The 54,080-nt window shown below is 60.8% G+C and carries 51 protein-coding genes (1 of these 51 only partly in view); 21 read left to right on the forward strand and 30 right to left on the reverse strand.

Going from position 1 to position 54,080, the window contains the following annotated elements; translation table 11 throughout:
• The 24 genes from fliE to H621_RS0122410 form a co-directional block, all read right to left on the reverse strand.
• On the reverse strand, positions 1-69 hold the 5' end (the start) of the coding sequence (fliE, locus tag H621_RS0122300) for a flagellar hook-basal body complex protein FliE (protein ID WP_010224994.1). The gene continues 258 nt to the left of window position 1, outside the view; only the first 69 of its 327 coding nucleotides appear in the window; it begins with the start codon at positions 67-69; the stop codon falls past the left edge of the window.
• 120 nt (positions 70-189) lie between these two features.
• Positions 190-1,569: a sigma-54-dependent transcriptional regulator gene (locus tag H621_RS0122305; RefSeq protein ID WP_028945496.1), complete on the reverse strand. Its 1,380-nt coding sequence runs from the start codon at positions 1,567-1,569 to the stop codon at positions 190-192.
• The gene (locus tag H621_RS0122310; protein WP_028945497.1) at positions 1,566-2,780 is read right to left on the reverse strand and encodes a sensor histidine kinase; all 1,215 of its coding nucleotides are present in this window, start codon (positions 2,778-2,780) and stop codon (positions 1,566-1,568) included. Before H621_RS0122310 ends, H621_RS0122305 begins: the two co-directional genes overlap by 4 nt.
• Positions 2,781-2,984: 204 nt before the next feature.
• Positions 2,985-4,460 (reverse strand): transcriptional regulator FleQ, encoded by a 1,476-nt coding sequence (gene fleQ / locus H621_RS0122315; protein ID WP_028945498.1) that lies wholly within the window; start codon positions 4,458-4,460, stop codon positions 2,985-2,987.
• A 170-nt stretch (positions 4,461-4,630) separates the two neighbouring features.
• Entirely contained in the window at positions 4,631-4,927 is a 297-nt protein-coding gene (fliT, locus tag H621_RS0122320; protein ID WP_028945499.1) for a flagellar protein FliT, read from the reverse strand.
• A gap of 23 nt (positions 4,928-4,950) precedes the next feature.
• The gene (gene fliS, locus H621_RS0122325) at positions 4,951-5,352 is read right to left on the reverse strand and encodes a flagellar export chaperone FliS (RefSeq protein WP_028945500.1); all 402 of its coding nucleotides are present in this window, start codon (positions 5,350-5,352) and stop codon (positions 4,951-4,953) included.
• A gap of 144 nt (positions 5,353-5,496) precedes the next feature.
• Positions 5,497-6,885, reverse strand: coding sequence for a flagellar filament capping protein FliD (gene fliD, locus H621_RS0122330; protein ID WP_028945501.1), 1,389 nt, complete (start codon positions 6,883-6,885; stop codon positions 5,497-5,499).
• Positions 6,886-6,967: 82 nt separating this feature from the next.
• Entirely contained in the window at positions 6,968-7,315 is a 348-nt protein-coding gene (locus tag H621_RS0122335) for a flagellar protein FlaG (protein WP_028945502.1), read from the reverse strand.
• 73 nt (positions 7,316-7,388) lie between these two features.
• Entirely contained in the window at positions 7,389-8,843 is a 1,455-nt protein-coding gene (locus H621_RS0122340) for a flagellin N-terminal helical domain-containing protein (protein WP_028945503.1), read from the reverse strand.
• Between the two features lie 266 nt (positions 8,844-9,109).
• Entirely contained in the window at positions 9,110-10,051 is a 942-nt protein-coding gene (locus tag H621_RS0122345; RefSeq protein ID WP_028945504.1) for a ketoacyl-ACP synthase III, read from the reverse strand.
• 283 nt (positions 10,052-10,334) lie between these two features.
• Entirely contained in the window at positions 10,335-11,900 is a 1,566-nt protein-coding gene (locus H621_RS0122350; protein ID WP_028945505.1) for a flagellar hook-associated protein 3, read from the reverse strand.
• A gap of 13 nt (positions 11,901-11,913) precedes the next feature.
• Complete coding sequence (flgK, locus tag H621_RS0122355) at positions 11,914-13,956, reverse strand: flagellar hook-associated protein FlgK (RefSeq protein WP_028945506.1); 2,043 nt, start codon at positions 13,954-13,956, stop codon at positions 11,914-11,916.
• Between the two features lie 10 nt (positions 13,957-13,966).
• Complete coding sequence (flgJ, locus tag H621_RS0122360; RefSeq protein WP_028945507.1) at positions 13,967-15,151, reverse strand: flagellar assembly peptidoglycan hydrolase FlgJ; 1,185 nt, start codon at positions 15,149-15,151, stop codon at positions 13,967-13,969.
• A gap of 10 nt (positions 15,152-15,161) precedes the next feature.
• On the reverse strand, positions 15,162-16,271 hold the full coding sequence (locus H621_RS0122365; RefSeq protein ID WP_036990311.1) for a flagellar basal body P-ring protein FlgI: 1,110 nt from the start codon (positions 16,269-16,271) through the stop codon (positions 15,162-15,164).
• 12 nt (positions 16,272-16,283) lie between these two features.
• Complete coding sequence (gene flgH, locus H621_RS0122370) at positions 16,284-16,979, reverse strand: flagellar basal body L-ring protein FlgH (protein WP_028945509.1); 696 nt, start codon at positions 16,977-16,979, stop codon at positions 16,284-16,286.
• A 54-nt stretch (positions 16,980-17,033) separates the two neighbouring features.
• Complete coding sequence (gene flgG / locus H621_RS0122375; protein ID WP_028945510.1) at positions 17,034-17,819, reverse strand: flagellar basal-body rod protein FlgG; 786 nt, start codon at positions 17,817-17,819, stop codon at positions 17,034-17,036.
• Between the two features lie 45 nt (positions 17,820-17,864).
• Entirely contained in the window at positions 17,865-18,605 is a 741-nt protein-coding gene (locus H621_RS0122380; RefSeq protein ID WP_028945511.1) for a flagellar basal body rod protein FlgF, read from the reverse strand.
• 166 nt (positions 18,606-18,771) lie between these two features.
• On the reverse strand, positions 18,772-18,954 hold the full coding sequence (locus H621_RS28285; RefSeq protein WP_084168026.1) for a hypothetical protein: 183 nt from the start codon (positions 18,952-18,954) through the stop codon (positions 18,772-18,774).
• A 63-nt stretch (positions 18,955-19,017) separates the two neighbouring features.
• Positions 19,018-20,337 (reverse strand): flagellar hook protein FlgE, encoded by a 1,320-nt coding sequence (gene flgE / locus H621_RS0122385; protein ID WP_028945512.1) that lies wholly within the window; start codon positions 20,335-20,337, stop codon positions 19,018-19,020.
• Between the two features lie 27 nt (positions 20,338-20,364).
• Positions 20,365-21,066 carry a flagellar hook assembly protein FlgD gene (flgD, locus tag H621_RS0122390; RefSeq protein WP_028945513.1) on the reverse strand — a complete coding sequence of 234 codons (702 nt, stop codon included), beginning with the start codon at positions 21,064-21,066 and terminating at the stop codon, positions 20,365-20,367.
• Between the two features lie 13 nt (positions 21,067-21,079).
• Positions 21,080-21,523 (reverse strand): flagellar basal body rod protein FlgC, encoded by a 444-nt coding sequence (flgC, locus tag H621_RS0122395; RefSeq protein WP_028945514.1) that lies wholly within the window; start codon positions 21,521-21,523, stop codon positions 21,080-21,082.
• Positions 21,524-21,526: 3 nt separating this feature from the next.
• A complete protein-coding gene (flgB, locus tag H621_RS0122400; protein ID WP_028945515.1) occupies positions 21,527-21,934 on the reverse strand; it encodes a flagellar basal body rod protein FlgB in 408 nt (135 codons plus the stop codon).
• Positions 21,935-22,190: 256 nt separating this feature from the next.
• Positions 22,191-23,018, reverse strand: a complete 828-nt coding sequence (gene cheR / locus H621_RS0122405; RefSeq protein WP_028945516.1) for a protein-glutamate O-methyltransferase CheR — start codon at positions 23,016-23,018, stop codon at positions 22,191-22,193.
• 50 nt (positions 23,019-23,068) lie between these two features.
• Positions 23,069-23,998 carry a chemotaxis protein CheV gene (locus H621_RS0122410; protein WP_028945517.1) on the reverse strand — a complete coding sequence of 310 codons (930 nt, stop codon included), beginning with the start codon at positions 23,996-23,998 and terminating at the stop codon, positions 23,069-23,071.
• A 68-nt stretch (positions 23,999-24,066) separates the two neighbouring features.
• Here H621_RS0122410 and flgA point away from each other — a divergent pair, with 68 nt between their 5' ends.
• From flgA to H621_RS0122430, 4 genes are all read left to right on the forward strand, one after another.
• Positions 24,067-24,819: a flagellar basal body P-ring formation chaperone FlgA gene (flgA, locus tag H621_RS0122415; RefSeq protein WP_028945518.1), complete on the forward strand. Its 753-nt coding sequence runs from the start codon at positions 24,067-24,069 to the stop codon at positions 24,817-24,819.
• A 168-nt stretch (positions 24,820-24,987) separates the two neighbouring features.
• Complete coding sequence (gene flgM, locus H621_RS0122420) at positions 24,988-25,305, forward strand: flagellar biosynthesis anti-sigma factor FlgM (RefSeq protein WP_028945519.1); 318 nt, start codon at positions 24,988-24,990, stop codon at positions 25,303-25,305.
• A 45-nt stretch (positions 25,306-25,350) separates the two neighbouring features.
• Positions 25,351-25,818 carry a flagella synthesis protein FlgN gene (locus tag H621_RS0122425; RefSeq protein WP_028945520.1) on the forward strand — a complete coding sequence of 156 codons (468 nt, stop codon included), beginning with the start codon at positions 25,351-25,353 and terminating at the stop codon, positions 25,816-25,818.
• Between the two features lie 81 nt (positions 25,819-25,899).
• Positions 25,900-26,643, forward strand: a complete 744-nt coding sequence (locus H621_RS0122430; RefSeq protein WP_028945521.1) for a flagellar brake protein — start codon at positions 25,900-25,902, stop codon at positions 26,641-26,643.
• A 67-nt stretch (positions 26,644-26,710) separates the two neighbouring features.
• Here the strand turns inward: H621_RS0122430 and H621_RS0122435 are convergent, their stop codons facing one another.
• The 3 genes from H621_RS0122435 to bkdR all read right to left on the reverse strand — a co-directional run bounded on the left by H621_RS0122435 (position 26,711) and on the right by bkdR (position 30,168).
• Positions 26,711-28,033 carry an MFS transporter gene (locus H621_RS0122435; RefSeq protein WP_028945522.1) on the reverse strand — a complete coding sequence of 441 codons (1,323 nt, stop codon included), beginning with the start codon at positions 28,031-28,033 and terminating at the stop codon, positions 26,711-26,713.
• 162 nt (positions 28,034-28,195) lie between these two features.
• Entirely contained in the window at positions 28,196-29,437 is a 1,242-nt protein-coding gene (locus H621_RS0122440) for a glutamine synthetase family protein (protein WP_209420961.1), read from the reverse strand.
• Between the two features lie 245 nt (positions 29,438-29,682).
• The gene (bkdR, locus tag H621_RS0122445) at positions 29,683-30,168 is read right to left on the reverse strand and encodes a Bkd operon transcriptional regulator BkdR (protein ID WP_028945524.1); all 486 of its coding nucleotides are present in this window, start codon (positions 30,166-30,168) and stop codon (positions 29,683-29,685) included.
• A 202-nt stretch (positions 30,169-30,370) separates the two neighbouring features.
• Between bkdR and H621_RS0122450 the strand changes: the two genes are divergently transcribed.
• From H621_RS0122450 to H621_RS0122480, 7 genes are all read left to right on the forward strand, one after another.
• Complete coding sequence (locus tag H621_RS0122450; protein ID WP_028945525.1) at positions 30,371-31,603, forward strand: 3-methyl-2-oxobutanoate dehydrogenase (2-methylpropanoyl-transferring) subunit alpha; 1,233 nt, start codon at positions 30,371-30,373, stop codon at positions 31,601-31,603.
• Position 31,604: 1 nt separating this feature from the next.
• Positions 31,605-32,663, forward strand: coding sequence for an alpha-ketoacid dehydrogenase subunit beta (locus H621_RS0122455; protein WP_028945526.1), 1,059 nt, complete (start codon positions 31,605-31,607; stop codon positions 32,661-32,663).
• The gene (locus tag H621_RS0122460) at positions 32,664-33,953 is read left to right on the forward strand and encodes a dihydrolipoamide acetyltransferase family protein (RefSeq protein ID WP_028945527.1); all 1,290 of its coding nucleotides are present in this window, start codon (positions 32,664-32,666) and stop codon (positions 33,951-33,953) included.
• A gap of 2 nt (positions 33,954-33,955) precedes the next feature.
• The gene (gene lpdA / locus H621_RS0122465; protein ID WP_028945528.1) at positions 33,956-35,341 is read left to right on the forward strand and encodes a dihydrolipoyl dehydrogenase; all 1,386 of its coding nucleotides are present in this window, start codon (positions 33,956-33,958) and stop codon (positions 35,339-35,341) included.
• A 337-nt stretch (positions 35,342-35,678) separates the two neighbouring features.
• Complete coding sequence (locus H621_RS27475) at positions 35,679-36,821, forward strand: efflux RND transporter periplasmic adaptor subunit (protein ID WP_167332136.1); 1,143 nt, start codon at positions 35,679-35,681, stop codon at positions 36,819-36,821.
• A gap of 6 nt (positions 36,822-36,827) precedes the next feature.
• A complete protein-coding gene (locus tag H621_RS27480; RefSeq protein WP_051270689.1) occupies positions 36,828-39,902 on the forward strand; it encodes an efflux RND transporter permease subunit in 3,075 nt (1,024 codons plus the stop codon).
• A gap of 38 nt (positions 39,903-39,940) precedes the next feature.
• Entirely contained in the window at positions 39,941-41,467 is a 1,527-nt protein-coding gene (locus tag H621_RS0122480; RefSeq protein ID WP_036990300.1) for an efflux transporter outer membrane subunit, read from the forward strand.
• Between the two features lies 1 nt (position 41,468).
• Here the strand turns inward: H621_RS0122480 and H621_RS0122485 are convergent, their stop codons facing one another.
• On the reverse strand, positions 41,469-42,386 hold the full coding sequence (locus tag H621_RS0122485; protein ID WP_028945530.1) for a LysR substrate-binding domain-containing protein: 918 nt from the start codon (positions 42,384-42,386) through the stop codon (positions 41,469-41,471).
• 132 nt (positions 42,387-42,518) lie between these two features.
• Here H621_RS0122485 and H621_RS0122490 point away from each other — a divergent pair, with 132 nt between their 5' ends.
• Complete coding sequence (locus H621_RS0122490; RefSeq protein ID WP_028945531.1) at positions 42,519-43,154, forward strand: glutathione S-transferase family protein; 636 nt, start codon at positions 42,519-42,521, stop codon at positions 43,152-43,154.
• A 25-nt stretch (positions 43,155-43,179) separates the two neighbouring features.
• On the forward strand, positions 43,180-44,226 hold the full coding sequence (locus H621_RS0122495) for an LLM class oxidoreductase (protein WP_051270691.1): 1,047 nt from the start codon (positions 43,180-43,182) through the stop codon (positions 44,224-44,226).
• Between the two features lie 50 nt (positions 44,227-44,276).
• Here H621_RS0122495 and H621_RS0122500 read toward each other — a convergent pair whose 3' ends face one another.
• The gene (locus H621_RS0122500) at positions 44,277-45,284 is read right to left on the reverse strand and encodes a diguanylate cyclase (RefSeq protein ID WP_028945533.1); all 1,008 of its coding nucleotides are present in this window, start codon (positions 45,282-45,284) and stop codon (positions 44,277-44,279) included.
• A gap of 423 nt (positions 45,285-45,707) precedes the next feature.
• Here H621_RS0122500 and H621_RS0122505 point away from each other — a divergent pair, with 423 nt between their 5' ends.
• The 8 genes from H621_RS0122505 (at position 45,708) to H621_RS28595 (ending at position 53,770) form a co-directional block, all read left to right on the forward strand.
• Positions 45,708-47,078 (forward strand): tyrosine-type recombinase/integrase, encoded by a 1,371-nt coding sequence (locus tag H621_RS0122505; protein ID WP_028945534.1) that lies wholly within the window; start codon positions 45,708-45,710, stop codon positions 47,076-47,078.
• Positions 47,078-47,704 carry a hypothetical protein gene (locus H621_RS0122510; protein WP_156905650.1) on the forward strand — a complete coding sequence of 209 codons (627 nt, stop codon included), beginning with the start codon at positions 47,078-47,080 and terminating at the stop codon, positions 47,702-47,704. Before H621_RS0122505 ends, H621_RS0122510 begins: the two co-directional genes overlap by 1 nt.
• Positions 47,705-47,868: 164 nt before the next feature.
• A complete protein-coding gene (locus H621_RS28290; RefSeq protein WP_084168027.1) occupies positions 47,869-48,066 on the forward strand; it encodes a helix-turn-helix domain-containing protein in 198 nt (65 codons plus the stop codon).
• A 351-nt stretch (positions 48,067-48,417) separates the two neighbouring features.
• On the forward strand, positions 48,418-48,888 hold the full coding sequence (locus tag H621_RS0122520; RefSeq protein WP_028945537.1) for a hypothetical protein: 471 nt from the start codon (positions 48,418-48,420) through the stop codon (positions 48,886-48,888).
• A 451-nt stretch (positions 48,889-49,339) separates the two neighbouring features.
• Positions 49,340-49,900 (forward strand): site-specific integrase, encoded by a 561-nt coding sequence (locus tag H621_RS0122525; RefSeq protein ID WP_028945538.1) that lies wholly within the window; start codon positions 49,340-49,342, stop codon positions 49,898-49,900.
• Between the two features lie 246 nt (positions 49,901-50,146).
• A complete protein-coding gene (locus H621_RS27485; RefSeq protein ID WP_051270693.1) occupies positions 50,147-51,397 on the forward strand; it encodes a tyrosine-type recombinase/integrase in 1,251 nt (416 codons plus the stop codon).
• A 473-nt stretch (positions 51,398-51,870) separates the two neighbouring features.
• Entirely contained in the window at positions 51,871-52,191 is a 321-nt protein-coding gene (locus H621_RS0122535; protein ID WP_028945539.1) for a hypothetical protein, read from the forward strand.
• A gap of 469 nt (positions 52,192-52,660) precedes the next feature.
• On the forward strand, positions 52,661-53,770 hold the full coding sequence (locus H621_RS28595) for a competence protein CoiA family protein (RefSeq protein ID WP_156905651.1): 1,110 nt from the start codon (positions 52,661-52,663) through the stop codon (positions 53,768-53,770).
• Positions 53,771-53,785: 15 nt separating this feature from the next.
• Here the strand turns inward: H621_RS28595 and H621_RS0122545 are convergent.
• The coding region (locus H621_RS0122545; RefSeq protein WP_028944168.1) for an IS3 family transposase at positions 53,786-54,080 on the reverse strand (295 nt) is incomplete at its 5' end.

Consider the following 54,080-nt stretch of genomic DNA (forward strand, 5'->3'; position numbering starts at 1 on the left):
CGACATGGCGTCCATCTGCATGGCCCGCATGTCCAACATCAATCGATTAAATTCAACACCTTGGCTCATGGACTTCTCTCTCCGACGACCCGCATTTTTTTGACACTCACGCAGCGGATAGGCAGGACTTAGCAACAAGAGTGCCAGCTCTGTCCGTACAGCGGACAAAAGCCCGAATGCACCCGACCCTTATGTGGCGTAGAGGCTGGCCTCGACATCCATCCCGGCATCACGCATCTGCGCCAGCTTGTAGCGCAGGGTGCGCGGGCTGATACCCAGGCGCTCGGCCGCTTCCTTGCGCCGGCCGCGTTCGGCGCGCAAGGTATCGATGATCATCTGGAATTCATGGCGGCGCATGTCATCGCCCAGGCCACTGGCCGCCTGCTCAAGCGGCGCTACCGGCAGGGCCGGAGCCGGGGCGGTGGCGAACATCGGCATGACCCCGGCCAGACAAAAATCCGCCGCCTCGATCACCCCGCCCTGCTGCAGGATCAAGGCGCGCTGCAGAGCGTTGTCCAGCTCGCGCACATTGCCGGGCCAGGCATAACCCTGCAGGCAGGTCTTGGCCTCGGGCGAAAGGCGCACCGGGGCATGCTTCATTTTATTGACGTGCCTGGCCAGCAGGCGCTCGGCCAGCGGCAGAATATCGGCGCTGCGCTCGCGCAACGGGCGCCATGCCAGCGGGAACACCGACAGGCGATAGAACAGATCTTCACGGAAACGCCCCGCTGCCACTTCACCCGCAAGGTCACGGTTGGTAGTGGCTACCACGCGAATATCCAGCGCAATCGGCTTGCGCCCGCCCACCCGCTCCACTTCCCGCTCCTGCAACACGCGCAGCAGCTTGGCCTGCAGCCCCAGGGGCATTTCGGAAATTTCATCGAGCAACAGGGTGCCGCCGTCGGCCTGCTCGAACTTGCCCGCCTGGGCAGCAATGGCGCCGGTGAACGAGCCCTTCTCGTGACCGAACAGGGTCGCCTCGAGCATGTTGTCAGGGATCGCGGCACAGTTGATCGCCACAAACGGCTCGCTGGCACGCCGGGACTGCTGGTGGATGTAGCGCGCCAGCACTTCCTTGCCGGTGCCCGACTCGCCGGAGATCAATACCGTGGAATCGCTGCGCGCCACCCGCGCGGCCAGCTCCAGCAATTGCGCACTGGCCGGCTCACAGGCCACCGGACCTTCATCGGCCTGCCCTGCCACCACGCCAAGGGCATGACGCGTCACCAGCTCCAACAGCGCCCGTGGCTCGAACGGCTTGACCAGATAATCCACGGCGCCCTGGCGCATGGCGTCGACCGCACGCTCGACCGCCGCATGGGCGGTCATCAGCAACACCGGCAGTTGCGGCTGGCGCGCACGCAACAGCGCCAGTAACTGGTGGCCGTCCATGCCCGGCATGTTGACGTCGCTGACCACCAGGCTGAACGCCTCGGCGGCCACCGCCTGCAGCGCCTCTTCGGCCGAGCCGACGGCGCGGTACTCGAAGCCGCCCAGCTCCAGGGTATCGCCCAGGGCCTGGCGCAGTGCCCGATCATCTTCGACCAGCAGCACCTTGATTGCCTTCATTGCGTGCTCTCCATGTTCCGCGCATCGATCAACGGCAACGTGACCAGCGCACAGGTGCCGCGGCCAGGCCGCGAGCGAAGTTGCAGAACGCCCTGGTGGGCCCGCGCCACGGCCTTGACCACCGCCAGACCAAGCCCGGTACCGGTGGCCTTGGTGGTCAGGAACGGTTCGCCCAGACGCACCAGCAAAGCGCTGTCGATCCCCGCCCCGGCATCACTGATGCACAGGCGCAGCACTGGCCCACGGCGGTACAGGTGGACCTTCAGGCGCGCCGGCTCGGTGCTGGCCTGCAGGGCGTTTTCGATCAGGTTGAGCAAGGCGCCCACCAGGGTGTCGCGATTGCACAGCAACTCACCCAGGTGGCTGTCGCACTGCCAGCGCACCTCATGCCCCTGGACGTGCGCCTGGGCAGCCTGCTGCAAGGCCTGGAACAACGCCTTGGGCGTGATCCGGTCAGTCAGCGGCAGCTCGCCCCGGGCGAACACCAGCATGTCGCGCACCTGATGCTCCAGCTCGTGCAGGCGCTCCTTGAGATTGCCGGCAAAACGCTGCTGGGTTTCCACCGGCAGGGTCTGCTCCGCCAGGTGGCTGGCATACAGCAGGGCCGCCGACAACGGCGTACGAATCTGATGGGCCAGTGAAGCGACCATTTTCCCCAACGAAGACAGCCGTTCATGACGGGCCAACTGCCCCTGCAACTGACGGGTTTCGGTCAGGTCGTTGAGCAGCACCAACTGCCCGGGCTCGGCATCCAGCGAACGGGTAGCGATCGACAGGCGACGCCCGTCACGCAGCGACACCTCGTGACCATCATCGTCCCGCGGGGCAAAGCTGCGGGCGATAACCTCGCGCCACAACTCACCTTCCAGCGGCTCGCCAAGCAGGTCGCAGGCGGCAGGATTGGCCTCGCGCACACGCCCCTGGGCATCGATGACAATCACACCACCGGGCAACAGGTCGAGCAGGTTCTGCAAACGGTTGGCCAGGCGCTCCTTCTCGGCCAGCTCGGCCATGCGCTGGGCGCTGACCACCGCCAGCTCGCCCTTGAGTTCGGTGACCCGTGCTTCGAGCAGGCTGTACGACTCGCTCAACTGGCTGGAGACCTGATCGAACAAGGCGAAGGCCTGTTCGAGGCCAAGGCGGCTTTCCTGTTCGGCGGCGTTTTGCCCCTTCAATTCAGGGACACAGGAGATGGGGGCGGCCTGGGGCATCGTGCTCTCTCGCGTGACTGACCGTCATAAAACGGTGTGTTGGCAGCGATAAAGCAATAGGCGTGCCGGGTACTTGAGCAACCGGTACAACCCACCAGGGTGCAACCGACCAAAGGCAGGCAGGACGGGCATTACAGCCCTGTAAAAGGTAGGGATATAACGCACAACGGGGCGCCCTGGCGCCCCGTTGTGTTCAAGCAAGCGTCAATCCTCCGCCTGCTCCTCGCCGTCTCGACGACTCATGCCGTATTTGCGCATCTTCTCCACCAGGGTGGTGCGGCGAATGCGCAGGCGTTCGGCCGCGCGGGCAACGATACCATTGGCATCGTCCAGCGCCTGCTGGATCAGGCCCTGCTCCAGCCCCCCCAGGTAGTCCTTGAGGTCCAGGCCTTCGGGCGGCAGCATGGCGTGGGTGGCGAAGCTCGGCGAGCCGCCATTGATGGCCACGCGCTCTTCCAGGTCCGAACGCAGGCTGTCGACCAGTTGCTCGTCTTCATCATCCACATAGCGGAATTTCTTCGGCAGCTCCGACACACCGATCACCCCGTACGGGTGCATGATCGCCATGCGCTCGACCAGGTTGGCGAGCTCACGGACGTTGCCCGGCCAACCGTGGCGGCACAGCGACATGATCGCCGCCGAGTTGAAGCGGATCGAGCCACGCTTCTCGTGCTCCATGCGCGAGATCAGCTCGTTCATCAGCAGCGGGATGTCCTCGACGCGCTCACGCAGCGGGGCCATCTCGATCGGGAATACGTTGAGGCGGTAGTACAGGTCTTCGCGGAAGGTCCCCGCCTCGATCATGCTCTCGAGGTTTTTGTGGGTCGCGGCGATGATGCGCACGTCGATGCCCTGGGTCTTGTTGCTGCCTACGCGCTCGAAGGTACGCTCCTGCAATACGCGCAGCAGCTTGACCTGCATCGGCAGCGGCATGTCGCCGATTTCGTCGAGGAACAAGGTACCGCCGTTGGCCAGCTCGAATCGCCCGGCACGACTGGTGATGGCCCCGGTAAAAGCGCCCTTCTCGTGCCCGAACAGTTCGCTTTCCAGCAGCTCGGCCGGGATCGCGCCGCAATTGACTGGCACGAACGGCGCTTCGCGGCGCTTGGAATGGTAATGCAGGTTGCGCGCGACCACTTCCTTGCCGGTGCCCGACTCGCCAAGGATCAGCACGCTGGCATCGGTGTCGGCCACTTGCTGCATCATCTGGCGCACGTGCTGAATGGCGCGGCTGGTGCCGACCAGGCTGCGGAACAGGTTCGGCTCGCGCTGGCGACCGCGCTCGCGCGCCTGGTCGTACATCTCGCGATAGACCTGGGCACGGTGCAGCGAGTCCAGCAATTTGCTGTAGCTGGGCGGCATTTCGAGGTTGGACAGCACGCGACGACGCAGGTCGTCTGGAAGCTCGACAGAAGAAATTTCACCAATTAGCAAAACCGGAAGGAACTCATCCCAGGTTGCTACTGTCTTTAGCAAGCCCATCAGACTTGCCGGAGCGTTTACGGTCCCGATCAGGACACAGAGTACTTCACGACTGGACGACAACGACTCGACCACCTGCTGCCAATCAAGGCTGGAGCAGGACAAATTTTCTTCCCCAAGAAAATTCAGTACCACCGCTAGATCGCGGCGGCGGGCGCTATCGTCATCGATCAGCAGGATTTTGGTTTCACGCCACATGCAATAGCAACTTCCCTAGTCATTTCGGCGCCCTATTCTGGGCATGCTCGACATCATTCCGACTGAACGGTCAGTTTCGGACGTCTGAATATTGGAAAACAGCTACTAGTTAAGTCAAAAAAGCGGGCACAGTCAAATTTATGGCGCCCCTAATTCAGCTCGGCGCAATATTAGCTGAATAGTTGATACACTTTTGAAGCATTTTTGGACTGATTGATCTGGGTCATTTCATTGGCGATTGCCTGGCGCTCGCCGATGGTCACGTCCAGCAATTCACGGTAGACCTGCAGCAACCCTTCCAGCTTTTCACGCACCACCGCCTCGTCCATCGCCTCCTCGTTGAGCATCTCATCGATGCACGAGCGGCAGGTCTCGTCCAGTTTGCCGATGGCTTCCCAGTTGCGCTCGCTCAGCGCGCTCAGCAGCGCGTTGCGGGTATCGTCCATTCGTTGCAGTGCGTGACTCATGGCATCATCCTCGGCCGACCGGCCTATTCAACAGGGGCAGCGGCAGCGATCTCGTCCCAGCCACTTTTCACGGTGATCAGCAGGCGCGCCACTTCATCGATGATTTCGGCATCGTTGTCGACGTTGGCCTGCATCAGGCGATTGGTCATGTAGACGTACAGGCTGTCCAGACGCTCGACGTAGGCTGGGTCATCGCTCTTGCTGGCATCGAGGCCATCGCGCAGGCCGATGATGATATCGATGGCCTTGCCCAGCATCAGACCCTTCTCGGCGATGTCACCACGGGCCATGGCGCCTTTGGCCTGGGCCATGCGGTCCAGGCCGCCTTCCATCAGCATCTGCACCAGGCGATGGGGCGTGGCCTCGGAGATCTGAGCATGGGAATTGACCTTCTGGTACTGACGAAGGGCTCTCATGGGGTTCATGTTGCTACCTCGTAACAGGCAAAACTGCATTAGGTGGATTAACCAGCGTATCGGCGGGCGCTGGCAAAACTTTACCCGCCCTGTTCAAGCACAAAGCCCGGGTGGCACAAAGGCCAACCCGGGCTTGCTTGTCGCTACGCCGAATCACTCGTTCTTGCTGCGCGCGTTCAGGGCGTTGAGGGTGGTCATCACGCTGTTGCTCTGGGCGCGCAACTGGGCGACCAGCGAGTCCATGGCGTTGTACTTGTCCTGCAGACTCTTCTGCAAGGCGGTCATGCGCTCGTCCAACGAGTCTTGCTGTTTCTTCAGGTCGTTCAGATTTTCGGTCAGCGATTTGCTGCGTTCGGCCAGCGTGCCGGTTGTGGCCTTGGCGTAATCGTCAGTGACCTTGGTCATGCGCGCCAGCAAACCATCCTTGCCGTTGAAGATACTGGAGATATCTGCGGCATTGGTCGCTACGGCCTTGTCCCACTTCTTGTCGTCCAGGCTCAACAAGCCGCCGTCCTGCGAAGACGTGACGCCGAATGCCGCCAGGGACTTCATGGTGCCATTGCCCGAGAGCACATTGAGTTCGCTCCGGATCGAGGACATCAAGGTACGCATCGTGGCATCACCGGTCAGTGCGCCAGCAATAGGCTGACCATCGGCCCCCATAGTGACCTTGGTCTCAGTGTTGATGACCTTTATCAGAGCGTTGTAGGTATCGATAAAACCTTTGACGCCAGACTTGAGCGCTGCGGGGCTGGTACTCAATGACAGCACCGTCGGATTGAGTTCACCCGTGGTGGCGTTTTTCCCGGATACGCCGGTCAACTTGATATTCAGCCCACTCACAGCGTCAGAGATGTTATTGGTCTTGGACTCCATGTCGATGCCGTCGATGCTGTACTTGGCATTCTTCGGCTCATCGACCACGGTGTAACCGGTGTCGATGCCCGAGTTGCCCGACATCGTCAGGTCAGAGCCCTCGCCCATGGTGGTCGAGGTCAGTACCAGGCGCGAGCCATTGGCGTCGGTGAGGATGTTGGCGCTCAGGCCCGAGGTACCGAACTGAGTGTTGATGCTGTCGCGCACCTGCTGCAGGGTCGCGCCCGGCGGCACACTCAGGTCGTAGTGCTTACCAGCCTGCGAAATGGTCAGGGTGGTCGGGGTCGTCCCGGCATTGACTACCGAACTGGTACCACCGGCGTATACCTTGGTGGACAACTTGGAAGCACTGGCCATTTGAGTGACCAGCAAGGTGAAGCTGCCCGTCGACGCACCTGCTGCCGAGGTGAACGTCGCTACTTTTTCGTCGGAAGAGGTAAGGCTCAGGCCGGCGAAGCTGTTATCCGTACCCATGCTCGCCAACGCGCCTCGGAAGGCATCCAGGGCTGCCTGGATCTTGCCGATGGAAGACAATGTGGTGGTCGCCTTCAGTGTCTGGGTATTGATCTGTGCCTGCTTGGGCGCGCGCTCGGCGTCAACCAGGGACTTCACAATGGCCTGGGTATCGATGTCCGAACCGATACCGCTGACTGTTGTACCCGCCATCATTGTGCTCCTTGTTCAGTGGCTGCCACTTTCTTGACGAACGGCGTCGCAAAGTTCAGGCAGCAACAAAATTCATGCCAGCTCAGGCCTTGTCGGTAAACAACAGGCTGCCGGCTTCGCTGAGGCTTTGCGCCAGTTTCAGCGCGGTTTCCGACGGAATCTGGCGAATCACGTCACCCGACTCGGTGGCGATGACCTTGACCACAACCCGGCCGGTGGAATCATCGAGGGCGAAATCCAGCTTGCGCTGGCTGGCCTGGACGAATTCGCGAATATCCTTCACCGCTTTTTCCAGCTCGTCGCGCTTGGGCTCCGCCACAGGCGCTACCGCCTCCAGGGCCTTGGCACGCGCAGCCGGCTCGTTGTTCGGCGTAGCGTTCTGGGGCACGACCGGCTGATAAGTCAGGTTCAACTTGACGCTCATGTCCATGTCCGGACTCCTTATCACGAAAAAACGGAAGGGCACGTAAACGCGCCCTTCCGTTATTTACCAGGCGCCGATATTACTGAAGCAGCTTCAGTACAGCGGATGGCAGCTGGTTGGCTTGCGACAGGATCGAGGTCGAAGCCGACTGCAGGGTCTGTTGCTTGGTCAGCTCGGCAGTTTCAGCCGCGAAGTCCACGTCCTGCACGGTGGAGCGTGCAGCGGTGGAGTTCTTCTGGATGTTCTGCAGGTTGTCGACGGTGGTGGTCAGACGGTTCTGGGTAGCACCCAGGTTCGAACGCACGTCGTCGATCGAGCCGATGGCCTTGTCGATAACTGCCAGGGCGTTCTGAGCCAGGGCGGCGTCCGTGACGTTGGTGTCAGCGATGGTGGTTTTCTTGGAGGTGGCTGCAGTGGCGGTAGCATCACCGAACAGACCCTTCACGCCATCGCCAGTCAGCGAGTAACCCTTAGCCGAATCCAGCGACACTTGACCAGTAACGATCAGGTCGGTTGTAGCCAATGCAGTGCCGCCGGCAGTTGGGTATTCGCCGTCGCCGTCTTTAGCCGAAACCTTAATGCCTGCTTGAGCACCAGCATCGGTAGCGCTGAATTTCAGGTTTTCGCCGGTATCGGACTTAACCGACAGCGATCCGCCGTTGGATTCGTCGTAGTTGACGCTGATACCCAGTTTGGCAGCGTTAGACTTCAACTGATCAGCGAGGCCCGCGGTATCGGTGACACCAACAAACTCAACTTTCTGACCACCTACTTCCAAAGTGAAGTTTGCAGACTTAGTGGTAGATCCAGTAATTGCAGTGCTATCTACTTCGAACTTGACCTCAGTGCTGGCAGTTGCCGAAAGGCCACCTACGGCGCCGTTCAGCAGAGCTGCGGTGGTCTTCGCCGAAGAACCTTCTTTGATGGTCACAGTTTCCGACTGGCCGTTACCGGTCACGACGATGTCACCACCAGCTACACCTTTATCGGTAGGGGTGATCGCAACGCTCTTGACCTGCTGCGAACCAATGTTGTTTGCAGCAACGTTGTCCAGGGTCAGGTTGATGGTTTCGTTAGCGTTCGCGCCAACCTGAATGGCCTTGGTGCCGTAGGAACCGTCCAGCAGCTTCTGGCCACCGAAGGTGGTGGTCTGGGAGATACGGGTCAGTTCGGCAGTCAGCGCCTGGTATTCGTCGTTGTTCGACTTGCGGTCTTCGGCGCTCAGGGAGCCAGTAGCCGAGGACAGGGCCAGGGTACGCATTTTCTGCAGGATGTCGGTCGACGCCTGCATTGCGCCTTCAGCGGTCTGGGCAATGGAGATACCGTCGTTGGCGTTCTTGACCGCTTGGCCCAGGCCGTTGATCTGGCTGGTCAGGCGGTTGGAGATCTGCAGGCCGGCAGCGTCGTCTTTGGCGCTGTTGATACGCAGGCCGGAGGACAGGCGCTGCATCGAGGTTGCCAGAGCGTTGCCAGCCTTGTTCAGGTTGCCCTGAGTGGTGATCGACGCAATGTTGGAGTTTACGGTTAATGCCATGACGAAATCCTCGTTGGATGGATACTGCGGCTTCCGGCCCTGGCAACCGCCGGGTGTGGCCTAGAGAACCTTCGTAATGGTTATCGTCGTGAACGCAGGTTGCTTGAGGGGTTTTTTCAAATTTTTTACTAGCACCGTGCCACCCCCTTGCAATTCAAGGCCTTAGGCACCGTAAAAATCGTGCATTCGCGGTAATTTTGACGCCAATAAAAAACGCCCATGACGTTTCGGTCATGGGCGTTTTTGTGTACGGCACTACGTAAAAGTTACGCGCGATAAAGAATCGCCGAACCCCACGACAGGCCAACACCAAAGCCGCTGATGGCAACGCGCTTCCAGGCGCCATCGAGCATGTGCTTCTCCAGCAGCAGGGGCACGCTGGACGACACGGTGTTGCCGGTTTCGAGCATGTCCTTGACGAACTTGTCCTTCACCGTCGACTCCGGGTCCTCTTCAAAGCGCCGGGCCACGGCATCGACGATGGCCGCACTGCCCTGGTGGATGCAGAAAGCGTCGATATCCGCCGCGCTCAGCCCCGAGGCATCGAGCAGCTCGTGCAGGTGCGCGGGCACCTTGACCAAGGCGAAGTTGAACACCTGGCGGCCGTTCATGAAGAAGTTGCCGTCGGTAATCTTCAGGTGCGCCGCACCGGAGCCGTCGGTACCAAAACGCGCCTGGCCCAGTTGCCAGGTAGCATCCTCGCCCATCCAGGTGGCGGTGGCGGCGTCACCGAACAGCATGGTGGTGTTGCGGTCTTCCGGATCGACGATCTTCGAGTACGGGTCGGCGGTGATCAGCAGGCCGTTCTTCAGGCCTGCGGCCTCCATGAAGCCCTTGATCGCATACAGGCCGTACACGTAGCCCGAGCAGCCCAGCGACACGTCAAAGGCCGCCACGCGGGTCGACAGGCCCAGTTTGTCCTGGACGATGGCAGCCGTGTGGGGCAAGCCTTCTTCGTCACCATTCTGGGTGACCACGATCAGCGCATCGATGGCCTGCGGATCAAGGCCGGGGTTGTTGGCAAACAGGGCCTTGGCCGCCTCTACACAGAGGTCGGAGGTTTCTTGCTCGTCTGCCTTGCGCGGCAGAAAGGTCGAGCCGATCTTGCCGAAGATGAACGCTTCATCCTTGCCGAATTTCGCACCCTGGGCGTAGTTGTCCAGGCCAGCGGTGGGCACGTAACTCGCGATACTTTTTATGCCAATCATTCTGGCTTCCCAATCAAAACTTCAAAGACTGCCGCTCGCAGAACTGAGGGCGCCAAAAACCGGGTGCACCACCCCTGGGTGGCACATGGCAGCGTTGTTGCCGGGTCCTGCACACAAAAAAAACGGCAACAAATTCTTGCAAATGCCACCGATAGAATACAGGGAAGATGCCCGATTTGACTCATTGGTCACACTCAATTGTCTAAGCGGTAGCGACGCTCATCACAACAGGCATAAAAAACCCCGGCAGGCATGACTGCCGGCCGGGGTTGTCGGGGCTGCCTCAGAGCTTGTTGAACAGGCTCAGCGACGACAGGCGCGAGAATGCCAGCTGCGAGGCCTCCAACATGGCCTGCTGCAAGGTCAGGGCGATGGCTGCCGTGGACATGTCGGTATTGCCGATCGCGCTCTGGGTGCTCTTGTTGGCCAGCGACAGGCTGGTGTTTTCCTGGGTCTGGATTTCCAACGAGTTGCCGCGCGCACCGATCGAGCCACGGGTGATGTCGATGCGCTCGCGCGCACTGGCCAGGTTGGCAATGCCCGAGGCTACCGCTTGCTTGAGGGCGAATTCGGACGCGTTGTCAGTGACCGGCTTGTCCAGTGCCGCGCGCAGCTGACCCAGGGTGTCAAGAACGTTCTGGGTCTTGTGGGCGTTGGCCGTGACCGCAAACTGATCGCCCGCCTTTGGCGCACCATCGAGTTCGTAGGTGACGCCGGCGACGGTCAGCGAATTACCCGCGACGGCACCTTTGGCAATAGGTTTGCTGTCGGCGCTGTAAGGCTGGGCGTACAGGGCAAATTCGCTGTCGCTGGTGAACTTGATGACGGCACCGTCGCTCGGGAAGGTGCTGCGATAGGCCTCGGCATCACTGATGCTGCTACCGGTGACTTGCGCGGTGGACGGGTTGCCGGCGCCGCGGGTTGTGGTCAGCGTGTCGGGACGCGCCTGCAGGCTGAACACGTGCCCGGCCACGGCGGTGTCGGGATCGTCGCCCTCCTTGAGGTTGACGTCGATCTCGAACTCGACTCCGCGCAGGGCGATGCGGTTGCCGCCCTCGGTGCTGCTGTCGAAAACACCGTTGGTGGGCGTCTCGCTGGTGATGTCCTTGCCGTTGGCATCGGTGATGCTGTACTGGGTGGCGCTGGTAAAGGTCAGCTTGTAGGGCTGGCCACTGGCAAAGCCGCCGTCGTTGTAGGTGTTGACCGAGCTCACCAGCCCCTGGGACACGCCAACACGACCGTCGTCCACCGCAGGCGCCTGCAAAGTGGATTCGGTACGGGCCTTGTTGATGGCCTGGTCGAACACGCTGTAGCCGCTGTCATTGGTGGCCAGGTGCAAGGTATCGGAAACCTGCAGGCTGAGCTGGGTCTGGTCACCGTGATAGCTGTAGGTGCCATCGCTGTTGCGCACGTAGGGTGGCGACGAGGTCTTGGAGCCGCCAAACATGTAGTTGCCGTTGGCATCGCGGGAATTGAGCAGGCCAAATACGTTGGCCTCGATCTCCTTCAGCTCGCTGCTGATCGAAGTGCGGTCGGCATCGCTCAAGCTGCTGCCACCGGCACGAATGGCCAGTTCACTGGCACGCTGCATGGCTTCGTTAATGGTCGAGAGCACGCTCTCTTCCTGCAGCAACGCGTTATTCACCGTGGTCATGTTGGCACTGTACTGCCCCAGCAGCGCTTGTTGCTGCTGCAGTAGCAACAAGCGGGCAGCGCCAACCGGATCATCTGCCGCCGTCTGGATACGGATACCCGACGACACTTGCTCCTGGGTCTTGGCCGCGTCGGAGAAATTCTTCGAGTAGCTGGTGGCGCTGGTCTCATAGAACTGAGCAGTGGAAATACGCACGATCGGCTACTCCTTACAAGGCGTTGATCAAGGTGCTGAAGGTTTCTTGCGCGGTCTTGATGATCTGCGACGACGCGGTGTAGTAGTGCTGGAACTTGACCAGGCTGGCCGCCTCGTCATCCAGGTTGACCCCGGACACCGACGCGCGGCTAGCCTTGGCCGAATCGAGCACGGCGCCGCTGGCGGTGGTGTCGATCTTGGCCTGGGCGGCCTTGGCACCGACGCGTTCGACCAGCGAGGCATAGGCGGAGGTAAAGCTGATGCCGCCACCGGAGCCGGTACCGACCGTGGACTGGGTTTGCAGGCCCAACAGCGCCTTGGCGTTACGGTTGTCGGACTTACCGTCAGCGTTGAAGCCCAGGGTGAAGCTGTCGTTTGCCGAGGGGCTGCCAGCGATGGTGGTCTCTACCTTGAAGGTACGTGGATTGCCGCTGGCATCGAGCATTGGATTGCCGGCGGCATCGCGCATCGGCACATTGATGGCCAGGTCATTGTCCTGGCCCGGCACGATATTGCCGGCAGAAATCTCGCCGCCCTTCGCGTCGAAGATCTTATAGCTTTGCGTGCCACCACTGGCCTCGCCAAACACCACTCGCACGGGCATCGAGTGCTTGATCGCCTCCTGCAGTTGCGCCTGCTCGGCACCGCCGTAGATATCCAGGCGCTCGCCCAGGCTCGGCTGGGTGATGGTGCCGGTACCGCCGTTGCCGCTACCGGCGGTGGCACTGATGGGGCCGGCGAAGGCCAGCTTGTTGGCGTCGGTCAGTACGGTGTTGATGCTGCCGGCGGCGGCGCGGGTCGGGATCACCTTGAAGCTGTCGCCTGCGGCCAGGCCGCCACCGTTGAGCTTGAGGCTGAAGCCGTCGATCACCGGCGCTGGGTCGGCATCCAGGTCGAAGTTGCCCATCTCGGTGCCGTCGGAGCGGCGCACGGTGTATTGCTTGTCGCTGGTGAACTTGACCTCGTAGTCGTAGGTGGTCAAGGCACCGCTGTCGGCGATGGTCACATCCAGGTTGCCGGAGCCTGCGCTGTTGCTCGAGGCCGCCAGGCTGCGCTGGCTGATTGCGGTAATGCTGTTGATGCTGGAGAACAGGCCGCTGCCGAACTGACCGTTGGCATCCAGGCCCTGGCCCAGCTGGCTGTTGATGCTGTCGGCAACCACCAGGGCCACACGCCCCAGCTCGTTGATCGACGGCGCGAGCACGTCGTTGCGATAGCGCAGCAAGCCGCCGATCTGCCCGCCGGTGACCACCGAGGTGACGTCGGAGCTGAAGGTCTGGTAGTTGATCTGCAGGCTGTACTGGCTCTTGTCGGTACTGCCAGGGGCAACCGACAGGGTGTTGGCGCTATTACCGGTAACCAGCGACTGGCCGGTGCCCAGGTAAACGTCAAGGTTGCCGTCACGCTCCTGCACGGTCACCCCCACCAGCTCATTGAGCGAGCGTACCGCTTCGTTGCGCGCATCGATCAGGTTGTTGGGGGTGTTGCCCGAGGCCGACAACTGCGCGATCTGCTTGTTGTACTCGGCGATATTGGAGCTGAGCTTGTTGACCTGGCCACTCAAGGTCTCGAGCTGGGAGTTGATGCTGTCGTTCTGTTGGCTCATCTGCGAGGAGATGGCGTTGAAACGGTTGCTCAGGGTCTGCGCCTGGGTCAGCAGCAACTGGCGCGAAGCGACGTCACCCGGGGTTGCCGAGGCGGTCTGCAGGGCCGAGAAGAATGCCGTGAGCACCGAGCTGATACCGGTGTTGCTGTCGGCCAGCAGCTTGTCGACGCTGGTGATCTGATCCTGGAACGCGGCGGCGTCGGTGTTCAACGAAGTGGCGGTCTGCAGCTGGTTGTCCAGGTAACCGTTATAGATACGTCGAACATCCGAGAGCGTGGTGCCGGTACCGATAAAGCCGACGCCAATGTTCTGCATGCCGCCGGTGGTCTGCACCGCTTGCTGACGCGAGTAGCCCGAGGTCCCGGCGTTGGCAATGTTATTGGAGGTGACCGATAACGCTGCCTGGCTGGCGTTCAGGCCGCTCAGCCCGATCGAGATCAGATTCGACATACTTCAATCCTTATAGATTCGTGGTACCGCCAGCCATGGCGTATTGCTGGGTTGGCTGCAACTGCCGGGCAATGCTGATGATCTTGCGCGCGTAGTCAGGGTCAGTGGCGTAGCCGGCCTTTTGCAGCTCTTTGGCAAACTGCTCCGGGTTATCGGCAGCGCTGACCGCATCTTTATAGCGACTGTTGTTCTGCAACAGGCTTACCAGGTCGTGGAAGCTGTCTTGGTACGAATCGTAGGAGCGGAACGCCGCCGTCTCCTTGACGAACTGGCCATCACGAAACTCGCTGGTGATCGCCCTCGCCTCTGCCCCCTGCCAATTGCCGGTGGCCTTGATGCCGAACAGGTTGTGGCTGCTGGAGCCATCGGCCTGGCGCATGACCGACTTGCCCCAGCCGGTTTCCAGGGCGGCCTGGGCCACCAGGTAGCGCGGATCGATACCAATGCGCTTGGCAGCCTCTTCGGCCATCGGCAGCATGGTCGCGACGAATTCATCCGAGGAGCTGAACGCGCGCTTGGCGGGCGCCAGCGGCGGCTGGGCCACGGCGCGGCCGTAGATGCGCATCTCGCCCGGTGCGGCAAAGGCGGTCGCCGGTTCCCAGTCACCCTTGGCCACGGCATCGCCGACCAGGTTCGTGCGCCCCGGAATCGGCGCGGTATTGGTGGCGCCAGCGGATGGCACCAGCCCGGCCAGCAAGCGGTCGGTGAGCTTGCCCGGCAAGGCCAGGCGGCGCGAGTTGAGCGCGGCCACATCGTTGCGCGCAGCGACGTCGCCCGAGCGCTCGGCCACGCCAACGGCGGTGGCGCCCAGCGCACGCGGCTGAATATCGAAGCGCGGGAACGGGCTGCTGCTCACCGATGCCGCTTTCTGCTTGGCCAGCTGGCGCATCAGTACATCCTGCAAACCGATACCACCGCCCTCGCGGGACATGCTCACCGCCAGCTGCTGGTCGTACATCTGCTGGTACTGCTTGGTGGTCTCGGTGTTGAGCGGGTTGTCCTTGGCCAGGACGTCGCTGGCCGAACGCATCGACTTGAGCATCTCGTTGAGGAACAGCGACTCGAATTCCTGTGCCACCTTGCGCAGGTTGGCCTCGCTGTCGCGGTCACCGACCTTCAGCGAGTTGAGGCGGTTGAGGTCGGTGTAGGCCCCGCTGTCAGCCATAGCGGCGACTGAAACTTTCGGCATGTCCATGGCCCGGCCCTCAAATCACGATCAGGTCGGCCTGCAAGGCGCCGGCCTGTTTCAGGGCTTCGAGGATCGCCATCAAGTCACTGGGGGCTGCGCCCACCTGGTTCACTGCACGGACGATTTCATCCAGCGTGGTGCCCGGGCCGAACTTGAACATCGGTTTGGCTTCCTGCTCGGCGTTCACGCGCGAGCGCGGCACCACAGCCGTCTGGCCATTGGAGAACGCCCCCGGCTGACTGACGATCGGGTCTTCGGTGATGGTCACGGTCAGGCTGCCGTGGGTCACCGCTGCCGGCGACACCTTGACGTTCTGGCCGATGACGATAGTGCCGGTACGCGAATTGATGATGACCTTGGCAACCGCCTGACCCGGATCGATTTCGAGGTTCTCCAGGATCGACAGGTAATCCACGCGCTGGCTGGGGTCGAGCGGCGCACTGACACGCACCGAACCGCCGTCCAGTGCCTGGGCCACACCCGGGCCAAGCAGTTCGTTGACCTTGTCGACGATGCGCTTGGCGGTGGTGAAGTCAGGGCGATTGAGGTTGAGGGTCAGGCTGTTGCCCTGGTTGAAGCCACTGGGCACGGCACGCTCTACGCTGGCACCACCGGGAATACGACCGGCCGACGGCACGTTGACGGTGATCTTGGAGCCGTCGCGACCCTCGGCATCGAAGCCGCCCACCACCAGATTGCCCTGGGCGATGGCATAGACGTTGCCATCGATACCCTTGAGCGGGGTCATCAACAGGCTACCGCCGCGCAGGCTCTTGGAGTTACCGATCGAAGACACGGTCACGTCCACCACCTGGCCCGGCTTGGCAAACGCCGGCAAATCGGCATGGATCGACACCGCCGCGACGTTTTTCAGCTGCACGTTGCCCGATCCCGGCGGTACCTTGATGCCGAACTGCGAGAGCATGTTGTTGAAGGTCTGCAGGGTGAACGGCGTCTGGGTGGTCTGGTCACCCGTGCCATTGAGCCCGACCACCAGGCCGTAGCCGATCAGCTGGTTGGTACGCACGCCGGAAATGCTGGCGATGTCCTTCAGGCGTTCAGCCTGCACCGCAAACGCGGCAGACATCAGGAACACGGCGGCAATCAGCTGCTTGAAGTTGAACATGGTCATCGGAACCTAGAAAGGCCAGAGCGGGCTGATGAAGAAACGGTCGAGCCAACCTGGCTGACTGGCGTCGGCAAACGAGCCGGTTCCCGAATAGGTGATGCGCGCATCGGCTACCCGGGTCGATGGCACGGTGTTGTCGGTGGCGATGTCGTCGGCGCGGATCATGCCGGCAATGCGCACCAGTTCATCACCGGTGTTGAGCGTCAGCCACTTCTCGCCACGCACGGCAATGATGCCGTTGGGCAGCACGTCGGCGACGGTCACAGTGATCGAGCCGGTCAGGCTGTTGCCCTGCCCCGCCTTGCTGTCACCCTTGGTCGCACGGTCGCCGCTGTAGCCGGCACTCAGGCTCAGGTCGCCACTGCCGAACGGGTTGTTGGTGGTCGCGCTCGAGCCGAACAGCGAGGTCAGGCCGATATCGGCCTTGCTGTTCTTGGCGATCTGCGAGTTGGCGTTCTTGCTCGCCTGGGTGCGCTCGTTGAGGGTAATGGTGATGATGTCACCGACCCGGAACGCCTTGCGGTCGCTGTACAGGTTCTGCTCGAAACCGGCCTGGTAGATCGAGCCGTTGTTCGCCGCTGCCGGCAGGGGGGTACGCGGCAATACCGGCGCGTAGTACGGATCGTTGGGCTTTGGCGGCGGCGCAACGCAGCCGGCCAGGACGGTGATCCCACTCAGGGCAAGCACGGAAAACAAACGACTCATGACGCTGACCTCACGGTGTAACAAGCGCTGTTCAAGCGACCTCGAAGACTTCACTTACAGGTTCTGGGTAACGAACGAGAGCATCTGGTCGGCGGTGGAAATGACCTTGGAGTTCATCTCATACGCACGCTGGGTGGTGATCATGTTCACCAGCTCTTCCACGGTGCTGACGTTGGAGTTTTCCAGGGTTTGCTGCTGGACCACACCGATGCCGTTCAGGCCCGGCGTACCGACCTGTGGCGCGCCGCTGGCAGCGGTTTCCAGGAACAGGTTGCCACCCACCGCCTGCAAGCCGGCCGGGTTGATGAAGTCGGCGGTCTGGATGTTGCCGATCACCTGGGCGGCCGGGTTGCCGGCAGTGGTGATCGAGACGGTACCGTCACGGCCCACGGTGAAGGTTTGCGCTTCTGGCGGCACGACGATGGCCGGCTCCAGGGCGAAGCCGCTGGCAGTGACGATCTGGCCGTCGGAGTTCAGGTGGAAGGTACCGTCACGGGTATAGGAGAGCGTGCCGTCGGGCTGCAGGATCTGGAAGAAACCGCGGCCGTCGATGGCCATGTCCAGCGGGTTCTCGGTGGTCTGCAGGCTGCCGGCGGTGAAGCTCTTCTGGGTGCCGACGATGCGTACACCGGTACCCAGTTGCAGGCCCGAAGGCAGCTCGCTGTCCTGGGTCGACTGGGCACCCGGCTGGCGGCGGGTCTGGTAGAGCAGGTCCTGGAATTCGGCGCGATCACGCTTGAAGCCGGTGGTCGAGACGTTGGCCAGGTTGTTGGAAATGGTGGTCAGGTTCATGTCCTGGGCGGACAGACCGGTTTTACTCACCCAAAGAGCCGGAAGCATGCTGTTCTCCTCGTGCGCCTGTTTTACGGCGCTACGTCTGTGTAATTAGCCGATTTGCAAAACACGAGCCATGGCTTCATCGCCTTCCTTGGCCGCGGTCATCATTTTGATGTGCAGTTCGAATTGACGAGACAGGGCCAGCACCGACGTCATTTCTTCGACGGCGTTGACGTTGCTGTTCTCAAGGAAACCCGACACCAGCTTGACGTTGGCATCGGCCGCCGCCGGCTGGCCAGTGGTGGTGTGGATCAGACCGTCCAGCCCCTTGGTCATGGACTTGAGGTCGGGATTGACCATCTTGATCCGGTCGACTTCGGCCATCACCTGCGGCCCCTCGCCCAGGGCGCGAATGCTGATGGTGCCGTCTTCACCGACCTCGATCTTCTGCTCCGGCGGCACGGCAATCGGCCCGCCATTGCCCATGACCGGCATACCGTTGCCGGCACGCAGCACGCCCAGGGCATCGATGTTCATGCTCGCGGTGCGCACGTAGGCTTCGCTGCCATCGGGGGCCTGCACGGCAATCCAGCCGTCGCCACCCACGGCAACGTCCAGGTCACGGCCGGTTTCCAGCAGTGAGCCCGGGGTGAAGTCGGTTGCCGGGCGCTCGGTCATGGCATAGGCGCGCGCCGGAAAGCTGTCACCGAACACCGGCATCGAGCGCGCCTGCTCCAGGTCACGCTGAAAACCGCTGGTAGAAATGTTCGCCAGGTTGTTGGCATGGGCCTTCTGCGCCAGCGCGTTCTGGCTGGCGCCGGTCATGGCCACATAAAGCATCTTGTCCACAGGATCTCCTCTGCGCGAAACCTTGCCGCGCTGCCACCTTGGCAAGCGTTAAAGCAATTATCGAACCAGAATGACAAAAGCCCCGTATTCCGGGGCTTTTGACGTTATACATGGCGATGCGCCGTCAGTTTGTCGGCGATCTGTTGCCGCCTGCGGCAAGGGTGCTCTACCGAGGGCGGCAACCGGCGTTGTTGTAAGGGCCGGAGTGACGAACCCAGGCATCGCCGGGATCGATTTGCGCGCACATGTAGCGGCCGGTGGCCTTGCTCTGCCACTGATACCAGGAGGCGGGGGCTGCTTGTGCGGTGACGGCGAGTATCAGTGCCGTTATCAGGGTCCAGCGTTTCATTCCACCTCCCAGCCTGACACCCCTCGTAGCCGCTACCGCCAGGCTGCGGCTACATCCCAGCTATCAGGTCATCTGAATGATGGTCTGCATGATGGTGCTTTCGGTGGAGATGGTCTTGGCATTCGCCTGGTAGTTGCTCTGCGCCTTGATCAGGTTGACCAGCTCGCCGGTCAGGTCGACGTTGGAGTCTTCCAGGGAGCCACCATAGATCTTGCCCAGGGTGCCGGTGTTCGGCTCACCCACCACCGGAACGCCAGAGCCGTAGGACTCTTTCCACGCCGTGCCACCTACCGGCGTCAGGCCCTGGGCGTTGGCAAAGTTGGCCATTGCCACCTGGCCGATCACCTTGTCCTGGCCGTTGGTGAAGTTGGCAAACAGGTTGCCGCTCTGGTCGACGGTCAGGCCCGCCAGCTCACCAGTGGCATAGCCATCCTGGCTTTTCGCCGAGGTGGCGGAAGCAGCGTTGTACTGGGTGGTCGCCAGCATATCCAGGGTCACGCCACCGGTCTTGGCAACGGAGCCATTGGCAACCCAGTTGCCGGCGGCGTTCTTCTCGGCCGGCACCCAGCCATCGAGCTGGAAGGTCTTGTTCTCGGCGATGGTCAGGCCACCGGGAACAGCGCCCGCGGCCATTGCTGCAGTGTCCAGGGTACCGTCGGACTTGAACGGCAGCTTGTTGACCAGCGGCGTGGCCTGCGACGGGTCGGCCGGATTGCGGCCATCGACGGTGGTGTACATGGTCCAGGAGTTGCTGGCCGAATCCTTGACGAAATACTGGTTCAGCTGGTGCGCATTGCCCTGGCTGTCGAATACGTCGGTGTTGAAGGTGTAGTTGTAGCTACCCACTTCGGTCGGCGAGAACGGGGTGATCTTCGGCTCAGTGGAGCTGGAGTTCAGGTTGAGGGTCTCGTTGATGCGGCCGGTCGGGTTGGGCGACAGGTTCGAGGTGTCGATCTTCAGGTCGACGAGTGCGCCCGGAATGATCTTGCCGTCGGCATCCACGCCATAACCCTGCAGGTTGGCACCCTGGGCGTTGACGACGTAACCCTCTTTGTCGCTGTAGAACGCACCGGCACGGGTGTAGATCCGCGAGCCGTTGTCGTTCATGGCGAAGAAGCCGCTGCCGTCGATGGCCAGGTCCAGGCTCTGGCCGGTACCGGTGAAGTTGCCCTGGGTGAACATCTGCGAGATTGCCGCAGTGGTCACGCCGCTACCCATGGCGGTCTTGCCACTGGTGCCCCGGATGGACGAGGCGTACTGGTCGGCGAATTCTGCGCGCGACGATTTGAAGCCGGTGGTGGCAACGTTGGCGATGTTGTTGCCGGTAACGCCCAGGGCCTTGTTTGCCGCATAAAGCCCGCTAAGGCCGATATTGAAAGACATATGCTCACTCCTGCCGCGTTATCGGCCCTAGATTCCAATCGATTGAATTTTCGACAGCGCGATGCTGCCAAGACCGGCCAGGTTCAACATCATTTCCGAACCGTTGCTGCCCATGGTCACGCTGCTGACCGACGCCGGCAGGTTGGTGGTCATGGTGGTGGCGACGCCCTCGATGGTGCCGGAGGCCTTGAAGGTGTATGTACCCGCAGGTGCCACTTCGCCGTCGCTGTCTTTGCCGTCCCAGGTGAAGTCCACCTGGCCGCCCTTCTGGCTGCCCAGGTCGAGTGTGCGCACCAGCTCACCGTCACTGTCGTAGATGCCGACGGTGGTCACGGTGCTGGACGAGGTCAGGTTGACCGAGCCTTTCATGTCCTTGCTGGTATCGACGACCGACTTGTCGGTCTGCACCATCACATTGCGCCCGACCAGCGAGGAAGCCTGCAGGGCAATGGACGACAGGAAGGCACCACCAATGGTACTGACCGAGCTGTTGAGCGACTCGATACCTTCCAGGCTGCTGAACTGCGCCAACTGGGCGACGAACTCGCCGTTTTCCTGTGGATCCAGCGGGTTCTGGTGCTTCATCTGGGTGACTAGCAGCTGCAGGAATGCATCCTTGCCCAGGGCGCTGCCGGCGGTGCCGGTTTTACTGTTGCCGCTGCCCTCCTGCTTTTGCAGGGACTGCAGCACCGAGTTGCTGACGTTGTTGACCGAATCGGTTGTGCTCATGCTGATGCTCCTATCACTGACCCAGGGTCAGTACTTTCTGCATCATGGTCTTGGCCGTGTTCATCAACTCGGCATTGGTCTGGAACGAGCGACTGGCAGAGATCATGTCGGCCATTTCCTCGACCACGTTGACGTTCGGGTAATACACGTAACCGTCCTTGTTCGCCGCCGGATGATTGGGCTCGTAGCGCGCCTCGAGATTGCTCTGATCTTCGACTACACCGAGCACCTGCACGCCCTGGCCGGCCTCGCCCTGATCCTGGAACAGCGACTGGCTGACGCCGCCCTGGGCCTGCTGGAAGGTGGTGGCGAATACCGGGTGACGAGCACGGTAGGTCTGGTCGATGCTCGAGGACACGGTCTCGGCGTTGGCGATGTTCGAAGCGACGGTGTTCAGACGCGTGGTCTGGGCACTCATGCCGCTACCGGCAATGTTGAAAACACTGGCGAGGGACATGACTTACTCTCCGCGCAGGGCCGATACCAGCCCTTTGAATTTACTGTTGAGCAGCGTGAAGCTGGCCTGGAAGCCCACGGCGTTTTCGGCATAGCTCGATTGTTCGAGCTGGGCGTCGACGGTGTTCTGGTCGATCGACGGCTGCATGGGCGTGCGGTACTGCAGGGTTTCGTCACCCATGCTCAGGCCTTCGGCCTCGATGTGCCGGCTGTTGGTCCGGTCCAGGGCAAAGTGGCCGCTCTTGGCCTTCTGGCTTTCGGCGGCCAGCACCGAGGCGAAGTCCAGGTCACGCGCCTTGTAGTTGGGCGTGTCGGCGTTGGCGATGTTGTTGGCCAGCACTTCGGCACGCTGGGCGCGAAAGCCCAGTGCTTTTTCGTGAATGCCGAGCGCTTTGTCGAAGCTGATGCTCATGTCGGGGAAACCTTCGAAGGTTGACCGGATAGATCGTTGGCAGAGCTAGAGCAAGAGCCATGCCAAAAAACAAAACCCCGTAAATACGGGGTTTCGAGAGGGTATTGAGAGCGGCAATGCCAGAAAAGCGGCAAAGGCTTTCCGCCGGAGCGGCAATTTGATGGCGGCCTGTAGGGGCGGCAGTGCGACGTGACAGTGGGATCGCTATCGCGGGGCAAGCCCGCCAAGCCTGTGCAAGACAGCTGCCCCCACGAGGTTACTTGGCCTGGTAGATGATCCCCGGGCTGCACTGGACCATCTGGTAATGCTCCGGCAATCCGTTCAGCGCTTCGGACGCACCCAGGAACAGATAGCCGCCTGGCTTGAGGGTGCTGTGAATGCGCAAGAGGATGTCTTTCTTGACCTGGGCCGAGAAGTAGATCAGCACGTTGCGACAGAACACGATGTCGAACTTGCCCAGGCTTGCGTAGCTGTCGAGCAGGTTGAAGGAGCGAAACTCCACACGGCTGCGAATCGGCGCCTTCACCGCCCAGCGTCCCGGCGACTTCACGTCGAAGTAGCGCTGCAACCGCTCCTGGGACAAGCCACGGGCAATCGCCAGGCTGTCGTACTCGCCCGACTTGCAGTTGCTCAGCATGGTTCCAGACAAGTCGGTGGCCACGATCTGCGCCCCCATCTTCAACTGGCCAATGTTGCTGCGCTCGAACTCGTCGATGGCCATGGAGATCGAGTACGGCTCCTGCCCCGAGGAGCAGGCCGCCGACCAGATGCGCAGGCGCTGGCCGGGGTTGGCCTTGATCTGCTCGGGCAGGACTTTGTTCTTGAGCACTTCGAACGGGTAGGTGTCGCGAAACCACAGGGTTTCGTTGGTGGTCATGGCATCCACCACCTGCTCGCGCAAGCCACTGCGCGGCTGGCTCTGAATGCGCTGCACCAGTTCGGTCAGGGACTTGATGCCCTGCTGCTCCATCAGCTTGTTGAGACGGCTGGAGACCAGGTACTGCTTATTTTCGCCCAGCAGGATGCCACAGGCTTTTTCCAGGAAGACCCGGAACTGTTCGAAATCCAAATTACCCGTAGACAATGATGCCGCCTCTTAAATCGTGTGAACCGCCAGGGGCAAAGCCCTGGCCGTTAGTGCGTAGCCTTGATGCGATCGACGACACGTTGAGCGAGGTCGTCGGGCTTGAACTTGGCCAGAAAGTCATCGGCCCCGACCTTCTTGACCATCGCCTGGTTGAATACCCCGGAAAGCGAAGTATGCAGGATGATGTGCAGTTTTTGCATGCGCGGGTCGTTGCGGATCTCCGCGGTCAGGGTATAGCCGTCCATTTCCGGCATCTCGATATCGGAGATCATCATCAGGAACTCTTCTTCCGGACGCTTGCCCTCATCCACCAGCCTGCGCAGGTAATCGAGTGCCTGGCGACCATCGTTGAGCGCCACCACCTCGACCCCCACCGTTTGCAGGCAACGACTGACCTGCTTGCGCGCCACCGATGAATCATCGACCGTCAGCACCCGCAACATCACCGCCTTGTCCTGCACCTCGGCATCGACCACGCCCGCAGAGATCGCCTCGGAGGTCGGCGCCACTTCGGCAAGGACCTTCTCCACGTCGATGATCTCGACCATCTTGTTGTCGACCCGCGTCACGGCGGTCAGGTAATGATCGCGACCAGTGCCCTTGGGTGGCGGATGAATCTCTTCCCAGTTCATGTTGACGATGCGCTCCACCGAGTGCACCAGAAAGCCTTGGGTCTTGGTGTTGTACTCCGTGATGATCACGAAGCTCTTGCTGGTTTCTTCCCGCAGGCCGGGCATGCCGGTCGCCATCGCCAGATCGAGGATCGGAATGGTTGCCCCACGGATATTGGCAACGCCGCGCACCACCGGGTTTGACTTGGGCAGTACCGTGAGGGGTGGGCATTGCAGCACCTCCCGCACCTTGAACACGTTGATCCCGTAGAGCTGATCCCCATTCAGTCGAAACAGCAGCAGCTCAAGGCGATTCTGCCCCACCAGCTGCGTGCGCTGGTTCACCGAATCCATTACACCTGCCATGCCAGACTCCTTCACCCTACGCTTCGAGCCTCGTACCCAATCGGCACGCGCTTTGCTATTTGAATTTCATGAACATGAAAACGACATTTTCCCGACGCCTGACCCGCCACCTGCCCGGCATCCTTGCTGTGCTGTGCCTGGTGGCGCCAGGTGGACGAACCCTGGCTGACGCTTTCACCTTGCCTGAACAGCTTATCGGTGTCACCCAAGGGTTTCTTGAGTTCACCGTTGAAGATTATCTGGCCAGCAGCCAGACCGAAGGCCGCTACGAAATCCAGGTCAACACCCTCGATCCACGCTTGCGCATGCCGCTGTGCGACCAGCAACTGGACGCCAATCTGGAGAGCCCTGCGCAGCCGCTGGGGCGCGTCACCGTGCGGGTTCGCTGCAATGGCAGCTCCCCGTGGACGGTGTTCGTGCCGGCTCAGGTACGTCTTTTTCGCGAGGTGGTGACAGTGGCGCGGCCGCTCAAGCGCGAAAGCATTGTCGGCGAACAGGATGTCGGCCTGCGCGAACGCGACGTAGGGCTGCTCAACCAGGGTTTCCTGACCAGCCTGGACCAGGCGGTCGGCTTGAAAGTTATCCGACCAACGGTCATGGATCAGGTACTGACACCTCAACACCTTGAACAGGCCGAGGTGATCCGCAAGGGCGACCAGGTGGTCATCACCGCCCGCAGCGGCACCCTCAGCGTGCGCATGCCGGGCGAGGCCCTGGTCAAGGGCAGCCTGAGCGAGCAGATTCGGGTGCGCAATCTCAATTCCAAACGCGTGGTCAAGGCCAGGGTCACAGGCCCAGGCCAGGTGGAAGTTGCTATGTAGGCCCATGAACAGTGAACAACCCTGGCGGTCGGGAACCGCTTTTCCTAAACTGTGTCCCATTGGGTGCCAAGAACCTGCCGCGCACGTTGCCCTGCAATTGCGCCTAAAGTTTTTTTCGGGTTGGCCGAAAACAAGGCAAGCGTCCAAATACCCAGAGGTTTTCTGATCATGGTCATCGACTTCAGTCGTTTGAATAACTCCCCGTCGGTTGGCACCGCCGGGCGCACTGGCAACAGCCAGGAAAGCGCCGCCAATGCCGCCCCGGCCAAGGCCGACACGGCGGCCCAAGCCAGCGCCAGCGGGGAAACCGTACACCTGAGCCACGAGGCCCAGCAGTTGCAAAAGGTCAGCGAACAGCTGCGCGAACAACCTGTTGTCAACAGCGCCCGGGTGGCCGAGTTGAAAAAGGCCATCGCCGACGGCAGCTACCAGGTCGACAGCAACCGCGTCGCCAGCAAACTGCTTAATTTCGAAGCCCAGCGCTAGCCCCTGGCGCGCTGACTTCAGGACGCTAGAACCCAAGAGCCAGCCATGCACGACACTACTCTGCTGAAACTGATCGAAGACGACATTGCTCCAGCGCAACAACTGCTCGAATTGTTGCAGACCGAGGCGATTGCACTGCACGGTCGCGACATGCCACTGCTGGAAAACCTCCTGGCACGCAAGCAGTCGCTGGTGATCCTGCTCGATCAGCAAGGCCGGCGGCGTAGTGAGTTGCTCGCAAGCCTGGGCCTGAGCCAGGACCGCCAGGGCGTCGAGCAACTGGCCGCCCAGTCTCACCTGGGTGAAACCCTGCTGCAGCGACTGGACCTGTTGGGCAAGCTGCTTGCAGACTGCCAGGCCATCAACGAACGCAATGGCCTGTCGATCCAGATCCAGCAAAAGACCACGGCCAACCAGATCAGGATCCTCATGGGCGGCGAATCACCGACGCTCTACGACAGCCGCGGCTCGACCTCGCCCCTCGCCAAGCCACGGGCTCTGAGCCAGGCTTGATTCCTCTGTATCAAGGCACGGAACATACTGGCAAAATGCCGTAACTTGCGTGTGTCGTTTTTGCCTGGAGATTGATTACCCGTGTTCAATGAAGCTGAAGCTCCGCAGCCTCCGAAGGTGCTCACCACCCCTTTGGAAATTGCCGCCAACCTGCGGTCGCTGCTAGAGAGCCATGACCCGCTGATCATCACCTTTCACGAACGCAGCCAGCGCTTTCAGAGCTACGTGGTCGAAGTCGACCGCGAAGGCAATCGCCTGGCCTTTGATGAAATGATCCCCCGCGACGGCGAACGCTTTCTTGAGAATGACGAGCCTTTCCGCGTCGAAGGCTTTCACGATGGCGTGCGCATTGCCTGGGAGTGCAACACCCCGCTGACCATCAGCGAGGTCGATGGCCACCGCTGCTACCGCGGCGCACTGCCCACCGAGGTCGCCTATCACCAGCGCCGCAATGCCTTCCGTGCGGCGCTGAAGTTGTCACAACTGGTCGATGTCAAGCTCGACGGCGACAAGCTCAAGGGCAAGGGCGAACTCAAGGGCAAGCTGCTGGATATCTCGGCGACCGGCTGCAAGCTGCGCTTTGACGGCAACATCGAAGAGCGCCTGCAACTGGGCCAGGTGTACGAGAAATTTGCTACGGGAGCGCCGCTGGGGCTGTCGCAGGTTGAGGTGGAGCTGCGCCACCTGCACTTCGAAGAGCGCCTGAACGCGACCTTTGCCGGGGTACGCTTTCACAACCTGAACGGGCCGATGCAGCGCAAGGTCGAGACCTTCGTCTATCAGCTGCAGCGTGAGGCGCGGCGCTTCGATAAAGACGATTACTGATCGGTAAACCATCGCGGGGCAAGCCCGCTCCTACCATCCGTAGGAGCGGGCTTGCCCCGCGATTGCATCACACCGTTTTATCCGGCTGAGCCTCAGGCTCTCCTTCCTCCCCCTCGGTATCTTCAGCCGCCACCGGCGCCTGCATTTGATCCTGTACCACCTGTTCATCCACCCGCGGGTCAAGGGCTGCCGACAAGGGCGAGCCTGCCGCCGGCATCGCCACGTGGTGCAGCGGCGCATCGTCGACCTGATGCAAGCCGGTGACCGCCTTCGGTCGAATCCGCCACACCAGCACCAGCGCGAAGAACACAAAGAACGCGTAGAGCATCTGCGTGCCGAACAGCTTCATCAGTACACCCGCCGCCAATGGCCCGATGCTGGCGCCCACGCCGTAGGTCACGAGCAGCATGGCGGTCAGCGATACCCGCCGCTCACTTTCCACATGGTCGTTGGAAAATGCCACCGCCAACGGGTACAGGCTGAACTGCAGGAGGGACACGGCAAAACCGGCACCGAACAACACCACCAGCGGCACCGTCGGCATGATTGCCAAGGGCAAAGCAGTCACCACCAGGCCGATGGCAACACAACGAATCAACAAGGCACGGTCATAACGGTCCGACAACCAACCCAGCGGGTATTGCACCAGCAGGCCGGCAAAAATACAGCAGCCCATGTACAGGCCGATCTGCTCGGTACTGAGCCCCTGCTTGGCGGCGTACAACGGCGCCAGGCCATAGAAGGAGCCGACGATCAGACCGGACCCGAGCACGGTACTCAATGATTGCGGCACCCGCTTGATAAAGAACCGCGGCTCCATCGGCGCCGGGCGCAACGGCGCCGGGTGAATGCGCCGGGTCAGCGCGACAGGCACCAGGCACAAGGCAAAGCACATGGCGACCAGCATCAGCAGCTCGAGCCCCAATTGCGGATGCGCAACCAGAATCAGCTGACCCAGCACCAGGCCCAGGTAAGAGAAGATCATGTAGCCGCTGAACACCGCGCCCCGCTGCTTGGCATCGGCCTGCTCGTTGAGCCAGCTTTCAATGACCATGTATTGGCACATCATGCCCAGGCCCACGATCACCCGCAAAAACAACCAGGCGGGCAACCAGCTGACCAGGCCGTGGCCCAGTACCGCCGCACCGACGATCCCGGCACAGGTGGCGTACGCGCGAATGTGCCCCACCCGGGCAATCAACCGGTGGCCGATCTTGCCGCCCAGGGCCAGGCCGAAATAGTTGGCCGCCATCAAGGCACCCACCCACAGACTGTCGACGTGATCGGCAGCCAGCCTCAAGGTCAGGTAGGTACTCAACAAGCCGGAGCCGATCAACATCATCAGCGCAGCGAAATACAGCGCGCGAAAAGACTTCCAGATCTGTCGCATCAGCGTCCCTAACGGCCCCTTGAACAGGTGGAAAAACTGCTTGAAAGCATAAGTGAAAATACCGGCGCTGTAGGCGCCAGGGATAAAAAAAACAGGCGGTGACCTTCCGATCAGGAACGTCTACCACCTGCTTTTCGATCACAACTCAACGCACGGCGATGGCTATGCCTGCGCGGCCAGCACGCGTCGCTCCCACGGGGTGATTTCATCGAAGAAGCTGGTCAGCTCCATGGTCTTGGTGGCGATGTAGCCTTCGATGAACTCCTTGCCGAACAGTTCCCGCGCAAGCTCGCTTCGCTTCAGACGCTCGAGGGCGGCATGCAAGGTACAAGGCAGGCTCAAATGATCCGGCACCTCGAACTCGCCCTGGATCGGCGACGTCGGCTCCAACTGCTGCTCGATGCCGTGGAGGCCGGCGGCAAGGCTTGCGGCAATGGCCAGGTACGGGTTGGTGTCGGCACCGGGCAAACGGTTCTCGACCCGTCGCGCCACCGGCGAGCTGGCCGGAATGCGCAACCCGGCAGCGCGATTGTCTTCGGACCAGCAGGCATTGTTGGGCGAAGCATAGGGGTGGCACAGGCGCTGATAGGAGTTGACGTTGGGTGCGAACAACGCGGTGAAGTCGGCCATGCATGCCTGCAAGCCACCGATGAAATGATGGAAGGTCGCGGTCGGCTTGCCCTCGGCATCACTGAACACATTACGCCCACTTTCGATCTCGACCAGGCTCTGGTGAATGTGCATGGAACTGCCCGGCGTATGCGCCAGCGGCTTGGCCATGCACACCACGGTCAGGCCGTGCTTGAGCGCCACTTCCTTGAGCAGGTGTTTGAACAGCAGCGTCTGGTCGGCCAGCAGCAGCGGATCACCGTGCAGCAGGTTGATTTCGAACTGGCTGACCCCCATCTCGTGCATGAAAGTATCGCGTGGCAGGCCCAGCGCCTCCATGCAGCGGTAGACTTCATTGAAGAACGGACGCAGGCCATTGTTGGAGCTGACGCTGAAGGCCGAGTATCCCTCTTCACGGCGACCATCCTTGCCCAGTGGCGGCAGGAACGGCTGGGAAGGGTCGCTGTTGGGTGCGAACACGAAGAACTCGAGCTCGGTGGCCACCACCGGCGCCAGGCCACGGGCGGCATAGCGGGCGATCACTGCCTTGAGCAGCCCACGAGAAGACAGGCCAGAACTTTCACCGCTCAGCTCGACGGCATCGCAGATGGCCAGCGCGCGGGGTTCGTCACTCCAGGGCAGGCGGTGGATCTGCTGGGTATCGGCCACCAGGGCCAGGTCACCATCATCACTGCCGTAGAAGCGTGCCGGTGGATAACCGCCCATGATGCATTGCAACAGCACGCCACGGGCCATCTGCAAACGGCGGCCTTCGAGAAACCCTTCAGCGGTCATTACCTTGCCGCGCGGCACACCGTTGAGGTCCGGCGTGACGCACTCGATCTCATCAATGCCCGTCAATCGCTCCGCGAGAGAACGCTGGCCACTGGTCGTCATGACACTATCCTTTTTGTTTTCGCATGCCGGGAACGGCGACAGCTACAACATAGGCGCGGGGCGTTCGAAATTTCAAGCAGCGCCGATGAATATGATCGTAATTTTCTACAGCCCTGCTGGGAGCACACAAGCCCTGTGGCTGTTCACAGCGGCAAGGTCAGGCCGTTGGCCGGCAACGGCAATGCCGTCTTGTAGCGCACTTGCTTGAGGGCAAAGCTGGAACGGATGTTGGCCACCCCCGGCAAGCGCGTCAGGTAATCGAGAAACCGCTCCAGCGCCTGGATGCTCGGCAGCAACACACGCAGCAAGTAGTCAGGGTCGCCGGTCATCAAGTAGCACTCCATGACCTCCGGGCGCTCGGCAATTTCTTCTTCAAATCGATGCAGGGATTGCTCCACCTGCTTTTCGAGGCTGACATGGATGAACACATTGACGTCCAGCCCCAGCACCTCCGGCGCCAGCAAGGTCACCTGCTGGCGGATCACCCCCATCTCCTCCATGGCCTTGACCCGATTGAAACAAGGTGTGGGCGACAGGTTTACCGAGCGCGCCAGCTCTGCGTTGGTGATCCGGGCGTTTTCCTGGAGGCTGTTGAGAATGCCGATATCCGTACGATCCAGTTTGCGCATGAGAGAATTTCACCTGTTTTTTGTCTTTGTAAGGAATGTTTATCCTCAAGCCAGAACAAAGGCAACGAACTTGAGAGAAATATTCTTCAGGCGCCCGAATATCATGTAGGACAAGGCTGACTCCCTAGTCACAAGCCAGGGATTCAGCAGCGACCGCTTCAAAGCTCAACAAAAACACAAGACAGAGCGAGCGTAAAAAAGCATGAACGAGTACGCCCCCCTGCGTCTGCATGTGCCCGAGCCCACCGGCCGGCCAGGCTGCCAGACTGATTTTTCCTACCTGCGTCTGAACGATGCCGGTAAGGTCCGTAAACCTCCCGTCGATGTAGAAGCTGCCGATACCGCTGATATCGCCTACAGCCTGATCCGGGTGCTGGACGAAAAAGGCAATGCCCTGGGCCCATGGGCCGAGGACATCAGCCCCGAGATCCTGCGCCAGGGCATGCGCACCATGCTCAAGACCCGGCTGTTCGACAGCCGCATGGTGGTGGCCCAGCGGCAGAAGAAGATGTCCTTCTATATGCAGAGCCTGGGTGAAGAAGCCATCGGCAGCGGCCAGGCCATAGCCCTGAACCGCACCGACATGTGTTTCCCCACCTACCGCCAGCAAAGCATCCTGATGGCCCGCGATGTATCGCTGGTCGAGATGATCTGCCAGTTACTGTCCAACGAGCGCGATCCGCTCAAGGGCCGCCAGCTGCCGATCATGTACTCGGTGCGCGAAGCCGGTTTCTTCACCATCAGCGGCAACCTGGCGACCCAGTTCGTCCAGGCCGTTGGCTGGGCCATGGCTTCGGCCATCAAGGGCGACACCAAAATTGCCTCGGCCTGGATCGGCGATGGCGCCACTGCCGAGTCCGACTTCCACACCGCCCTGACTTTCGCCCACGTGTACCGCGCGCCGGTGATCCTCAACGTGGTCAACAACCAATGGGCGATCTCCACCTTCCAGGCCATTGCCGGAGGCGAGTCGACCACTTTCGCCGGTCGTGGCGTGGGGTGCGGTATCGCCTCGCTGCGGGTCGACGGCAACGACTTCATCGCCGTCTACGCCGCCTCGCGCTGGGCCGCCGAACGCGCTCGTCGCGGCCTGGGCCCGAGCCTTATCGAGTGGGTCACCTACCGTGCCGGCCCGCACTCGACGTCGGACGATCCGTCCAAGTACCGCCCTGCCGACGACTGGAGCCACTTCCCCCTGGGCGACCCGATCGCCCGCCTCAAACAGCACCTGATCGCCATCGGTCATTGGTCCGAAGAAGAGCACCAGGCGGTCACCGCCGAGCTCGAGGCCGAGATCATCAAGGCGCAGAAAGAAGCCGAGCAGTACGGCACCCTGGCCGGTGGCCAGATGCCGAGCCCGGCCTCCATGTTCGAGGACGTCTACAAGGAGATGCCGGAGCACCTGCGCCGGCAGCGCCAGGAACTGGGGATCTGACATGAACGATCACAACACTTCAATACAGTTGGACACCGCCATGGCGACTACCACCATGACCATGATCCAGGCCCTGCGCTCGGCCATGGACATCATGCTTGAGCGCGATGACAACGTGGTCGTCTACGGCCAGGATGTGGGCTATTTCGGCGGCGTGTTCCGCTGCACCGAAGGCCTGCAGACCAAGTACGGCAAGTCGCGCGTGTTCGACGCGCCGATCTCCGAAAGCGGCATCGTCGGCACCGCCGTGGGCATGGGTGCCTACGGCCTGCGTCCGGTGGTCGAGATCCAGTTCGCCGACTACTTCTACCCGGCCTCCGACCAGATCGTTTCCGAGATGGCCCGCCTGCGCTATCGCTCGGCCGGCGAGTTCGTGGCCCCGCTGACCCTGCGCATGCCATGCGGCGGCGGCATCTACGGCGGCCAGACCCACAGCCAGAGCCCGGAGGCGATGTTCACCCAGGTGTGCGGGCTGCGCACCGTGATGCCATCGAACCCCTACGACGCCAAAGGCCTGCTGATCGCCTCGATCGAAAACGACGACCCGGTGATCTTCCTGGAGCCCAAGCGCCTGTACAACGGCCCGTTCGACGGCCACCACGACCGCCCGGTAACGCCGTGGTCGAAACACCCGGCCAGCGCCGTACCCGACGGCTACTACACCGTGCCGCTGGACAAGGCCGCCATCACCCGCCCGGGCAATGACGTGACCGTGCTGACCTACGGCACCACCGTATACGTGTCCCAGGTCGCCGCCGAAGAGACCGGCGTCGATGCCGAAGTCATCGACCTGCGCAGCCTGTGGCCACTGGACCTGGAAACCATCGTCAACTCGGTGAAAAAGACCGGTCGTTGCGTAGTGGTTCACGAAGCCACCCGTACCTGCGGTTTTGGCGCCGAGCTGATCTCGCTGGTCCAGGAACACTGCTTCCATCACCTCGAAGCGCCGATCGAGCGCGTAACCGGCTGGGATACCCCCTACCCGCACGCGCAGGAATGGGCGTACTTCCCCGGCCCCTCGCGAGTGGGCGCGGCATTGAAACGGGTCATGGAGGTCTGAATGGGCACGCACGTCATCAAGATGCCGGATATCGGTGAAGGCATCGCACAAGTTGAACTGGTGGAGTGGTTCGTCAAAGTCGGCGATACCGTCACTGAAGACCAGGTCGTGGCTGACGTCATGACCGACAAGGCCACCGTGGAAATCCCTTCGCCAGTCAGCGGCAAGGTGCTGGCCCTGGGTGGCCAGCCCGGCGAAGTCATGGCCGTGGGCAGCGAACTGATCCGCATCGAAGTCGAAGGCTCCGGCAACCACAGCGAGCCCTCCACCCCGCCCCCCACTCCAACGCCTGTGGGAGCGGCGGTGCAACGTCTCGACTTGCCCCGCGAAGAAGCGCCCGCCAAACCCGCCCCTGCAGCGGCAGCGGCACCCGCCCTCACCAACCACCAACCCGCCACCATCGTCCCGCGCGATGCCGGCGAGCGCCCCCTGGCCTCCCCGGCCGTGCGCAAGCGCGCCCTGGATGCAGGCATCGAGTTGCGTTACGTACAGGGCAGCGGCCCGGCCGGGCGCATCCTGCATGAAGACCTGGATGCCTTCCTCACCCAGCCGACCACCCACACCCAAAGTGCCTCTGGCTACGCCAAGCGCAGCGACAGCGAGCAGATCCCGGTGATCGGCCTGCGCCGCAAGATTGCCCAGCGCATGCAGGATGCCAAGCGTCGCGTGGCGCACTTCAGCTATGTCGAAGAGATCGACGTCACCGCGCTGGAAGAGCTGCGCCTGCACCTGAACAAGAAGTGGGGTGACAGCCGCGGCAAGCTGACCCTGCTGCCGTTCCTGGTGCGCGCCATGGTTGTGGCATTGCGTGAGTTCCCGCAGATCAACGCTACCTACGACGACGAAGCCCAGGTCATCACCCGCCACGGCGCGGTGCATGTCGGCATTGCCACCCAGGGCGACAACGGCCTGATGGTGCCGGTGGTGCGTCACGCCGAGGCCGGTAGCCTGTGGAGCAACGCAAGCGAAATCGTGCGCCTGGCCAATGCCGCCCGCAGCAACAAGGCCAGCCGTGAAGAACTGACGGGCTCGACCATTACCCTGACCAGCCTCGGTGCCCTGGGCGGCATCGTCTCGACGCCGGTAGTCAACACGCCGGAGGTCGCTATTGTCGGGGTCAACCGCATGGTCGAACGGCCGATGGTGATCAACGGCCAGATCGTGATCCGCAAGATGATGAACCTGTCCTCGTCCTTTGATCATCGCGTGGTCGATGGCATGGATGCGGCGCTCTTCATCCAGGCCATCCGCGGCCTGCTCGAACAACCCGCCAGCCTGTTTGTGGAGTGACCATGCAGCAGACTCAAAACACTACCCTGCTGATCATCGGTGGCGGCCCTGGCGGTTATGTCGCAGCCATCCGTGCCGGTCAACTGGGCATCCCGACCGTACTGGTCGAGGGTCAGGCCCTGGGTGGCACCTGCCTGAACATCGGCTGCATTCCGTCCAAGGCACTGATTCATGTGGCCGAGCAGTTTCATCAAACTCGCCATCACAGCCAGCAGTCGAGCCTGGGCATCAAAGTGTCGCCACCGAGCCTGGACATCGGCCAGAGCGTGGCCTGGAAAGACGGCATCGTCGATCGCCTGACCAGCGGCGTCGCCGCCTTGCTGAAAAAGCATGGGGTCAAGGTGATCCACGGCTGGGCGAAAATTCTCGACGGCAAGAACGTCGAAGTCGATGGCCAGCGCATCCAGTGCGAGCATCTGTTGCTGGCTACCGGCTCCAGCAGTGTCGAGCTGCCGATGTTGCCCCTGGGTGGCGCGATCATCTCGTCCACCGAAGCCCTGGCGCCCAAGGCACTGCCCAAGCACCTGACAGTGGTCGGGGGTGGTTACATCGGCCTTGAGCTGGGCATCGCCTACCGCAAGCTCGGCGTCGAGGTCAGCGTGGTCGAGGCCCGCGAGCGGATCCTGCCAACCTACGACAGCGAACTGACGGCACCGGTGGCCGAGTCGATCAAGAAGCTCGGCATCACGCTCTACCTCAAGCACAGCGTTGAAGGGTTCGATGCCGACAAGCAGCACCTGCAGGTACGCGACCCGGCCGGTGAACTGCTACAACTGGACACCGACCAGGTGCTGGTGGCGGTGGGTCGCAAGCCACGCATCCAGGGCTTCAACCTGGAATGTCTGGACCTGAAGATGAACGGCGCGGCGGTGGCCATCGACGAGCGCTGCCAGACCAGCATGCGCAACGTCTGGGCCATCGGCGACCTGAGCGGTGAACCGATGCTCGCCCACCGGGCCATGGCCCAGGGCGAAATGGTCGCCGAGATCATTGCCGGCAAGACCCGCCGCTTCGAGCCCAGCGCCATTGCCGCCGTGTGCTTCACCGATCCGGAGCTGGTGGTGGTCGGCAAGACGCCGGAGAACGCCGAGCAGGATGGCCTGGACTGCATCGTTGCGCAGTTCCCGTTCGCCGCCAACGGCCGGGCCATGACACTGGAATCCAAAAGCGGTTTCGTGCGGGTGGTCGCCCGTCGCGACAATCACCTGATCCTGGGGTGGCAAGCCGTCGGCGTAGGCGTCTCGGAGCTGTCCACGGCATTTGCCCAGTCACTGGAAATGGGCGCACGCCTTGAGGATGTGGCCGGCACCATCCATGCCCACCCGACCCTCGGCGAGGCGGTGCAGGAAGCCGCATTGCGAGCACTGGGCCACGCCCTGCACCTGTAAAAAAGACACTGAAGCGGCTGAGGCCGATTTGACCCGCTGCACGCTTGTGCAGCGGGTATTTTTTTGGCTGAGCTCCGCGCAATCAACAGGCGCTGCATCGACGGCCCACATAGTTTAGAAAAGCTAACTTCTAGCTCCAGTTATTATCGTTTCTCCTCAAGCAGAAAGCTAAATACCATCCAGGCCACACAGCCTGTTTGACTTTAGTAATTCTCACCTTTCTGCCGGGGATAATCATGCCTGCAACCTGCGCTGCACACGCACGCCCTCAACACCTGCACACCTTGCGCTCGATTCAGCCTCTCTCATGGCACAAGCCTGCGGCGCGGGGCCAATCATGAATCACACGCTCTCCAAGCCACTGACCCTGACGACCCTCGCCCTGCTCTGCTCGATTGGCGGGCTTTACCTTTACGACAGCCACCGCAAGCAAGCCGCCACCCAGGCCGCACTGGCGATCGGCGAAGCAGGTCCTGTCCCCGTGCAGGTAGCTGCAGTTCGCAGCGAGGTGCTGCCCACCACACTCAATGCCATCGGCACAGTGGTTGCCGATCAGCAGGTGCTGGTCGCCGCCGAGGTAGCCGGGCGCATCACCCATATTCACTTCACCAGTGGCCAGACCATCGCCGCCGGCACACCGCTGGTGCAACTGAACGACGGCCCGCTGCGCAGCGACCTGGAGCGTCGCCGTATTGCACTGCGCCTCGCCGGAACGCACCTTGAACGCGCCCGGCGCCTGCACGGCCAGACCCTGTCCAGCGCCGAATACGAGCAGCACATTGCAGCCCATGACGAAGCCCGGGCACTGGTTGAACAATCGCAAGAAGAGATATCCCTGCGCCTGGTACGCGCGCCATTTGCCGGCGAGCTTGGCCTGCGGCGAATCAACCTGGGGCAGTACGTGGAAGCCGGCACGCCGATTGCCACACTGACCGACAATCGTGTCCTGCACATCGACTTCACCGTGCCCGAACGGCATCGTGCAGCGCTCAAGACAGGCCTGCACGTCCAGATCAAGAGCAACGATGAAAGCGACACCACGCTCCGTGGCCAGGTCTCTGCGATCGACCCGCAGGTGGACAAGGAAAACCACGCCATACGTGTGCGCGCCACCCTGCGCAATGACGCGCAAAACGCGTTGTGGCCGGGAAAATTTGCCCACGTGGCGCTTGAGCTCAGCCCCGGCCCCGCCGTTACCACCATCCCCACCGTGGCGTTGGAAACTTCGTTATCTGGCGAGCGTGTCTATGCCCTGCGCGAAACCGACGGCGCCCTGCGCGCGCACCTCATTCCCGTACGCACAGGCGCCCACTCCGACATCCGCACACAAGTGCTGGGCGACTCGCTCGAAGAAGGAGACCTGGTAGTGGTCGCCGGCCAGATCAACTTGCAGGACGGCGCACTGGTTGCACCACACCCACCTGAGGCTCTCACGCCTGGAGCCGAGGTTGTCGGGTCCCCTACCGGCCAAAAGGAATAGACCGACATGGCTTTCACCGACCTGTTCATTCGCCGACCTGTGCTGACGCTGGCGTTTGCCCTGCTGATCATTCTGGTGGGCATTCGCGCACTGATGGATTTGCCCTTGCGCCAGTATCCGAAGATCGAAAGCGCCGTGATCACCGTGACCACCGAATACCCCGGCGCACCAGCCGAACTGATGCAGGGCTTTGTGACCACCACGCTGGCTCAAGCGGTCGCCACCACCCAAGGTGTGGAATATCTGAGCTCATCCTCTGAACAGGGATTGAGCACAATCACCGCCTACCTGCACCTGAACGCCAACTCCGATGCAGCCCTGACCGAAGTACTGGCCAAGGTCAACGAGGTGCGATATCTGCTTCCGGAGGAAGCCTACGACCCTGTGGTGGTACGCCAGGCACCCGGAGCGATCGGTGTCATTTATGCCGGTTTCAGCCCTGGCGAAGGCGAACCCCTGACGGGCATCACCGACTACCTGATGCGTGTGGCCCGCCCCATGTTGACCACGGTCGAAGGCGTAGCCGCCGTCAACGTTCTGGGCGGGCAGAATCTGTCGATGCGCATCTGGCTCGACCCGCTGCGCATGGCTGCCCACGGCATTACCACCGCCGACGTCGACCGGGCCATCGAGCAGAACAACTACCAGGCCGCGCCCGGCCAGATCAAAGGCGCCCTGGTGGTTGCCAATGTGCGCATCGACACCCACCTCGATAGCGTCGAAGGCTTCAAGCGGCTGGTGGTGAAGAAGGGCGAGAACCTGGTTCGACTAGACGATATCGCCACTGTCGAGATCGGCACACAAAGCCGTGACCAGATCACCGGCATGAACGGCGAAGCAGCGGTCTACCTTGAGGTCATGGCCACGCCAGGGGGCAACCCACTGACCATCTCACGCCAGGCCAGGCAGGTGCTCGACACGCTGAACCTGCCCGCCGGGGTGAAAATGGCGATCCCTTACGATGTCACGGTGTTCATTGATGCGGCGATCGACAACGTGCTGGTCAAGTTCGTGATCGCCGGCCTTGAGGTCGTACTGGTGATCTTCCTGTTCCTGGGCTCCATGCGCGCAGTCGCCGTACCTGTGCTGAGCATACCCCTGTCGCTGCTGGGCGCCGCCGCCATCATGCTGGCCCTGGGGTTCAGCCTCAACTTGCTCACGCTACTGGCCATGGTCCTGGCGATTGGCCTGGTGGTCGACGACGCGATTGTCGTGGTGGAGAACGTTCACAGGCGCATGGAAGAAGGTGAGTCCTCTTTCGAGGCGGCCAGGAACGGCGCTCGAGAAATCGCCGGCCCCGTCCTGACCATGGCAGCCACCCTGATCGCCGTGTATGCGCCACTGGGGTTGATCGGCGGCCTGACCGGCGCCCTATTCAGTGAATTCGCCTTTACCCTGGCGGCTGCCGTCGCGGTTTCGGCCGTCGTCGCCCTCACCGTCTCGCCGACGGTGGCCGCCAGAATGTTGCATCACGATTCGCCCGGCCGCTTTGCCCGCGCAGTCGAATCCACCACCAACCGGATGGTGAACGCCTACGACCGCGCGCTGGGGAAGGTACTCAAGGACGTTCGCCTGGCACTGGTGATTGGACTGGGCGCCATGGCGAGCCTGCCCGTGCTGTTCAATGGCCTGCAATCGGAGCTGGCGCCCGCCGAAGACCAGGGCGAGATCGTCGTCGACATGAAGGCGCCACAAGCAAGCAACCTGGAGTTTCTGGAGCAACAGGCCAAACGCGTCGAAGCGACGCTACTGTCGATTCCCGAAACCGGCACCGTCTACATGGTGGCAGGCACCGGCGCCTCGCTGAACAAGGGTTGGGCAGGCGTCATGCTCAAACCTTGGGAGGAGCGCGAGCGCTCGGCAGAGCACATCATGGCCGAGCTGCAGACCAGACTGGCCTCCGTGGAAGGCATCGCAGGGTCCGCCTTCCTGCCTGCCCCGTTACCCGGCTCGGTGGGCGGCTTTCCTGTGCAACTGGTGGTGACTTCCGCCTCAGAGCACGAACAGGTCTATGAAAACATGGAGAAGCTCAAGGCTGCCGCTCGCGACAGCGGACTGTTTGCTTTCATTGATTCCGACCTGACCTTTACCAATCCAACCGTACTGGTTCGCATCGACCGCTCCAAAGCCCACGACCTGGGCCTGGACATGAAGGAAATCGGTGACACCTTTGCTCGCCTGGTGGGCGAATCCTACGTCAACCGCTTTGGCGCCCAGGGTCGCTCCTACGACGTCATTCCACAGGCCCCGCGAGACCAGCGCCTGACGCCGGCGCTTCTCGAGAGCTACTACATCCGTACGGCAAGCGGCGGACAAGTGCCGCTCTCCACGGTGATCAGCCTGGAGCGCGGCGTCGAGGCCAACGCACTGACGCAGTTCAACCAGCTCAATAGCGCCACCCTGGTAGCGATCCCGGCTCCCGACGTCACCCTGGGCCAAGCCATTCTCTTCCTGCAGCAAGAAGCGGCAAAGCTGCCAGCAGACTACCAACATGATTTTCTTGGCGAATCACGCCAGTTCCTGCAGGAACAAGGCGGTTTTGCCATCACCTTTGCATTTGCGCTGGCGTTCATTTTCCTGGTGCTGGCGGCCCAGTTTGAAAGCGTTCGCGACCCTTTGCTGATCCTCACCACGGTACCGCTGGCGGCATGCGGCGCGTTGACCGCCATGTTCTTCGGCCTGGCCACGCTGAATATCTACACCCAGATCGGCCTGGTGACGCTGATTGGCCTGATTGCCAAACACGGGATTCTGATTGTGGAGTTCGCCAATGCCGCGCAACGCAACCAACACCTGGACAGGGTGCAAGCGGTGAGGGCCGCCGCTCGCACCCGTATCCGGCCCATTCTCATGACCACTGCCGCCATGATTGGCGGGCTGCTCCCCTTGTTGTTCGCAAGCGGCGCCGGCGCCGGTAGCCAGCGCTCGATCGCCGTAGTGCTGGTAGCCGGCTTGATGGTCGGCACGCTGTTCACGCTGTTCGTGCTGCCTGCGGTATACGCCCGCTTTGGCCGCCAATTGGCGAATCATCAACCCGAACCGTCCAAACAACCGTTGCACGTGGCGCCTGACCACACCTGAGCGCCGCGCTCAGGAATGCTCAGCGAAAAGGATATCCAATGAGAAGCCTTGAAAAGACCTCCCCCTTCACCGGCAGCAGGTTGCCGCAAACCCTGGGCCTGCCCTTCGCCCTGGCATTGCTGGGTGGCTGCTCGCTCACACCCGAGTATGCCGCTCCGGGCGAACCACAATACTGGGTCTTCAAAGAGGCGCCGAAAGGCTCCCAAGACCAGACCGGCGCCTGGAAACAGGCCCAGCCCGCTGAAGAGCAACTGCGCGGCCAGTGGTGGCGGGTGTTTGACGATCCGCGCCTCGACGCACTTGAAGAGCAAGCGGCACTGGCCAACCCGGGACTGCACGCAGCCGCGGCGCGCCTCAAGCAGGCACGGGCACTGCAACGCGACGCGCAAGCAGACCGCATGCCCCGCGTGGACGCCGCATTCGGCCCGTCGCGTCAACGCGAATCCCCCGCCTCCCTGGGCCTGCCCGACAGCGCACCGGCCAACACTTTTACGCTCTGGCGCGCAGAACTAGGGGTCAGTTATGAGGTTGATCTGGCAGGCCGGATCGACGCACAAGTGCAAGCAGCCACTGCCGAGCTCGAGAAAAGTGGTGCGCTGTATCGGACGGTGTTGCTGGCCTTGCAGGCCGACGTTGCAGAACACTACTTCCTGATACGCGAGTTGGACACACACTTGTACGTCTACCGGCGCACCCTGGCGCTGCGCGATGACACCTATCGCCTGATCAAACATCGTCACGACAACGGCGATGCCGGCGAGCTCGACCTGGTGCGCGCACACAGCGAACTTGAAGCTGCTCGCGCCGAAGCGCTGGGGGTGGAACGCAATCGCGCCCTGGCAGAGCATGCCCTGGCAATCCTGCTTGGGGTCCCCCCGGCGACGTTCAGCCTCGCACCCCAATTGCTGGTTGCCACAGACATCGCAATACCGCCTGGCCTGCCGTCCTCCCTGCTCGAACGCCGCCCCGACATTGCTGCGGCGGAACGGGCCATGGCTGCGGCCAATGCGCGGATCGGCATTGCCAAAGCTGCGTTCTTTCCAAAACTTGCGCTCACCGCCTCTGGCGGCTTCGAGTCCAGCGAACTGGGCAATGTGTTCGAGTGGTCGAGCCGCACCTTTCTCCTCGGTCCGCTGGCAGGTGCCGCCATGACTCTGCCCCTGTTCGACGGCGGACGTCGCCAGGCCAGCGTGAACTACTCACGCGCAGCATACGAAGCGGATGTGGCCGAGTATCGAGAAACAGTGCTCAAGGCGTTCGGAGAGGTTGAAGACAATCTTGCACTTTTGCGCATCATGACCGAACAGAGCCGCGCCCAGCAGATCGCCCTGGCCGCCTCGGAGCGCGCGGCGCAACTGTCGCACCTGCAGTATCGCGAAGGCTCACATACCCAGCTCGATACCATCGACGCGGACCGCACGATGCTCAGTCAGCAGTTGGCAACGGCGCGCCTCAATGGCGACAAGGCGCGCTCGACGGTGCGCCTGATCCGGGCATTGGGTGGCGGCTGGGACGACGCTCTGCAACAGCAGCAGCGCATCGTCAGCACCCATAGGGAGGAATGAATCAAGCCTCGCCCTGCAACGCTGGCAGCTGCACAGGGCTGCCAGCCTCGGCCCGGATCCAATCGATAAATGCCTGCACCTCGGGGCGCTGCATAGCCTCGGGACGGCTGACCACGTAATAGGCAAAGCGCGATGGCCAGGGCTTGTCCAGGGCCACGACCAACTTGCCCGAGTCGATGTCTTCCTGAACATGGGTATCCTGGACCAGGGCGATGCCCTGCCCGGCTGCTGCCGCCCGCAACAGCAAAAGGTCTTCTTCAAAACTCATCCCGCGCCGTCCTTCATCACCCACCTGCACGCCATGGGCTTGCAGCCAGAGCCCCCAGTCGGCGCGGTCACCATCCTGCAACAACGGGTAGTGCAGGCAATCGGCCGGCTCCAGAATCGTCGGCCCCTGGGCCAGCAACCCGGGGCTTGCGACCGGCAGTAACACCGGCGCCATCAGCCGGATAGATTCCAGCCCGGGATAATGGCCCAAGCCATGACGCAGGGCCACGTCAATTCTGTCGCGCTTGAAGTCGACCAACTTGGCCGACGCCTCTACCCGCACCTCGATCTGCGGATGCAGCTCGCTGAACCGACCGATTCTCGGCACCAGCCAAGCCGAGGCAAACGAAGGCACCGTGCTGATGGTGAGGGTCTTTTCGACCGCCAGGCTTTCCAGCGTCGAGAGTGACTTCTCAATCTGATCAAAGCCGCGCAACAGTCCGGGGTGAACGCGTGCGCCCGCTTCGGTGAGATGAACCCCATGGCGGCCGCGCACAAACAGCGCAACACCGATACGATCTTCGAGCAGTCGGATCTGCTGACTGACAGCCCCCGGCGTAACGCCGAGACTCTCAGCCGCCGCCTTCAGGCTGCCAAGGCGCCCGGTTTCGGTAAAGGCACGCAGTGCAAGCAACGGCAGAACCGCTCCCATGTGGTCATCCTCTATTTAGAAATTCTAATGCCTCAATGGAGAATTCATCGTTTCTCAATCAAGCCCAGCCTATCTAGGATAGCAATCAAGGCATTGCCTAGAAAGCAGCAGACCTAAGGTAGAAAACGATAAATGAAAGCCCCTGAATTGATCCTCTATACCGACAGCTCCCCCAATGGATTCAAGATCACCATCGCACTTGAAGAACTCGGCTTGCCGTACACCCTCAAGCATGTGCAGATTGACCGGGGCGAACATCGCCAGGCGGGGTTTCTGACCCTCAATCCCTATGGACGCATTCCAGTGCTGGTTGACGAAGGTGCCGGCATCACGCTGTTCGAGTCGGCAGCCATTCTGATGTACCTGGCTGAAAAAGCCGGCCGCCTGCTGCCCGGCGACAGCGCATCGCGTTGGTCGGCCATCACCTGGCTGATGTTTCATGCCTCGAGCATGGGCCCCCTGCTCGGTCAGCGCGTGCACTACGAGCTGTTCGAAACCCCGGCCATCGACACGGTCACCAAGCGCTTTCGCCGCCTGACCGAGGTCGCCTTCGCCACCCTGGACACGCGTCTTGAGCACAACGAGTGGCTGGCCGGCAGCGAATACAGCATCGCCGATATCGCCACCTTCGGCTGGATGCACATCGTGCGCATCGTCGCGTTCGACTTCAGCCATTACCGCCACCTGAGCGACTGGTACGAGCGCGTCAACCAGCGTCCTGCCGTGCAACGCGGCATTCGCCTGCCCCAGCCTGCAACGGGTCCCTGACAAATTCACCTGGAGGAGAACCGGCATGAACGACACCACGACACGCATCGCCCCCGTTCGCACACAGGGCGCGAGCGCACCCTGCTTTGCCAGTCATCCAGGCTACAACCGGATGTTCGCGCAAGACCAACTGACGCTAGGGATTTTTTTACCGCTGCGTTTCTATGAGGGCGACATGAGTGTTCTGGTCGGGCAGGCAGATCTGGTCGGCGAAATCGATCGGCTCGGCTTTGCGGCGACCTGGGTTCGGGACGTTCCCCTGTTCGATCCGTACTTTGGCGATGCTGGCCAGGTCTTCGACCCCTTTACCTACCTGGCCTACCTCGCCGCCAGGACCCGGCGAGTCGCCCTGGCAACCGGCAGCGCCATCTTCTCGCTGCGCCATCCGATCGACCTGGCCAAAGCGGCTTCCACCATCGATCAACTGTCGGGCGGACGCCTGGTCATGGGCATTGCCTCCGGCGACCGACCGGTGGAATTTCCGGCGTATGGCCTGGAGCACAGCGAACGCGGTGAACGCTTCGCCGCAGCGGTGGACTATTTCCGTCGACTGCTGCAAGGCACTGATAGCAGCATCGACTCATCCCTCGGGCACCTGAGCGGCGCGCAGTTGCTGCCCCGACCGGCCACCGGCAGCATTCCGTTGCTGGTCACCGGCTCGTCGCGCCAGTCGATGCAATGGCTGGGGGAGCAGGCCGATGGCTGGCTGACCTACCCGCATGCAACGCACACTGCCGCGGGCCCACGACAACTTGCAGAGAAAATCCGCGCCTGGCGCAGCCATATCCCCGACCTCGGTTTTCGCCCCCACGTCACCAACGAATGGATTGACCTGGACGACAACCCGGACTGCCCTCGTACCCCGCTACGCGGTGGCTATGTACTCAAGACCGGCCGCAAGGGCCTGATCGAACTGCTCGGCGAATGGCGTGATGCCGGGGTGAACCATGGGGCACTGGGCATCCACATGGCGCAACGACCGGCAGGGGAAATCATTCAGGAGCTGGGCGAAGAGGTCCTGCCTTTGTTTCCCTCCCACGAAGGACCGCAGCCTCTGGCGCAACACTGGTAATAGCGACTCGGCACTTTCTCCCCCCACTGCGCGCATCGCGGTGGGCTTTTTTATTCACATACCCTGTCTTTGCCAGCCGCCTTGGCCCGGTACAAAGCCCGGTCGGCCCGGTTCAGCATTTGCGCCTGGTCTTCGTCATCCTGGCGCTGGACCACACCATAGCTCATAGTCAATTGACGCTCACCGATACGCGGAGCCTGCGCCAATGCCTGGCGGATCGCCTGCGCCAGCATGTGAGCATCGTCGATGGAGGCGTCGACCATCACCACCACAAACTCATCGCCACCCCAACGGGCCAGCAGATCCTTGGCACGCAGGCAGTTTCGAACCCGCTCCACCAGATCGACCAGGGCGCGGTCGCCACACGCATGACCGTACTGGTCATTGATCGGCTTGAAGTCGTCCACATCCATCGCGACCAGCGCCAACGGCTGACGAAAACGCCCCGCACGGCCACAAGCCTGCTGCAGCGTTTTTTCCAACAGGTAGCGATTGGCGACCAGGGTCAAGGCATCACGCTCGGCAAGATCACGATTTTCATCCAACTGGCGTTGCAACTGCTGATTGACCCAGGACAGTTCCCGCGTGCGATCAGCCACCATCGTTTCCAGTGAGTGGTTCTGTTGTTCCAGATGCGCCACCAGGCGCTTGCCGGCATCGATATCGCGATGCGCACCGAGCATCCGCGCCACCGAACCGTCAGGATTGCGTTCGATGATATGCCCACTGTCCTCGATCCACAGGTAACTGCCGTCGGCACATCGGCAGCGGTATTCCACCCGGTATTGTTCGGCACGCTGCGTGATGTAAGCCTCGAAGTGAGCCATTACCCGCGAGTAATCATCCGGATGGATGACGCTCTCCCAGGTGAACACCGAATTGTCCAGAGAATGACTGGCGTAGCCGAGCATCTTGTACCAGCCCGGGTTGCGATAGACGTAGCCGGTGTTGGCATTCCAATCCCAGATACCATCGCTGATGAGGTCCAGCAGAGTTTGCAGTTGCTCACGCTCGAACGCGATTGACGGAACCTTCGGTGCTGCCGGCTCTTGACTCATGGACTCTCCCCCTTGTCCCGGACGACGTCGTCCCTGCCTTGCCATAAACACGTAGATTCTAGAACGTACGTAGCCATTGGCCAGCGGAACCCGGGGCAGGTCGCGAAACCCGCTTCCAGCGCAAGATACCGAGGCAAGGCATGACCTTCGCAGGGCAGCGAAAAGTCTCGAATTCGTCGACAGGAAAAGGCGCGTGCGGCTGCGTGGCCAAGCGTTGAATGGTGTCCCAGGGCAGGTTCGAACTGCCAACCTTCCCCTTAGGAGTTTGAAGGCCTGCACATTATTAGGCCTTAACACCACCCTACCATCCTATACAATTCGAGGCCTTCAGCGTAATCTCACCTTAACCGGCCAGCACTAAAATTAACCATATTTGCTAGCCCGTGCTAGCCCAGCGCTAGCCCGATATAAACAGGTGAGCCGATGCAGCCAGCAACCGAACGATTCAAGTTCACAAAAACCGATTTGCTAAAACTGGAGCTCCCCCCGCAGGGAAAGCGCAAGACTGTCTATGACAGCCAGTGCCAGAAACTCGCTCTGCGAACAACGGCGGCTGGTGCTAAAACCTTCTATGTCGTGAAACGTACCGGGGCGGCGATGACCTGGCTAAAGCTCGGCTCCTTTCCAGAAATGACAGTCGAGCAGGCTAGAAACGAGGCGGCTAAAGTCTTGGGCGAGTTCGCCAGCGGTGCCAATCCAGCAGAGGCTCGTAGAGCCATCCGCGAGCAGATGACCTTTGGTGACATATTCGCGAGCTATCTGATCGATAAGAAAAAGCGTGACGGAACCACGCTCACCGCCAAGACCAGAACCAACTACTCAGATGTACTGCGACTGTACCTGGACAAGATAACCGGCAAGAAACTGGCCGAGATTAGTCGGGACGACCTGAAAGCCATCCATGCCAAGGCATCCAAAAAAAGCCATGCTCAAGCTGATAGGGCCGTTCGCATTGTCTCTGCTGTTTTCAATTTCGCTGGCGACCTAGGGCTATTCGACGGGATAAACCCGGCGGCACGCATCCAGAAAAACCCGGCAGTCGAGCGCGACCGATTTGTTCAGCGTGTCGAGCTGCCACACCTATTCGACGCTATTGCCACATCTGCCATCGGTGACTTCTTCCTGCTGTCGCTACTGACTGGTGCGAGACGCTCAAACGTTCAGGAAATGGCATGGCATGACATAGACCAAGAGGCTGGCATTTGGCGCATCGGCATGACCAAGAATGGTACTCCTCAGAATGTCACTCTTTCCCCCGAGGCATTAGCAACACTGAAAGCCCGCAAGCAAGCAGCTAACGGCTCGCCCTTTGTATTCCCAGGAACCGGCAAGACCGGACATCTAGTCGAGCCGAAAACCTCATGGGCGACCATCCTGAACCGCGCGACAACCTGCCGACTGCTTGAAGTTCTTGATGAGATGGGGCAGTTAACTGACGCGAATCGCCAACAGGCCGTCGATCTATTGGCCCATGCCCCCGCACATGCACTTGAGCATTGCCGCTCTATTGCAGAAGCACTCAAGATCAGCCCGCTAGCCTATGACATGACCGACATTCGCATTCATGACCTGCGCCGCACACTTGGAAGCTGGCAGGCCAAGACTGGCGCGTCATTGGTGATCATCGGCAAGAGTCTGAACCACAAAACCACACAATCAACCCGCATCTATGCGCGACTGGATGACGACCCGGTGCGGCAGTCGGTGAACACCGCCACGTCAGCAATGATGGCGGCGGGTGGCCAGAAAAAATCAGCCGAAGTGCTGAATCTGCGCCCGAGAGGTACTCGCTGATGGCCGGAAAAGGCAATGGCCGCATGGATATCGAATGCCAGAAGCTGTCCATCGGCGGTGTTGACTACCCCGAACGCATACCGGCGATGGGCATTATTAACCTGCTAGCCGGAACTACAGACCGCAGCTCACCAAACTGGCAGGAATGGGCAGAATTGGTTTGGCGCAAGGTGGCACCTGGGCAACGCTGGAACGGTGATGCCCCCAACCAGGCCGACTATGAAGCTCAGCTGGTTAGCCTGCTGATCACCTTCACTGATCAAGCTAGAGCGGCGCAGCTGCTTAAAGATGCGGGAGAAACATCAGACACCCTAAGCGAACAGGTTAAGCACTGGCTTGGTGATTACTTGGACAAGCCAAGTAAATTCCGCCAGCACCCCAAGCGCCGAAAAGATCTGCTGCGCCAACTTATCAAGCGACTCAAGTCTGCCGACCCAATCCTAGATACTGATTCCATGCCTGGCACTCGCGCTAATCTGCTGGAGTTATGCCAGAAACGACATCCGGACGCGTTTCATATATCCCCAGAAACCTTCAAAGCTGATCTGCGTGGGATCTGTTCCTTTCCTGCTGCTGGCGCTAGGTCGAGCGATTATTACCAAAACGCACAGTCGCTACTGTCGTGATTTGCTCCGCTTTGCCGCCCTGCAAACCGCGGCACTACAGGCTGCTACTGTCGCGACGCAAGTCACGACAGTTAAGCCCCTTACTCTATCGAGGCTGTTGCATAAATTAACCATCCATACCGCAAAGCAACGAGCTTTGTGGGTAGTTAATGGAGCGTTAAACGATGAAAACAGCCAGCCCAATGCTTGACGAAGTTCAAGCCGCCAAGCACCTCAACGTTAGCCCCGGAACGCTGTCCGTATGGCGCAGCACTGGCCGCTATCAACTCCCCTTCCTAAAAGTGGGCCGCAAAGTTCGCTATCGCCTTTCCGATCTTGATGCATGGTTGGAATCGCGCACTCGCAAAACCACCAGCGCATAAAAAGCCGGACGTGGACGCGTCCGGCTGTGCCAATCACTCCCGCCAAGTAGTGGTAAGCATGCTGATTGTCGCGCTTTGTCTGGCCTTCGACAATGATCGAGGGCAAATCCTTATGGAATTCAAAGCAGCTATGCAGGCTCAACAGGGAGAGCTTGATGGGGAGCCTGTGCCTGATGGCAAGCCTCATCCATTCCATGCAAACGGCGACCGGCCAGGTCAAGACAGCGGGTGGTATCTGCTCTTTCCAGACGGCGACGGCTGCTGGGGCTCGCCTCGCCCTCACGGTTCAGGTGTTTGGCATGCATCAAGCCTAGGTACTCCCCCACGCTCCGTCGCTGGTAAGGAGTAAGCATGGCGAAAAGTCGCCTCAAGTCGAAGGGGAGAAAGGAGTCCGGCAGATTCATCTTGCTCCCCCTTAACGTGCTGAACAGTGAGGATTTCAAGGCACTCTCAGGCATTGCTGTGAAGGTCTTGCTGAACCTGCTCAAACAGTACAACGGCAGTAACAATGGCGACCTGTCAGCCACATTTACTCAGGCTAAAGAGTGGGGATTGAACAGCCGTACAACGCTCGCCAAAACCCTCAGAGAGTTGCAGGAAAGCAATCTGATCATCTGCACACGAGAGGGCCGATTCATCAAGCCTGGCGGCTGCTGCTCCCTATACGCAATCTCTTGGAAACCCATCGACGAATGTGGCGGAAAGCTGGAGGTCTCGCACACCATCACTCCGCCAAGAAAGTTCAGCTTAGAAAGAACAAAAAACCCAGTCCAGAAAGTGGACGCACGGCGTCCAGAAAGTGGACTCATGGCCTGCTGCTGAGCCGTGGAAAACACCTCCTCCGATCCAGAAAGTGGACGCATGGAGGCTGTTCACTTAGTCCACTTTCTGGACTCCTTTATAGATATACCAGGGCGTAGCCCTAGCAAGTGCTTTACCTGTTGCTTTTGCTTAGGTCAGCAATGACCTGCTTTGGCTTTGGGCGAAAGGGGTCCCCGCTTGCGGGGTTGAGCCTGCTTTTGCTCTGTGCAGTTATCCACGGAGTGGAGGTGCGAAGCGCCGGAGGGAGGTGGGTAACTCATGCCTGGATTTGGTGCCGTTTCAGTTACTGCACGCCGTCCTGGCTGAGCGCATGACTGGAGGTCGCGCGGCGGCGTTTCGCGCCTTCAGGACACTGGCTGCCCCCGCGCGCGTTGCTTGCGGGTGAATGGGCGACTGATGGCAGTTCGCGGGCCTGGCCTTTGTGGCTGCATCGGCCTGTAGGGAGGAGGCTATGGGTATGTCATTGCGGTTGATTCGTTGTGTCGTGTCAGGGTTGCTGACCAATTTCGAGCATGACCCTCAGGCCGCGCTGCTGGCGCTGTTGACGCTAGGTTACTGCCTGCCGCCGGAGGTAGTGCTGCAAGCGCGGTGGGTGGATTTCGATCTGCGGGAACGGGTGTGGACAATTGAGTCCGGCCGCCTGCCGCTAACCGGGCCGATATTGGATCTGCTGGCGCGCTATGGGGCGGCGACAGGTGATCGTGGTGAATACATGTTCACAGCCTGCTGTGGTGGCCATCTGAGCAAGGCGCAAGCGCTGCGACGGGTGTCGCAACTGTCGGGCGGGTGGTGGACGCTGGCGACATTGCGGGCGTGGGCGCTGAAGGGTTGTCCCGATCTGGCGAGCGGCGACCTGCGGGCGGAAATCTTGCGCGAGTATGCCGGACGCGGTGCGTCAACAGCGCAGGTGGTCGGGCTGGAGCGCGAGTTGGAGACTCGACTGCGCGCCAGTGTTGAGGCCTGGCACGACGTATTGTTGATGCGGCGGTCTGTCGATGAGCTCGCTGGCTGAGCCATTTCCGGCTTGGGTCTTCGGCGGGCTGCCGGTGCCGTGACCGAAAGGCGCAGTGCTGGCTGACGCCCAACATGCGCAGCGCGGTAGCGAATCAGCGTAAACAAAACACTAGGTAGTCAGTGTGTTGCTGGTGAGCGTGTACAGGCGCTGGAAGTGCGTTGGTGTTGGTGAGTGGTGGAAAACGCGCCAGTGGAGCCACGGGGCTTTGGGCGCTGAGTAGTCAATCATGACGCGAGGTGTTCGATGGGCGAGACGACATACGTTGATTTCAGCGAAACGGCGATAAAGCGTGAGGCGCTGGATGAGGACATCCGCGAATTGCGCGACAAGCACTTTCCGGAGTTGCGTTTGCGCTTCCGCTCCGACCGGAGGTTTGCCACCTGGGATGTACTTTATGACGGCAAATGGAAGAAGGCCGCCAACTATCCGCAATGGGGTTGGAAGGTCATGCGCGACAACCTGTCTGGGGTGCTGGAGCAACGCAGCGGCGGTGCCAAGCCGGATGTAAGGGAAGGCGCCTTAATCACGGTGGACCAGTTGTTGACGTGGTTTCTGGTACGGCACTTGAGTACGGCCACGCTGTCCAGTGTCCGCAAAGCCAACTGCAAGTCGGTGATTAAGACTTGGCTACGGCCACGTGTGGGTGATGTGCTGATTGCCGATCTGAACAAGGCGTTATTGGACCGGCTGTTGATCCATCCGATGCAGGCGGTGCTGGCACCGTCGACCATTCGCCATGCCTACAGCATGTTGATTGCGGCCATTCGCGGCGCAAAGAAACTGGGCCTCTTGGCGGCCAATCCGTTGGCGGATGTGAAGTTTGCAGAGTTCGGCCTAGGCAAGATCAAGCCCAAGGATTCGCGCCTGTTTCCGCTACATCTGGGTGCGTTGGTAATGCAGTTAGTGGAGCGTTTCGCCGTCGATCCTAGAGGGAGCATGTTGGCACTGTTGATGTTGTGTTTCGGCACGCGGGTGGGTGAGACGCGGCAATTGCGCTGGTGTGATTTCCATATGGAGGCGAGGCTGCTGATCATCCCAGCGGGCAACACCAAGACGCGTACGCGCCTTGAGTTGGCGCTGTTGCCGCCAGTCGTGCGGTTGCTGGAGCGTTATCGGGCGACGGTGGGTGTTGATCCTAGTGGCTACCTGTTCCCGGGCGAGCGTGGTCGCCCGCTGACGGCGCAATCGGTGACAGGGATTTTCGCTGAGCTGAGCGGTGGGGAGTGGTCAAGCCATGATCTGCGCAAACTGGCGCGCACCTGTTGGGCGCTACTGGGAGTGGATTATGTGGTGGGTGAACTGTTGTTGAACCATGCGATGCCAGGGTTAACGCCTGTGTACATACAGACCAAATTGTCCGGTCCAATGCGTGAAGCGTTGGAGCTATGGCAAGGGCCGGGAAATGGCAAGGCCGGGACGCTGGATCTGGAGGCGCGCTTTGCGCTTGCTGATTCCTGTTTGCATAAGGAAACACTAGGGCCAGATGCTGCGTGATAGGTAGTCGCGCCACAGTAGTTGGCTGACTGTAAATCTGAATCTGTACCGAGTGGTGTTTTTGGGGTGTTTGGGTGGCGCTTGCCTTATGGTTGCTGGGCAGCGTGTAGTAGAAAATGGTTAGGCCAGAAAGGCCAACTTAGAGGGCTTATGTGAGGTGTGAGGTAAAGGGATGCGGGCCCATTGTCTCCTCCGTGCTTGTTAAGCGACGAATAACCGATACAGCGCTTTAGCCCGATGGTTACAGGCCAGCCGCCGGCTTCGAAAATATCGTCATTTATTAGGTATAGATTTCGAGAGCGGGCACTGTTGCCGACTCCGCTCAATAAACGCTAACAAAATCAATGGACTGTTCCCATAAAAAAGGACAAAACCCCAGCCAGCCATGCGCGGACTTCTGAAGAGGCGCTTTCAAATGGCTGACTAGACAACCTGAAAGAAAAGGCATCAGTAATGGTGCCGCAGGAGTGCAAATGGCAGCGCGCAAACACCCCATGAAGCAGTGGGAAAAAGCTCGCCGAAAAGCCCAGCCGATACTCAAAAAGCTGATGGCGTTCATATTCGGAGAAATCCACATGACCCACTCTCAGGTAACGGCAGCCCTGGCCGCACTAGACAAGGTAATGCCTGACTTGAAACCGGTGGAGTACCAGGGCAATCCTAACGCGCCGGTTACCCATGAGATAATCCGGGTGATTACTGAGCCTCAGAACGTTGTCAGCAGCGGTATGCCATCGGAGCGACCATTGCCGCCTATCCAGAGCCTACGATCAATTGATGGGAGAGTGACATGAGCGAGCGTCAGCGATACCAGCGGCCGGTTGTGTCTTGCTTGTGAAACTAGGAGCGATTCATTGCGGGGGGGAGGTAGAGGGCATCAGCAGTATCGCGCCCAATAGGCTGAAAAACAGTGTTCGAGTATTTTCCCCGCGCCTCTGACTGCGAAATTGCACTTCACTTGACACCCGCTTTTATTCGACCTGACCAGTCGTTTGCATCGGATTTGACCATCACGCTGCGTGGCCATGATCGGCAGGGAACGGCCAAAAGCGGTCAGTATTTTTACTTGCAAACCTGTCCGGTTGCTCTGGAATATAGGTAAATGGCTCAGTTGAATGCTTGACGGACTAAGACGCTGCTGAGCCTGGCCGTAAGTCTGTCATCCGTCTGAACAACTAGGATATTTCGTCGTTCGGACGTTGGAGAACAGGCCTCGTTTTTGAGAGGCTAGCCACGTTGATGGTGCTACCGAGAGTTAGTTGTATGCAGGGTACAAAGATTCCATTCGGTGAGCGTGGGGGCAAGTTTTTCCGGGCCTTTGAGGTCGAGAATGGCGTTGCTTGTGGCTGTATCTGCCCGGGTTGTCGCAATCCGCTGAATGCTGCGAATGGTGGCCAGAAAGTCATCCCGCATTTTCGCCACGTCCATTCTGAATATTGTGATAGCGGCTACACAGCTGGTGTGCGACGCGCGGCGGTAGCTCTAATTGCTGCACAGGGATGCCTTATTCTTCCAGCTTTCCATCGTCGGCTCAGCGATATGACTAACTCTGGGTGCACCCTGTCTCGCGAAGTAGTTTTCCCCGAAACGTCAGCTACTGCTGAAAAGGTCGAACGATTTGTAGACCTTGGTGACGTCTTAGCCCATGCGGTTCTTACTACCGGCAAACGCCAGTTGTTTGTACGGATTAAAGTCTCCGCCCGAACTGAGAGCAAGCGGTATGAGCGGCTCTCTAACATCGAAGCTTCATCAGTTGAGATTGACCTCAGCGGGCTCAGTTTGAGCCAGATCAACGATCCGACAACATTTGAACGAGCCGTTCTGTCCGATCCCACCACCAGGTCATGGATTCGATCGATTCGGGGGGAAATGCTGATCAAGCGTGCTGGCGTAGAACTCGCGGCCGAAGTTGCTCGCCGCAACGACCAATGGCAAAGGGAACAGGGTCCCCTGCGGGCGATCGAACAAGCGAAGCGAGTAGCGCAAGCAGTCAAGGTAGCCGAGCATGCCGCCGCGTTGGGAGCGCATAGGCAGACCCAGTCAAAGATTGCTGAGGCACAGCGTAATGCGGGGATCCTTACGAAAGATGAGCCGCCCGATCTCAAGCGGCGAGAGGAGTTGATCGCTAACCAGTGGCTCCGAGCAGCCCGAGAGTGGGGTGGCCAGGCCGTAGAGTGCTCCGCCTGCTGGTTACTTAGCCCGTCTGGGAATCAGTACTGTCTCTTCTGCGCTAGTGAGACAAGCACGACTGCCATTCAGGTGCCGAAGGATGTTGCGACCACCATCCGCAATCGAATGCGTAGCTCGGCAAAGCCTGATCAATCATTACAGAAAGCGCCGACCCTTCTGGTTCAACCCGAACCTTTCACTTGAATCGCCCCGGGTTTTCTAGACACTCTCCAGGCTCGCTGTGTAACGCTTTTCAAACTCTACCGGTGACAACTGATTGTTGAAACCATGACGTCGTTTTGGGTTGTAAAACATTTCGATGTAATCGAACACATCACCACGAGCATCCTGGCGTGTGGTGTAGATTTTCCGCTTGATCCGTTCCCGCTTTAACAACTGGAAAAAGCTCTCCGCTACGGCGTTGTCGTGGCAGTTGCCTCGACGACTCATGCTGGCAACCAGGTTGTTAGCCTTCAAGAAGCTTCGCCAGTCTGAGCTGCTGTACTGGCGGCCC

Source organism: Pseudomonas vranovensis DSM 16006, from assembly GCF_000425805.1.
Classification (GTDB): Bacteria; Pseudomonadota; Gammaproteobacteria; order Pseudomonadales; family Pseudomonadaceae; genus Aquipseudomonas; species Aquipseudomonas vranovensis.

Bases quoted from the DNA above. Each gene is read 5' to 3' on its own strand.
- fliD (WP_028945501.1), bottom strand. From the start codon at position 6,885: ATGGCGGGTACAACAGTCAGCGGTATCGGTTCGGACATCGATACCCAG.
- H621_RS0122310 (WP_028945497.1), bottom strand. From the start codon at position 2,780: ATGCCCCAGGCCGCCCCCATCTCCTGTGTCCCTGAATTGAAGGGGCAA.
- H621_RS0122335 (WP_028945502.1), bottom strand. From the start codon at position 7,315: ATGGACATGAGCGTCAAGTTGAACCTGACTTATCAGCCGGTCGTGCCC.
- H621_RS0122425 (WP_028945520.1), top strand. From the start codon at position 25,351: ATGCACGACACTACTCTGCTGAAACTGATCGAAGACGACATTGCTCCA.
- H621_RS0122305 (WP_028945496.1), bottom strand. From the start codon at position 1,569: ATGAAGGCAATCAAGGTGCTGCTGGTCGAAGATGATCGGGCACTGCGC.
- H621_RS0122410 (WP_028945517.1), bottom strand. From the start codon at position 23,998: ATGGCAGGTGTAATGGATTCGGTGAACCAGCGCACGCAGCTGGTGGGG.
- flgC (WP_028945514.1), bottom strand. From the start codon at position 21,523: ATGTCCCTCGCCAGTGTTTTCAACATTGCCGGTAGCGGCATGAGTGCC.
- flgB (WP_028945515.1), bottom strand. From the start codon at position 21,934: ATGAGCATCAGCTTCGACAAAGCGCTCGGCATTCACGAAAAAGCACTG.
- H621_RS0122525 (WP_028945538.1), top strand. From the start codon at position 49,340: ATGGGTATGTCATTGCGGTTGATTCGTTGTGTCGTGTCAGGGTTGCTG.
- H621_RS0122535 (WP_028945539.1), top strand. From the start codon at position 51,871: ATGGCAGCGCGCAAACACCCCATGAAGCAGTGGGAAAAAGCTCGCCGA.
- flgD (WP_028945513.1), bottom strand. From the start codon at position 21,066: ATGAGCACAACCGATTCGGTCAACAACGTCAGCAACTCGGTGCTGCAG.
- H621_RS0122500 (WP_028945533.1), bottom strand. From the start codon at position 45,284: ATGAGTCAAGAGCCGGCAGCACCGAAGGTTCCGTCAATCGCGTTCGAG.
- H621_RS0122460 (WP_028945527.1), top strand. From the start codon at position 32,664: ATGGGCACGCACGTCATCAAGATGCCGGATATCGGTGAAGGCATCGCA.
- H621_RS28595 (WP_156905651.1), top strand. From the start codon at position 52,661: ATGCAGGGTACAAAGATTCCATTCGGTGAGCGTGGGGGCAAGTTTTTC.
- H621_RS0122495 (WP_051270691.1), top strand. From the start codon at position 43,180: ATGAACGACACCACGACACGCATCGCCCCCGTTCGCACACAGGGCGCG.
- flgJ (WP_028945507.1), bottom strand. From the start codon at position 15,151: ATGGACATGCCGAAAGTTTCAGTCGCCGCTATGGCTGACAGCGGGGCC.
- H621_RS0122505 (WP_028945534.1), top strand. From the start codon at position 45,708: ATGCAGCCAGCAACCGAACGATTCAAGTTCACAAAAACCGATTTGCTA.
- H621_RS0122490 (WP_028945531.1), top strand. From the start codon at position 42,519: ATGAAAGCCCCTGAATTGATCCTCTATACCGACAGCTCCCCCAATGGA.
- H621_RS28285 (WP_084168026.1), bottom strand. From the start codon at position 18,954: ATGAAACGCTGGACCCTGATAACGGCACTGATACTCGCCGTCACCGCA.
- H621_RS0122440 (WP_209420961.1), bottom strand. From the start codon at position 29,437: ATGACCGCTGAAGGGTTTCTCGAAGGCCGCCGTTTGCAGATGGCCCGT.
- flgM (WP_028945519.1), top strand. From the start codon at position 24,988: ATGGTCATCGACTTCAGTCGTTTGAATAACTCCCCGTCGGTTGGCACC.
- H621_RS0122510 (WP_156905650.1), top strand. From the start codon at position 47,078: ATGGCCGGAAAAGGCAATGGCCGCATGGATATCGAATGCCAGAAGCTG.
- H621_RS0122455 (WP_028945526.1), top strand. From the start codon at position 31,605: ATGAACGATCACAACACTTCAATACAGTTGGACACCGCCATGGCGACT.
- lpdA (WP_028945528.1), top strand. From the start codon at position 33,956: ATGCAGCAGACTCAAAACACTACCCTGCTGATCATCGGTGGCGGCCCT.
- H621_RS0122340 (WP_028945503.1), bottom strand. From the start codon at position 8,843: ATGGCATTAACCGTAAACTCCAACATTGCGTCGATCACCACTCAGGGC.
- H621_RS0122480 (WP_036990300.1), top strand. From the start codon at position 39,941: ATGAGAAGCCTTGAAAAGACCTCCCCCTTCACCGGCAGCAGGTTGCCG.
- H621_RS0122365 (WP_036990311.1), bottom strand. From the start codon at position 16,271: ATGTTCAACTTCAAGCAGCTGATTGCCGCCGTGTTCCTGATGTCTGCC.
- flgK (WP_028945506.1), bottom strand. From the start codon at position 13,956: ATGTCGAATCTGATCTCGATCGGGCTGAGCGGCCTGAACGCCAGCCAG.
- H621_RS0122485 (WP_028945530.1), bottom strand. From the start codon at position 42,386: ATGGGAGCGGTTCTGCCGTTGCTTGCACTGCGTGCCTTTACCGAAACC.
- flgH (WP_028945509.1), bottom strand. From the start codon at position 16,979: ATGAGTCGTTTGTTTTCCGTGCTTGCCCTGAGTGGGATCACCGTCCTG.
- bkdR (WP_028945524.1), bottom strand. From the start codon at position 30,168: ATGCGCAAACTGGATCGTACGGATATCGGCATTCTCAACAGCCTCCAG.
- H621_RS27485 (WP_051270693.1), top strand. From the start codon at position 50,147: ATGGGCGAGACGACATACGTTGATTTCAGCGAAACGGCGATAAAGCGT.
- flgA (WP_028945518.1), top strand. From the start codon at position 24,067: ATGAACATGAAAACGACATTTTCCCGACGCCTGACCCGCCACCTGCCC.
- flgE (WP_028945512.1), bottom strand. From the start codon at position 20,337: ATGTCTTTCAATATCGGCCTTAGCGGGCTTTATGCGGCAAACAAGGCC.
- H621_RS0122345 (WP_028945504.1), bottom strand. From the start codon at position 10,051: ATGATTGGCATAAAAAGTATCGCGAGTTACGTGCCCACCGCTGGCCTG.
- flgG (WP_028945510.1), bottom strand. From the start codon at position 17,819: ATGCTTCCGGCTCTTTGGGTGAGTAAAACCGGTCTGTCCGCCCAGGAC.
- H621_RS27480 (WP_051270689.1), top strand. From the start codon at position 36,828: ATGGCTTTCACCGACCTGTTCATTCGCCGACCTGTGCTGACGCTGGCG.
- H621_RS0122450 (WP_028945525.1), top strand. From the start codon at position 30,371: ATGAACGAGTACGCCCCCCTGCGTCTGCATGTGCCCGAGCCCACCGGC.
- H621_RS0122435 (WP_028945522.1), bottom strand. From the start codon at position 28,033: ATGCGACAGATCTGGAAGTCTTTTCGCGCGCTGTATTTCGCTGCGCTG.
- fliS (WP_028945500.1), bottom strand. From the start codon at position 5,352: ATGAACCCCATGAGAGCCCTTCGTCAGTACCAGAAGGTCAATTCCCAT.
- H621_RS0122520 (WP_028945537.1), top strand. From the start codon at position 48,418: ATGGCGAAAAGTCGCCTCAAGTCGAAGGGGAGAAAGGAGTCCGGCAGA.
- H621_RS28290 (WP_084168027.1), top strand. From the start codon at position 47,869: ATGAAAACAGCCAGCCCAATGCTTGACGAAGTTCAAGCCGCCAAGCAC.
- H621_RS27475 (WP_167332136.1), top strand. From the start codon at position 35,679: ATGAATCACACGCTCTCCAAGCCACTGACCCTGACGACCCTCGCCCTG.
- fleQ (WP_028945498.1), bottom strand. From the start codon at position 4,460: ATGTGGCGTGAAACCAAAATCCTGCTGATCGATGACGATAGCGCCCGC.
- fliT (WP_028945499.1), bottom strand. From the start codon at position 4,927: ATGAGTCACGCACTGCAACGAATGGACGATACCCGCAACGCGCTGCTG.